Annotated in this window: 41 protein-coding genes (1 of these 41 running past the window's edge); 18 read left to right on the top strand and 23 right to left on the bottom strand. The window is 42.5% G+C overall.

The annotated features are described in order from the left end of the window. Positions 1 to 250, bottom strand: the beginning of a protein-coding gene (locus tag AC1DV1_RS23150) for a TolC family protein (RefSeq protein WP_477364153.1). 1,166 nt of this gene lie to the left of the window's left edge; the window shows 250 of its 1,416 coding nt (coding positions 1-250); its start codon is at positions 248 to 250; its stop codon lies beyond the left edge, outside the window. Between the two features lie 87 nt (positions 251 to 337). After that, complete coding sequence (locus tag AC1DV1_RS23145; RefSeq protein WP_477364150.1) at positions 338 to 949, bottom strand: TetR/AcrR family transcriptional regulator; 612 nt, start codon at positions 947 to 949, stop codon at positions 338 to 340. Positions 950 to 1,208: 259 nt separating this feature from the next. On the opposite strand from AC1DV1_RS23145, the gene purB reads away from it, so the two are divergent. After that, positions 1,209 to 2,555, top strand: a complete 1,347-nt coding sequence (purB, locus tag AC1DV1_RS23140; protein WP_477364148.1) for an adenylosuccinate lyase — start codon at positions 1,209 to 1,211, stop codon at positions 2,553 to 2,555. Positions 2,556 to 2,844: 289 nt separating this feature from the next. On the opposite strand, the gene AC1DV1_RS23135 is transcribed toward purB, so the two are convergent. Then, a complete protein-coding gene (locus AC1DV1_RS23135) occupies positions 2,845 to 4,497 on the bottom strand; it encodes a UxaA family hydrolase (protein WP_477364145.1) in 1,653 nt (550 codons plus the stop codon). Between the two features lie 30 nt (positions 4,498 to 4,527). Next, a complete protein-coding gene (locus tag AC1DV1_RS23130) occupies positions 4,528 to 5,997 on the bottom strand; it encodes a tagaturonate reductase (RefSeq protein ID WP_477364142.1) in 1,470 nt (489 codons plus the stop codon). A 464-nt stretch (positions 5,998 to 6,461) separates the two neighbouring features. Between AC1DV1_RS23130 and AC1DV1_RS23125 the strand changes: the two genes are divergently transcribed. Beyond that, a complete protein-coding gene (locus AC1DV1_RS23125; RefSeq protein ID WP_477364139.1) occupies positions 6,462 to 7,493 on the top strand; it encodes a LacI family DNA-binding transcriptional regulator in 1,032 nt (343 codons plus the stop codon). 118 nt (positions 7,494 to 7,611) lie between these two features. Here AC1DV1_RS23125 and AC1DV1_RS23120 read toward each other — a convergent pair whose 3' ends face one another. From AC1DV1_RS23120 to AC1DV1_RS23080, 9 genes are all read right to left on the bottom strand, one after another. Then, the gene (locus AC1DV1_RS23120) at positions 7,612 to 8,952 is read right to left on the bottom strand and encodes an OmpA family protein (protein ID WP_477364136.1); all 1,341 of its coding nucleotides are present in this window, start codon (positions 8,950 to 8,952) and stop codon (positions 7,612 to 7,614) included. Positions 8,953 to 9,635: 683 nt separating this feature from the next. Continuing rightward, a complete protein-coding gene (locus tag AC1DV1_RS23115) occupies positions 9,636 to 10,196 on the bottom strand; it encodes a DUF4199 domain-containing protein (protein WP_477364133.1) in 561 nt (186 codons plus the stop codon). A gap of 180 nt (positions 10,197 to 10,376) precedes the next feature. Further along, positions 10,377 to 10,973 carry a DUF4199 domain-containing protein gene (locus AC1DV1_RS23110; protein WP_477364130.1) on the bottom strand — a complete coding sequence of 199 codons (597 nt, stop codon included), beginning with the start codon at positions 10,971 to 10,973 and terminating at the stop codon, positions 10,377 to 10,379. A gap of 30 nt (positions 10,974 to 11,003) precedes the next feature. Then, complete coding sequence (locus AC1DV1_RS23105; protein WP_477364127.1) at positions 11,004 to 11,672, bottom strand: hypothetical protein; 669 nt, start codon at positions 11,670 to 11,672, stop codon at positions 11,004 to 11,006. A gap of 6 nt (positions 11,673 to 11,678) precedes the next feature. Further along, positions 11,679 to 12,929 carry a dihydroorotase gene (locus AC1DV1_RS23100; RefSeq protein ID WP_477364124.1) on the bottom strand — a complete coding sequence of 417 codons (1,251 nt, stop codon included), beginning with the start codon at positions 12,927 to 12,929 and terminating at the stop codon, positions 11,679 to 11,681. Between the two features lie 28 nt (positions 12,930 to 12,957). Further along, positions 12,958 to 15,006 carry a BatA domain-containing protein gene (locus AC1DV1_RS23095; RefSeq protein WP_477364120.1) on the bottom strand — a complete coding sequence of 683 codons (2,049 nt, stop codon included), beginning with the start codon at positions 15,004 to 15,006 and terminating at the stop codon, positions 12,958 to 12,960. 153 nt (positions 15,007 to 15,159) lie between these two features. Further along, positions 15,160 to 16,581, bottom strand: a complete 1,422-nt coding sequence (locus tag AC1DV1_RS23090; RefSeq protein WP_477364117.1) for an alpha-L-fucosidase — start codon at positions 16,579 to 16,581, stop codon at positions 15,160 to 15,162. A gap of 117 nt (positions 16,582 to 16,698) precedes the next feature. Beyond that, positions 16,699 to 17,802: a twin-arginine translocation signal domain-containing protein gene (locus AC1DV1_RS23085; protein WP_477364114.1), complete on the bottom strand. Its 1,104-nt coding sequence runs from the start codon at positions 17,800 to 17,802 to the stop codon at positions 16,699 to 16,701. Between the two features lie 159 nt (positions 17,803 to 17,961). Next, positions 17,962 to 19,386 (bottom strand): MATE family efflux transporter, encoded by a 1,425-nt coding sequence (locus AC1DV1_RS23080; RefSeq protein WP_477364111.1) that lies wholly within the window; start codon positions 19,384 to 19,386, stop codon positions 17,962 to 17,964. Positions 19,387 to 19,761: 375 nt separating this feature from the next. Here AC1DV1_RS23080 and AC1DV1_RS23075 point away from each other — a divergent pair, with 375 nt between their 5' ends. The 7 genes from AC1DV1_RS23075 (at position 19,762) to AC1DV1_RS23045 (ending at position 26,580) form a co-directional block, all read left to right on the top strand. Further along, a complete protein-coding gene (locus tag AC1DV1_RS23075; RefSeq protein WP_477364108.1) occupies positions 19,762 to 20,352 on the top strand; it encodes a class I SAM-dependent methyltransferase in 591 nt (196 codons plus the stop codon). Next, positions 20,349 to 20,852, top strand: a complete 504-nt coding sequence (locus AC1DV1_RS23070) for a hypothetical protein (RefSeq protein WP_477364105.1) — start codon at positions 20,349 to 20,351, stop codon at positions 20,850 to 20,852. Before AC1DV1_RS23075 ends, AC1DV1_RS23070 begins: the two co-directional genes overlap by 4 nt. A 23-nt stretch (positions 20,853 to 20,875) precedes the next feature. After that, the gene (locus tag AC1DV1_RS23065) at positions 20,876 to 21,235 is read left to right on the top strand and encodes a diacylglycerol kinase (protein ID WP_477364102.1); all 360 of its coding nucleotides are present in this window, start codon (positions 20,876 to 20,878) and stop codon (positions 21,233 to 21,235) included. Between the two features lie 427 nt (positions 21,236 to 21,662). Beyond that, a complete protein-coding gene (locus tag AC1DV1_RS23060; RefSeq protein ID WP_290308837.1) occupies positions 21,663 to 22,583 on the top strand; it encodes a family 2A encapsulin nanocompartment shell protein in 921 nt (306 codons plus the stop codon). Then, positions 22,567 to 24,483, top strand: a complete 1,917-nt coding sequence (locus tag AC1DV1_RS23055; protein WP_477364097.1) for a family 2A encapsulin nanocompartment cargo protein cysteine desulfurase — start codon at positions 22,567 to 22,569, stop codon at positions 24,481 to 24,483. Before AC1DV1_RS23060 ends, AC1DV1_RS23055 begins: the two co-directional genes overlap by 17 nt. Before the next feature lie 8 nt (positions 24,484 to 24,491). Next, the gene (locus AC1DV1_RS23050) at positions 24,492 to 25,310 is read left to right on the top strand and encodes a serine acetyltransferase domain-containing protein (RefSeq protein ID WP_477364094.1); all 819 of its coding nucleotides are present in this window, start codon (positions 24,492 to 24,494) and stop codon (positions 25,308 to 25,310) included. 10 nt (positions 25,311 to 25,320) lie between these two features. After that, positions 25,321 to 26,580: a cation:proton antiporter gene (locus tag AC1DV1_RS23045; protein WP_477364091.1), complete on the top strand. Its 1,260-nt coding sequence runs from the start codon at positions 25,321 to 25,323 to the stop codon at positions 26,578 to 26,580. Between the two features lie 338 nt (positions 26,581 to 26,918). On the opposite strand, the gene AC1DV1_RS23040 is transcribed toward AC1DV1_RS23045, so the two are convergent. After that, positions 26,919 to 30,353 (bottom strand): ABC transporter permease, encoded by a 3,435-nt coding sequence (locus tag AC1DV1_RS23040; protein WP_477364089.1) that lies wholly within the window; start codon positions 30,351 to 30,353, stop codon positions 26,919 to 26,921. 457 nt (positions 30,354 to 30,810) lie between these two features. Between AC1DV1_RS23040 and AC1DV1_RS23035 the strand changes: the two genes are divergently transcribed. The 3 genes from AC1DV1_RS23035 (at position 30,811) to AC1DV1_RS23025 (ending at position 36,222) form a co-directional block, all read left to right on the top strand. Beyond that, positions 30,811 to 32,088, top strand: coding sequence for a hypothetical protein (locus AC1DV1_RS23035; protein ID WP_477364086.1), 1,278 nt, complete (start codon positions 30,811 to 30,813; stop codon positions 32,086 to 32,088). Beyond that, a complete protein-coding gene (locus tag AC1DV1_RS23030; RefSeq protein ID WP_477364083.1) occupies positions 32,081 to 32,956 on the top strand; it encodes a hypothetical protein in 876 nt (291 codons plus the stop codon). The genes AC1DV1_RS23035 and AC1DV1_RS23030 overlap by 8 nt, the downstream gene beginning before the upstream one ends. 368 nt (positions 32,957 to 33,324) lie before the next feature. Then, positions 33,325 to 36,222 (top strand): AAA family ATPase, encoded by a 2,898-nt coding sequence (locus tag AC1DV1_RS23025; RefSeq protein ID WP_477364080.1) that lies wholly within the window; start codon positions 33,325 to 33,327, stop codon positions 36,220 to 36,222. Between the two features lie 494 nt (positions 36,223 to 36,716). Here AC1DV1_RS23025 and AC1DV1_RS23020 read toward each other — a convergent pair whose 3' ends face one another. Then, complete coding sequence (locus AC1DV1_RS23020) at positions 36,717 to 37,397, bottom strand: hypothetical protein (protein WP_477364077.1); 681 nt, start codon at positions 37,395 to 37,397, stop codon at positions 36,717 to 36,719. Between the two features lie 400 nt (positions 37,398 to 37,797). On the opposite strand from AC1DV1_RS23020, the gene AC1DV1_RS23015 reads away from it, so the two are divergent. From AC1DV1_RS23015 to AC1DV1_RS22995, 5 genes are all read left to right on the top strand, one after another. Beyond that, entirely contained in the window at positions 37,798 to 40,701 is a 2,904-nt protein-coding gene (locus tag AC1DV1_RS23015) for a response regulator (protein ID WP_477364074.1), read from the top strand. A gap of 163 nt (positions 40,702 to 40,864) precedes the next feature. Beyond that, complete coding sequence (locus tag AC1DV1_RS23010; RefSeq protein WP_477364071.1) at positions 40,865 to 42,151, top strand: serine hydrolase domain-containing protein; 1,287 nt, start codon at positions 40,865 to 40,867, stop codon at positions 42,149 to 42,151. 10 nt (positions 42,152 to 42,161) lie between these two features. Then, on the top strand, positions 42,162 to 42,740 hold the full coding sequence (locus AC1DV1_RS23005) for a cupin domain-containing protein (protein ID WP_477364068.1): 579 nt from the start codon (positions 42,162 to 42,164) through the stop codon (positions 42,738 to 42,740). Between the two features lie 32 nt (positions 42,741 to 42,772). Then, on the top strand, positions 42,773 to 43,255 hold the full coding sequence (locus tag AC1DV1_RS23000; RefSeq protein ID WP_477364065.1) for a YybH family protein: 483 nt from the start codon (positions 42,773 to 42,775) through the stop codon (positions 43,253 to 43,255). 5 nt (positions 43,256 to 43,260) lie between these two features. Next, complete coding sequence (locus tag AC1DV1_RS22995) at positions 43,261 to 44,100, top strand: hypothetical protein (protein ID WP_477364062.1); 840 nt, start codon at positions 43,261 to 43,263, stop codon at positions 44,098 to 44,100. Positions 44,101 to 44,306: 206 nt separating this feature from the next. Here AC1DV1_RS22995 and AC1DV1_RS22990 read toward each other — a convergent pair whose 3' ends face one another. The 7 genes from AC1DV1_RS22990 to AC1DV1_RS22960 all read right to left on the bottom strand — a co-directional run bounded on the left by AC1DV1_RS22990 (position 44,307) and on the right by AC1DV1_RS22960 (position 55,993). Then, positions 44,307 to 46,631 (bottom strand): S9 family peptidase, encoded by a 2,325-nt coding sequence (locus AC1DV1_RS22990; protein ID WP_477364059.1) that lies wholly within the window; start codon positions 46,629 to 46,631, stop codon positions 44,307 to 44,309. Positions 46,632 to 47,067: 436 nt separating this feature from the next. Then, complete coding sequence (locus AC1DV1_RS22985) at positions 47,068 to 47,706, bottom strand: response regulator (protein WP_477364056.1); 639 nt, start codon at positions 47,704 to 47,706, stop codon at positions 47,068 to 47,070. A 215-nt stretch (positions 47,707 to 47,921) separates the two neighbouring features. Next, a complete protein-coding gene (locus AC1DV1_RS22980) occupies positions 47,922 to 50,789 on the bottom strand; it encodes a sensor histidine kinase (RefSeq protein WP_477364053.1) in 2,868 nt (955 codons plus the stop codon). Positions 50,790 to 50,998: 209 nt separating this feature from the next. Then, positions 50,999 to 52,027 (bottom strand): class I fructose-bisphosphate aldolase, encoded by a 1,029-nt coding sequence (locus AC1DV1_RS22975; protein ID WP_477364050.1) that lies wholly within the window; start codon positions 52,025 to 52,027, stop codon positions 50,999 to 51,001. Positions 52,028 to 52,398: 371 nt separating this feature from the next. After that, positions 52,399 to 54,126, bottom strand: coding sequence for a CocE/NonD family hydrolase (locus AC1DV1_RS22970; protein ID WP_477364047.1), 1,728 nt, complete (start codon positions 54,124 to 54,126; stop codon positions 52,399 to 52,401). An 89-nt stretch (positions 54,127 to 54,215) separates the two neighbouring features. After that, positions 54,216 to 54,914: a LytR/AlgR family response regulator transcription factor gene (locus tag AC1DV1_RS22965; protein ID WP_477364043.1), complete on the bottom strand. Its 699-nt coding sequence runs from the start codon at positions 54,912 to 54,914 to the stop codon at positions 54,216 to 54,218. Continuing rightward, entirely contained in the window at positions 54,911 to 55,993 is a 1,083-nt protein-coding gene (locus AC1DV1_RS22960; RefSeq protein WP_477364040.1) for a sensor histidine kinase, read from the bottom strand. Before AC1DV1_RS22960 ends, AC1DV1_RS22965 begins: the two co-directional genes overlap by 4 nt. Before the next feature lie 348 nt (positions 55,994 to 56,341). Here AC1DV1_RS22960 and AC1DV1_RS22955 point away from each other — a divergent pair, with 348 nt between their 5' ends. After that, complete coding sequence (locus AC1DV1_RS22955) at positions 56,342 to 56,743, top strand: RNA recognition motif domain-containing protein (protein WP_477364037.1); 402 nt, start codon at positions 56,342 to 56,344, stop codon at positions 56,741 to 56,743. A gap of 215 nt (positions 56,744 to 56,958) precedes the next feature. Here the strand turns inward: AC1DV1_RS22955 and AC1DV1_RS22950 are convergent. After that, positions 56,959 to 57,671 (bottom strand): response regulator transcription factor (locus AC1DV1_RS22950; protein ID WP_477364034.1); only part of this gene is annotated, 713 nt, incomplete at its 5' end.

Genomic DNA, 57,671 nt, shown 5'->3' with positions numbered 1-57,671 from the left:
TCAAGTAATCCTGAAAAGATGCCGATGCAGCAATCTGCGGCAAACCTATTCCTGTTGTTTCCTTTATCTTATACTCCGCGCTTTTAATATCCAGGCCCGCATTTACTACCGCAGTTTGATGCTCGTGGGCATAATTTATACACTCCTGAACGCTAAAATTAAAGGTCTGATTATTAGGTGGCGTTTCCTGGGCATAGCTTTTAAAGGCTACGGCACCCAAAAATGTGGCCGTAAAAAGTAAATATTTCATTGTATATATAGTTGTTTGGTGATTTTTCATCTATTATGCCTCAAATATCCAGGCTGATTATGACAGCCTTATGTCAGCAGTGTTAAATTAATCTTCTTTAATATTCCTGTACTGGTTTAAAAGTTTGTACCCCTTAAGGGTACAAATGCCATAATTAAAATGGTCTAAAAACTGCACCTGCACTTTCCAGGTATTAAATTCGGCTACCGGGAATATGGTAGTGTTAAACCCAAGCTCTACCGTATTCACCCGCATACGGGCTACTATTTTGGGGTCAATCTCGGGCCTTATATAACCTTGTTTAATTCCTTTGGTCAACAACTCCTCCAACGTACTAATCAAAACCTCCGATTTAAATTGCTGAAAAACCTTCCATGCATCAGGATGATACTTTTGCATATCATGAATTACTATCGGGTTGATGCGTGAAAACATATCCTCAGAGCATTTGGTCATGTTGATCATTTCCTCAATCACGTTAGAAGATTTATTGATGAACTCAATCATCTGCTCTTCATCTTCCTTCAGCTTTTTGGTTACCAATGCTGTTACCAGCTCGTTTTTATCCTTAAAAAATTGGTATATCGTTTTTTTCGACATACCCAGGTGCCTGGCTATATCGTCCATGGTTACGCTCTTGATGCCTGCTTTTAAAAACAGCTCTTCGCCACCTTCGATTATTCTTTCTATTTGACTCATTGACTTTCCGGGTCAAAACTAAGGAAACATTTTTTGATTTCAAAGTTTCCAAACGAAATGACTTTTTTCAGACAAACATTACAGATGTGCAGATTTCAAATTCCAGATGCCAAATAACTGCTACATATTTTGATATGACTATCGAGAATTTTAAAATAGGACACCGTTTCAGAAATTTGCATATCTGAAATTTGCACATCTGCACATCTAATATCATCTGCGCATCTAAATGCTTATCTTTGCAAAAAATTATATTTCAATGAACTTTTCTCCGCTTTCTGCAATTTCGCCAATTGATGGCCGTTATCGAAACACCACCGCCGAACTTGCCGATTACTTTTCTGAATATGCCCTGATCAAATACCGTGTATTTGTCGAGATTGAATATTTTATTGCATTGGTTGAATATCCTTTGCCTCAGTTACAGGGTTTTGATGTTAATCTGGTAGAAAAGTTACGCGATATTTATAAAAACTTTACCGAAGCGGATGCCCAAAGCATCAAAGAGATTGAGAAAATTACTAACCACGACGTGAAAGCTGTGGAATATTTTATCAAAAATGAGTTTGATAAATTAGGCGGTTTAGATGCTTTTAAAGAGTTTATTCACTTTGGTTTAACATCTCAGGACATCAACAATACAGCTATCCCTTACACCTTTAAGCTTGCGATAAACAATACCTACTACCCTGCTATTAGCCAGCTAATTGATACATTAAAAGGTTATGCTGCAGATTGGAAAGATATCCCCTTGTTGGCACATACACACGGGCAACCAGCTTCGCCAACAAGACTTGGCAAAGAGATTGAGGTTTTTGTAGAACGGCTTGAAGGCCAACTGGAGATTTTGAAATCAGTAAAATACTCGGCCAAATTTGGGGGCGCTACGGGCAACTTCAACGCGCACCATATTGCTTACCCCGCTAAGGATTGGAAAGCTTTCGGAAATCATTTTGTGAATGACGTATTAGGATTGAGCCGGTCGCAGTTTACTACCCAGATTGAGCATTACGATAACTTTGCAGCCCAATGCGATGCTTTAAAACGGATCAACAATATCCTGATTGATCTTGACCGTGACATGTGGACTTACATATCCATGAATTACTTTAAGCAAAAAATAAAAGCAGGCGAAGTAGGCTCGTCGGCTATGCCACATAAAGTTAATCCTATTGATTTTGAGAACTCGGAGGGTAACCTGGGTATCGCAAACGCGCTATTTGAACACCTGGCTGCTAAGTTACCGATATCGAGGTTGCAACGCGACTTAACCGACTCGACAGTATTGCGCAATATAGGAGTCCCTGTAGCTCATACTTTAATCGCCATAAAATCGACCGTTAAAGGTTTAAACAAACTATTACTTAACCAGGACGCCATAACTGCCGACCTGGAAGCAAACTGGCCGGTAGTTGCCGAAGCTATCCAAACCATATTAAGGCGCGAAAGCTACCCTAATCCATACGAAGCACTAAAAGACCTTACCCGCACCAATCAGCAGATAAACGCACAAACTATTGCAGAGTTTGTGGACAGGTTGGATGTGACAGATAATGTGAAAGATGAATTGAAAAAGATTACGCCTTTGAACTATACTGGGATTTAGCCCTATGTCACGAGTAACTACCCGCTTAAGCGGGGTAGTTACTCCAGCATGACGGGTGGGCATATACTTCATTATAAGTTTAAAAACATTTAACAAATCATTTTTATACAGGTCCTTAAAAAGGGCACCAGCCAAGAGGATGAATCATGATCAGCCTCTTTTTTTCTTTAATATGTTTACCGGACAAAAGTGATGTCAGAGTAACGAATCAAGAGAAAGCAACAGTAAGCGAACCTATGCTCTTGATTCTTGACTCCTGATTCTTGACTCTCGGTAATTGTAAATATACCTATAAGGATACGCCCCTTTTCCAGGGAATAAAATCGTCCTGGCCATGCCTTACCGCGCTTACTTCAATTTCGCCGCTTGCCACTTTAATTACGTAGTCCAGGATCCTTTCTCCTGCCTGTTCAATGGTTTCATCGCCTTCTACTATCGTACCTGTATTAATGTCGATGATATCGCTCATCCGGTTAAATAAGGTGGTGTTTGTGGCTATCTTAACAACAGGAACTATCGGGTTGCCGGTTGGCGTACCCAAACCGGTTGTAAATAAAACTATATTAGCCCCCGAACCTACTTCGGCTGTGGTTGATTCCACATCATTACCGGGGGTACACAGCAAATTTAAACCGGGCTTGGTAACTTTTTCAGGATAATCAAGCACATCTGCCACCGGTGATGTACCGCCCTTTTTTGCAGCTCCGGCGGATTTGATGGCATCGGTTATTAAACCATCTTTTATATTGCCCGGCGATGGGTTCATGTAAAAGCCAGAGCCTGCTTCTTCGGCACGCTGGCTATAGCTACTTACCAGGCTGGCAAAACGTTCGGCATCATTTTTATCCAAACAACGGTCAATCAGGTTTTGTTCAACACCGCATAGTTCAGGAAACTCGGCCAGGATAACCGAACCGCCCAGTGCCACCAGCACATCTGAGGTGTAACCAATTGCAGGGTTTGCCGAAATGCCCGAAAAACCATCAGAGCCCCCGCATTCCAGCCCTATAACAAGCTTACTTAACGGCGCCGGCTTACGAACGTTTGTATTGGCCTGCATTAGGCCGGCTAAAGTTTGCCGGATGGCCAGTTCCATCAGATCGGCCTCTTTCCCGGTTTTTTGCTGATCCAGTATGTACAATGGCTTATTAAAGTTTGGCGAGCGTCTACTGATCTCTTCCTGCAACGTCTTCACCTCGGCATTCTGGCATCCCAGGCTTAATACTGTAGCGCCTGCCACATTAGGATGGGTAATATAACCTGCCAGTAAACCGCACAAGGTAGTTGAATCTTGCCGTGTGCCTCCACAACCGCCGGTATGCGATAAAAACTTGATACCGTCAACATTCGGAAACAGCTTGTTGCCCGTTGCCTGGGCTGTATCTCCGTCAATTTCGGTATACAATACTTCATTAATCTCTCTGCCGGCTTTAATCATGCCTATCAACTGCCGGGCCTTTATCTCGTAAGTTTTCTTTCGTCCGTAACCCAAGGGTTTTACCAACGCTTCCTGCAATACTTCAATATTGCGATTCTCGCAGAACACCATTGGTACAACCAGCCAGTAATTGGCCGTGCCCACACTACCATCCTCCCGGTGATAGCCGTTAAATGTTTGGCTTTGCCATTTGCTTACATCTGGCTTGTGCCAGTCGGTATGGCTGGTGCCGGTTAAAAAGCTGTTGGCCGCGTGTACTACATTACCGGTAGATAACAAACCACCAACTGGGATAGGGCTTTGCGCTTTACCTACTAAAACTCCGTACATAATAATTTCGCCGCCTTCCGGAATATCCGTAGCGGCAAATTTATGTTTTGCCGGAATAAAGTCAGTTACTGTATAAGTATCGCCTTTATATTCGACATTTTCACCAGCTTTTAAATCAACCAGGGCTACCAGTACATTATCGGCAGGATGTACTTTTATAATTCGTTGTTTCATCGTTTTAATTTTAATTGTACGGCGATGTCTTTATCCTCTGTTAATGCGGTTAAATTGTTCTGTCACCGCTTCGGTAAAACCTGGTAAAATGTCTAAGTCGGCATCCCACAGGTCTTTATTTTTTAATATATTTTGAATTACAGCATCGATATCCGGGTTTTCCCAAATCTTTGCAAAATAGGTAGCCTGGCTATCTGTAACTTTATATTCCTCATTGTTGATGGTACCGATATATTGCCCTTCATCACCTGCTTCAACATGCATAAAACGGATAAAGGCTGCAAAGCCAAGCGCCATACATACCGGAGCTGCATTTTTTAATTTATAATAGTTTAATAATAACGGAATAACCCGCATTTTAATTTTGGTGGAGTATTGCACCGAGATACTTAACCACTCATGCCGGATATACGGATTGCGGAACCTATCCAACACCTTGTTTCCAAAATCGGCGGCTACTTCATCGTCAATTTCATAGGGGATGGCCGGCCTTATCTCATCAAATACCAGCTGCGTGATAAACTTTGTAAACTGCACATCGCCCATTGCATCTTTAACCGTTTTAAATCCCGATAGGTAAGCAAAAGCACAGCACAAGGTATGTGTACCATTCAGCAGCCTTAACTTTAACTCTCTGAATAATTCAATATCAGGTGTTATTACCACACCTTCATCCACCTGGCCAAATGATAATACTTCTTTTATTTTATCATCGCCCTCTATGGCCCACAAGCTATAGGTTTCGGCCATAATGCCAAGATTATCGGTATAGCCATTCTTGCTCTCCAATTCATCTTTCGATGCACTATCCGGCCGACCAGGCACAATCCTGTCAACCAATGAATTACAGAAACTATTACTACTTTCCAGCCAATCCATAAAGTCGGGCTCCAATTTGTTCAAATGGGCCAATTCTAATATAATGGCCTCCAGTTTTTTACCGTTATCAACAATAAGCTCGGTTGGAATAATTACCAGGCCACTATCGGCACTGCCGTTAAAGGCCATATAACGCTCATACAAAACAGCCAATAGTTTGCCCGGAAATGAAGCCGGCGGGTGTTTACGGACATCTTCTTTTACCAGCTTAATGCCCACTTCGGTGGTGTTTGATATGATCACTTTTAATTTGGGGTTCCTGGCAACGTCCAAAATCTCGTCCCACTCATTAGCTGCAGAAAGCACCCTGCTTATGGCCGACGAAATTACCTGCTCGCTTACCTGTTGGCCGTTAACAATCCCTTTTGAGTAAATGGTGTATAAATTATCCTGCTTGTCAAAATCATCAACCGTCCCGGTATCCGTGGACTTGACGACCACTACCCTTCCATTAAAAACCCCTGCCCTGTTGGCCTTATCAATATAGTAATCAGGCAACCCCCTTAATAATACGCCGGTGCCAAATTGCAGTACTTTTTCCGGCAGTTCAAAAAGATGCTCAGCCGGTAGTTCAATTGCAGTTTTGTTTATTCTTTTAAGGTTATACTTTGAAAGTATCATGTTTTGTTTGATTGGGGTATTTATAATTTATTTTTGTTTTTATAAAGTGTGATCGGCCACCCGGCGTACCGGGTCATTTGCTGCGTTAAAATTTCGAATTCCGGAGGCAGCTTCCGGCCATCTACTTATTCGTTGTAAAACCAGGGGCGGCCTGCGGCATATACCGCGCTCTTGCCGTATTTAAAGGCAGGTAAAAGTTAAACGCAGTATAATTCTATTTAGATCAATGCTGCTGACTGCGAGATTTTAAATTCTTAAACAAGATTAATGGCTCTCGGTTATAAAAAAAAACATTTGACCAACTAAAACCACGCAATCGTTCCCAGTAACGTTTGCGTAATTTTTGAAGACATGGGTGAACACGACAAAATCCCGGTTTTTACGATAACTTAGTGGTAAAATAATTTCTTAATATTTGCAAACGTTTGATCTTGCTGTAATTTGCACGATCAGAGAACCAAATTATGTTTGAATCTTATACCATTAAGGACATTGCAAAGGCTTTGGGTGTTTCAACATCCACAGTATCAAGGGCATTAAAGGGCAGCTACGAAATTGGCGCTGAAACCAAAAAAATTGTCCAGGAATATGCAGAGAAAGTGAATTACCGCCCTAACCCTATAGCCTTAAGTTTGAAAGATCAAAAAAGCCATTCTATTGGTGTTGTGGTGTGCGAGGTAGCCAATGACTATTTCTCGCAGGCCATTAATGGAATCGAGTCTATTGCGTATAACCTTGGTTACCATGTTATTATTACACAAACCCACGAATCTTTTGACAGGGAAACAGTTAACGTACAGCATTTGCTTTCAAGGCATGTTGATGGGTTACTTGTTTCTCTATCTGCCCAAACAACTGATACATCGCAGTATAAATATCTTCATGAAAAAGGGTTCCCTATTGTATTTTTTGACAGAATAGCCGCAGATATTAATACACATAGGGTAGTTGCTGATAATTTTAAGGGTGCATTTGATGCTACGGAGCTTTTGATAAAATCTGGGTTTAAAAAAATAGCGCACCTAACCAATTCAAATAACTTATCAATTACGGTTGAAAGGCTTAACGGCTTCAAAGCAGCTTTGGATAAGCACGGCATTGATTTTAAACCTGGTTATTTAAAAAATTGCGAGCATGGCGGGATGATTTATGATGAAATTGAATTTGCTGTAAAAGCTTTGTTAGCTATGGATGACCGGCCAGAAGCCATTTTTATAGGCAGCGACCGGCTAACCATTAATTGCATGTCGATTTTAAAAAAGCTTGGGGTAAAAGTACCTGATGATTTGGCCCTGGCCGGCTTTACCAATTCGGATGTTGTTGATTTATTTGATCCGCCGCTCACGGTAGTCCGCCAGCCTGCATTCCAGATAGGGCAAAAAGCTACTGAATTACTTATAAAAACCATTGAGAGCAAATGGCCGGTTGAAGACTTTACAACCGAGCGCGTAGATACGCAGTTAATTGAAAGATTATCGTCGCAAAAATTAAGATAAACTCCATTCCCTTAAGTCCGACTAAAAACCGTTAGTCTTTAACCTAACGAAACAGTTTAAACTCAAAAAAGCCCCGGGTTATCCGGGGCTTTCGCAAATAATATTTTATTAAAGATTATTACTTTTTGAACTGAACGCGACGGTTTAATACACGACCATCTTCTGTTGAGTTATCAGCAATTGGCTGAGTTTCGCCATAGCCTTTAATTTTTACTTTCTTGGCATCAACTCCAGAGTTAACCAAGTAAGTTTTTACCGAATTAGCACGATCTTTTGATAAAGAAAGATTGTGAGCAGCTGTGCCCTCAGATGAAGCAAAGCCATCAACCTCAACTTTAGCACCAGATGCACGCAAATCGGCAGATGTAGCATCTAATACAGGGTAAGATGAAGTGCGCAATACCGAACTGTCAAATTCAAATTGAATGTTTGAATAAGCGGTACCAACCACTTTGCCGCCACCCAACGTTGAATCTGGTTTAGGGAATACGATAACGCAACCAGAACCATCAACTACACTGCCTGCGGCGGTACCTGGGCATTTGTCAAACTGATCAGCAACACCATCGCCATCTGAATCTTTTTTCAGGTCGCTAACCGCAGTTTCAACATTGGTTACACGGCCTTTTAAAGCTTCAACTTCCTGGCGTAAGGCTGCATCGTACAATTCGTCATACATTTGTGCAACCGGGTTAACCCATGTTAAGTTTTGTTTTGATTTCGGGCCAAAAGTATACTCTAAACCACCATAGGTATAAGAGTAATGGCTAAACTGCGGATAGGTATGAATACCACCAAAGTTGTAACCTTGTACAAAGCTAACGGTGTAACCTAAGTTTAAGGCTACCGCGTCAGACAATCTGAACTTTACACCAACGCCAACCGGAGCAAATAGTTCTTTTACTGTTTTATCGCCAAAAGGCAAAGTGTTAACAACGCCGGCGTCGGTTGTATTTTCTTTAATTTTGTACAAGTCTAAACCTAAACCTGCAGAGCCATAAAAGTTAACACTGTTTTTACGATGCAGGAAGCTAACGCTTGCGATGTTAAATACAGCACTAAGCGCCGCCGAATTAAACGAAGTTTTGTATCCGGTGTAACCAAACTTCGGTTTACCTTCTTCATCAACGCCTGTTACTTTACCACCTAAATAATCCAATTGTAAGCTAAAGGTGTGAGATAGTTGTTGCCTTAAATATACACCATAACCCAAATCAGCTTTAAACTTGTTGGTAGTGTTAATGGTAAACGGAACAAGCCCATCAGTGATACCGGCGCTAACGCCAATACTGAATGTGTTGTACTGGCCAATACCACCAAATACCTTGGCAGTAGAAGTCTCAGAAGACATTGTAGTAGTTGCTGTTTTGGTGGAATCGGTTTGAGCAGTAGCCATACCTACAACCATCAAAGACGCAAATGATAATGCGACTGTTTTCTTTAATGTAGAGTAATTCATAGTTGTTTGTTGTTGTTTTTTAGGGCGTTATAAAAGCCTTTATAATCACCTATAACTTAAAAAAAAGTAAATTGTTTCGACAAATGAAAATTGTTTTATAGTTATGAAATTAAAACAATCAATTGGTTGAATTCTCCTTTAGATACCCGACCAATTACACTTACCATCTTCGCTTTCAATTTACTTCTTTTGCTCTTTTACAAAAAGAACGCCAAAAAACAAAAAGACGCGCTCTTGGATTCAAACTTCCGATACATCAACAAAGGATCATTCGGGAAAACGAGGTTGATTTAGTCAAAAAAAATAAGCCGCCGGCGAAAAACAGCAAATCACTGAACTGTTATTTTTATTTTAAGTACATAAACTGTCTATATTAGGATACAATATTAGCATACAGTCGAACGACTTGCTTTGGATCTAGGCAATTTTGTATAGCACTTAACCGGGCTTAGGCAGAACATTAAAAATCATTTGTACGTTATATCAAAACGGCTCCAAAAAAACCGGTATAATAACCGGCGCTTTTATGTTGCTAACAAACGTTTACCTAATCACGATAATAAGCCCTGTCTGCATTACCCGTGATACACCACAATAGTATTCTGTATAGCCGGGAAAGCAAAACAGGCCTTTCTTTTTCAGAAAAGGCCTGTTGAATTGTTATAAGATCAGTTGGTATTATGTTACACGGTTGAATCGAGCGGCTGTGGTTCATCATATCCGGCATTCAGAAACGGAGGGCGCTCTTTTTTGAATATGGCCGCAGTAATAAGCGCGATGATGACTCCCATAATTATAGTACCTATCAAGCCAAAAACAGCCATAATTCCAGGTTTCATGAATTTACGTGTCATGGACATGGCTGTATCAATTTGATCCTGGGACATATTTTTTGCCTGTAATTGTGCCTCTGACGATGCAAGTATTTTTTCAAGCATTTCGGGACTTAGCACAGCAAAGTACAGGTATGTGAAAACAGCAGCGAGTATCCCCATAAAAACGGAGTATAACAGTCCGGCCTGAAACCCCTCACCATACGTTAAATAACCTCCAAGCTGATTGCGATATTCTTTTTGCGAAAGGCATAAAAACGCAATAAATGGGATATAGCTTATCCATCTTAATTTTGAGTTAGGGTCGATATTCGATAAATCGAAGGCGTAAGTAAGTATTATTGATGTTACTACGCCAATCAACGCCCATTTTATTGCGGGGGCAGATGGGCTGGCTTTTTTTACTTCCATGAGATTATAGGTTTATTTTTTGTTTCCCTAAATTAACTAATATTTTAGAAATCTGGTACGCTGCTCCACATTTATTTGATATGCATGCCGGAAACTTCAGTTGCTGTATTGATTACAGTACGAATTAAAACAGGCCTTCCCGGATAAGGAAAGGCCTGTAAAGTCATATCTACTTATTAATTATACCGATGTGGCGCCTGTTCCGGTGTTATAAATCTGTTGTTCATTTTTAAAAAACGCAGCAAAAATTAGGGCTAACACAAACAGAAATATAATAGTTATACCAAATGACTGAATTTGCTGCCCTATGGTGATGCTTTTTTCACCTTCTAAAGCCTTTTTCATATCGCTTATTTTAGCATCCACATCCTTGGCGTTTGCCGGGTTTTCTACCTTAAGTTTATTTAGCGCGTTTATCATCGCAGCTTCAGTTTTCTGAACCATATCGGGCTCTATTACTTTCGCAAAAATATTGCCTTTAACAATGAACACTACGAGGTAGGAAGCAAAAAACATGATAAAGATACCTGTAGTAGCCTGCCGCACGTTCCAGGACCCTCCTATTTTTTTCCGGAGACCCATACAAAACAAAATGGCTATCCCTATTGGCAACACATACGAAAACAGCACCGAACCGATGGTTACTGTAACAGCCGTTTTTGCCACCAGTATCATAAAATAAAAATAAACGATGCTGACAACCGATAACACAACCCCCAAAATCAACCCGTTGATTAATCCTTGTACTTTTATTTTTTTATTTATCTCTTCGTTCATGCTTACATGTAATTAAGGCAACCGAACTGCCTATTGAAAATTGATCAGGATCTCTAAAACAGCCATATCGAAATCAGCTTCCAATGCGTTCTCGGCTATAATAACCTTTGCCTCCGGCGATGGATCTATATTTTGAAAAAAGCACATTACCGGGTAAAACAGTTCGGCCAGTTCAGAGTCTTCGGGCAAGCTGTTGGCTACATTTGCTATTTCTTCTACCGGGCTTTCCATCAATATCTGGTTAGCTATAATAGGCTCATAAATACGGTATTCGTCCTGGAACTCGTCTTCATCAACCAATAAAAACTCTTTCAAATAGTCTTCCAGCTCGGGCTCAATGTCCTCGTCTTCACACTCGTTCAGGTACAAGAGCAGGTTTAACAGCTCGGTACCCCGGTCAAGCGTTTGTTCTTCAATATCTTCCCACTCCGGGGTATCCAGGTAATCCTCTTCCAGTTTTTTAACATCGGCGCTAAAAAAGTTGATCATTAACAGATCAAAAAACACCTCGCGCAACACCTCAACCTGTGGGTTATTGTCAAATACTTCGTCCAAAGCGTCAACCTTGGTCAGGAAATCTTCGTCGGAAATAAAAACATCACCGAAATCGCCGGTTAATACGGTTGCATCAAAGCTGTTATATTTAGAAAATGCCTCTAAGGCAGCCTGGAAGGCCGTTTCTATTTTTGGATCGATCATATTTTTCTATTTAGATATTTGTTTGTTGTTATAGGTTAACAGCACTTTTCCTTTTAAAGTATCGCCAATAAAAGGCGAGTTTATTGATTTTGACACATTGCTTTTGCTGTTATACTGCCACTCTGCATCAATGTCAAAAAGCACCAGGTTGGCCTTTTCACCTTCGGCTATTACAGGCACATCAATACCAAGTATCTCGCGCGGATTAATGGCCAGTTTTTCTACCAGCAATTCAACAGGCAAACCTGCCTTAAGGGCCAGTGGCAATACTGTTTGAAAACCAACCATGCCGTAAGCCGCTACCTCAAACTCCACATCTTTAAATTCAATTTCGTGCGGCGTATGCTGCGATACGATAGCATCAATGGTGCCATCTTTTAGGCCCTTTATCAGGGCTTTTACATCATCTTTGGTACGCAGAGGTGGCTTTACCTTGTATTGGCTATCAAAGCCTAACAAGGCTTCATCCGTAAGTATTAAATGGTGTGCCGCAACATCGCAGGTAACTTCCAAACCTTTGCGTTTGGCTTCCCTGATAAGCTCGACAGAGCGGGCTGTCGATATGGTACTGAAGTGTATTTTAGATACCGTGTATTCGGCCAGGTAAAGGTCGCGGGCAATCATTAACTCTTCGGCTAATGAAGGGATGCCTTTCATACCCAGGAGCGTACTAATTTCACCCTCGTTCACTTTGGCTTTGCCTGCTATCGCGGTATCTTCGGGATATGAGAAAACCATCGCATCAAAACCTTGTGCATACAGTAAAGCACGTTCCATCAAACCGGCGTCCTGTACGGGGCGGTTACCATCGGTAAAAGCTTTGGCACCACTCAGGTACATATCATACATTTCGGCAAGGTCTTTCCCCTCGCGCTTGTGTGATATGGTGCCTAAGGGATAAACATCTACCAGATTCCCTCTCGACCGGTTAATCAGGTATTCTACCTCGGCTTTAGAGTGCACAGGGTTTGCAGTATTTGGCATCATGGCCAGGCCGGTAAAGCCACCTGCGGCGGCTGCCTGTGTACCAGATTTAATATCTTCTTTGGTTTCCAATCCTAACTCGCCAATATTGCAGTTTAAATCGAAAAAACCTGGTGATACATATTTGCCTTCGCCTTCAAACAACATGGCGTCGGCTTCAATATCATCGGCAATGCGGGTAATAAGTCCGTTTTCAATTAAAATATCGGCAACTTGTTGGTGAAAGGGTGATCCGGGATCAAGGATAGTGGCAGATTTGATAAGCAAATTCATTAGCACTGCTTTAAGGGATTTTTGTTGATTAAACCGGCTGTTTTACCACCGGAACACCGGGTTTAAAATACCTGATGAGCACAATTTCGGCAGCCAGAAAAATCAATGCCAAAATTATACAAAGTTTCCATAATTGCGTGCCTAAATTTGCTTCGGCAACAATACCTTTTAAAGATGCGTTACCGCCTCTAATTAAGGCGCTTGACTTTGGCATAATTTGTTTTAAGGCCGCAGCGTCGAGATAACTCATATCCGATTCGCTCCTGTTATCATTAAAAGCCAGTGTAGCCAGTGTGCTATCCTGCTTTTTCAAAGTGTAAATTCCCGGCTCGTGCAATTGATCCGAAACATACAACAACGTGCTCCCCTCCTGCTGCCTTACATCAGGTATGGTGCTTTGGTCGCCCCTGCTTAATTTAAGCAATTGTTTCTCGGCAATTTGCACCGGCGGAATTTCCAAAGTTTCATCCTGCCCCAAAGTGTAAAACAATGGCAGGTCATGACCACTCAGCAAAGCTATCCTGAACAATATGGGTACAAAAAGCGCGTGGCGCGGCAGGTTGCTAAATTCTTCATCTAACGGCACTGCAGCTACATACACCTTACCCCTGCCGCTGTTATATCCGGCCCAAAAAGTTTCGCCCCCGGTTAGCGTCATCAGGTTATCTGCAACACCATGGGCAGCACTTAACCGGAAATATTTTTTAGCAACGGGCAAATCGGGATTTTGAGGAAAACTTTCAAATACACCCTTAAATACAGCGCTTTGTCGGTTAAGGCCGAATACCTTGTTTGTCTGGGTAATCAGTTTTTCCGGGTAGGCGGCGTTCATCCCCTGCAGGAATGACCGGTAATTAGCAAGGTCGGTATTGGTCGAGGGGAAAACTACCAGGGTTCCACCATTTGAAACGTAAGTTTTTAGTTGCTGTGCCAACCCGGTAGATATTGCTTTAACGTCGCTTATAACAATTATGGGATAAGCGCTCAACGCAGCGTAATCCACATTACCATCGGGTACGTGCACGGTTTTAAAAAAAGGATCGGCTGCAAAAACAGCTTTCAGGTATACGTTTGGTGTTCCGGCATCAATCAGCAAAACCGGCATCTGTTGTGCCACGTTAAAACTGAAATAAAACTTATTATCAAAGGTGATTGGGTTATCCTGTAATTGCACTTCGCCCTGCTGCCAGCCCGCCTGCAAACCCATAAACGACAACGTATCATTTTGTACAGACCGTGCTGCCACAGTATAGCTGCCTAAAGCTTTTTGTGCACCGTTAATTAATACTTTTAAAGGAATTTTCTCCGCTTTTTCATCGGCATAATTGTGCAGCCGTACTACCAGCTTTTCACTTTCGCCCGGGCGATGGACAGCACTGAGCAACCAAACAGAATCAACCGCGATATTGGGTAAATTACCGGCCCTCAGCTGAATAAGACTATAAGCGATACTGCTATCCGTTTTCAGCGGCTTAGCGGCCATGTTTTTTTGCAGATCGGATATAACATAGGCAGATTTTGCAGCGACAGGCTGGGTTAACAGTAAACTTTGCTGCCTGCTTACTATTTGCTGTAAACTACGGCTTTGCGCGCTAATTTTTACCTGGTCTACCGCATCATTAAACTCATCGCGGTTGAGCAAGCGTTGATGCTTGCCCTCAAAATCCTGCGTAAGCAGCTGAAAGCGATCATTTATATTATATGCGGATGCTATCTCTTTAGCTTTTTGCCTGGCATCATCCAGTAATGAACCCTCGCGGTTAAGGGTTTCCATAGAATATGAATTGTCTACAAAAACACTTACCACATTTTGCCTGCCTGCAATACCTGAATTTTGCCCGGGAATAAACGGCCTTGCGAATGCCAAAACCAAAAATGTTAATGCCAGCAGCCTTGATGCCAATATCAACCGCTCTTTCAAATTGCGGCGGGACGACTGCTGCTCCTGGATTTCTTTTAAAAACTGAACATTGCTAAAATTAACCTTCTGAAACTTACGAAAGTTGAACAGGTGAATAATTACCGGGATGGCTAACGTTAGCAATGCAAATAAAAAAGCCGGATAGATGAAGTGCATTTTTTGGGATTACAGATTTCAGATGTGCAAATATGCAGATTATTCTTTTCATGTCATTGCGGGTACCCATCAGGTAAACCTGATGGGTACCCGCAATGACATAGAAGTTATCCCCCAATCTGCACATCTGTAATCTGAAATCTCCCCATCTGCCTACAGCTTCGGTTCATTATAAACCTGGAACTCGGCTATGCTTGGGGCTTCGTCGTAAGTTTGGATAGACATGCGCACTTTGTCGCCCTTTACCGGGGCAAAGCGGTTTACTTTAACGCGGCTAAGATTTTCGCCTTCAAATAAAGTTTTCCAGGTGGTACCGTCAAGGTATTCCAGCTTGTATTTTTTAATATTGGGTTTGCGTTCAAATACCACCACGGTATTAAAAGCCTGGCCCGGTTTTAAAGTAACCTCGTACCATGGATTTTTAACCCTTGGGTTTGATTGCCACACAGTGGAAAAATCATCATCGTTGGCAAAATCCATAATTTCAGAGTCATCGCTCCAGCTTGAGTTGGCCGGTGCATGCTTGGCCAGGTTATGCGATACAATAGGCGGGCCTGTTTCGCCTAATTTGCCTACCGGGCCTTCATTTTTCCATAGCTGCCCTATTTGCTTTAAACCAGCAAGCGCGTTATCGTCCATCAAACCATCAGTATTTGGCGCTACGTTCAGTATAAAATTACAGCTTGCATTATTAAGCGGGATCAAAGTTTCGTTCACAAACTTATTTACATCGCGGATTGGCGTTGTTGGGAAATCTGTTTTCCAAAACCAGTTAGCCTGGATAGGCAAGCATGCTAAAGCCGGCATTTTATTGGTTTCTTTTGATAAACGCTGGCCGGCACCCATTTCATAGGTTTTGATATCGGTGTAATATAAACCATCGCCAGGGTATTTGGCACCGTTTAAATCCATCATCAGGCAGTTTGGCTGTAATGATTTAACCAGCTGATAAATTTCCTGGAAAGGAACATCGTCATAAGAAATTCTTGACCATGGTGCATCCCAGCCATCAATAATCAGGGCTTCTATCGGGCCGTAGTTGGTAAGTAACTCGGTGATCTGTTTTTTGATCATTTCGATATGCCTTGGCTGTATCATGTTGGGGCGCAGCTTGTGGTGAGTATCCAAAATAGAATAATACAACATTACTTTTAAACCCTGGTCGCGAAAAGCCTTAACATACTCTTTAACAACATCCCGCTTTAAAGGGCTGTTCATTACATTGTAATCGGTGCTTTTGGTATCCCAGATACAAAAGCCGCTGTGGTGCTTGGTTGTTAAGCAACCATAGCTCATATTGGCCGATTTTGCCGCCTTAGCCCATTGCACACAATCCAGTTTTTTAGGGTTAAATTCTGATGCAGGTGTTTCAGGATCGGGCCAGTCGGCATTTTCGTAAGTCGGGATATTAAAGTGAATGAACATACCGAAGCGCAGGTCGACGAATTTTTGCTGCAATACCGACAATGGTTGCTGCGTTTTTGAAATGCCCTGGGCATTTACGTTGGTTACACTTAAAATAAGCGCACAACAAAAAACCAGCAACAGTTTTGTTTTGATAGTAATGTTAATCATAGCAGATAGAATGTTTATTAATTAAGGTGTTTGTAAACAGCTAAGTTTGTGAAAAACGGCCAACTAAAAATAAATTCATATTGGCATATTATTCAACTATATTAACACCTGCCCATCCTATACCCTGGTTAATTTAACCGGAGCTGTATGATAAGCATTCCACTGGCATACATAAACATTTTTATCCTCATCAACACACACATCGTGCCCGTGCTGAAAAATGCGGCCTGGCGCTTGTAAAGTAGGTTGTAAAACACCGTTCTTATACACGGGCGCAGCACCGCCAGGGTTTGAGATCACTTTATTTTCTTTATCCAATATGGTTACAAAGCCCGAGAAGTCAAACCTGTTGCCGCCGGCATCTTTACTCCAGCAAACACCCGCGTAAATATTTTGGTCGTTAATTACCGCCCGGCAAACGTACATACCCGGCATATCAATGCGTTTTATGAATTTACCATCCATAGTAAATATTTTAAAGCAGTTTTCCTCGCGGGAGGTACAAACCAGCGTTGGATTATTCTTGTCCCGGGTATCTACCGTGATGCCGTGAGCATTAACCAGGTTATGGTCCTTATTGGTGTTGTTATGCCCGCCAAAATGACGAATATACTGCCCCTTGCTATCGTAATGTATAATATAGTCAGACCCATAACCATCGGCCACATAAATATCGCCGTTGGGTGCTACCGCGGTTTCTGTTGGTTTAAAAGGCTCATTGTCTTTATAAACACCAATGGTGCGTGGGTGCCCGATAGCAAATATCAGCTTACCATCAACCGTGGTTTTTAACACCTGCCCCGATTGACCGTACGAGTTACCTGTTTTATCAACCGCCCAGCCGCAATCGGTAAGCAGCAGAAAATCTTCGCCGCCTTCCTTGCTGATGGTTAGCCCATGGCCGCCCGGCAAAGCCGTACCCCAATAGTCAAGCAATTTGCCCGATTTATCAAAAATAAGAATGTTGTTTTGGGTATGATCGCCCAGCATAATTAACCGGCCTTTACTATCCTGAACCATTTCGTGGCAATTGGCCAGCGGGTGGCTGTTTACACTAATCTTGGCCCAACCTTTATCGGCTTTGTAGGTATAGCCGCCCTGGCCTATAATCTGGTCGTCGGGCTTAAGGTCCTTATGTAAAATGGCAAAACTATTTACCGGTGCGGCGGCAACCAATGCCGAGGCAACAGCGGTGTTTTTTATAAAATCTCTTCTTTCCATAATGTAATAATAGTATCAAGTAGTCAGTAACAAGTATCAAGGCAGCTGCGGAACGCGGCTACCTTTTCAATGGCCGTTTAATTGGTTAAAACAGTTCTAATATCAGATTTATTTTGGTATTTGTACATACAATTGAAAGATACTTTCAGGGCAGACGCATTACACCATGGTTTTCTTCCATTTTCCACGCTTAAATAATACGTAAGCGGCTATGGTTAATCCAATTTCGGCCACAGGGATAGATATAAAAACGCCGGTTGGCCCCATCGCAAAATACTTTGCCATTAGATAAGCAAAAGGGATTTGGAATAACCAAAAAGTGAAAACATTGATTTTAGTCGGTGTCCAGGTATCACCGGCACCATTAAACGCGCTGGTTAATACCATACCTATTCCATAAATAATAAAGCCGACGCTCAAAATTTGTAATGAACGGGTAGCCACTTTTTTTACAGCCTCATCGTCGGTAAAAAACGAAGCAAACAAATGGCCGCAGGTTAAAAACAAAATGCTTACGATACCTAAAAATACCACCGTATACTTTATCGTTTGAAATACCGATTGTTCGGCGCGGTCAACGTGCCCTGCGCCTAAATTTTGCCCCACCAAAGTTGCAGCAGCATTGCTCAACCCCCACGCCGGCAACAGGAAAAACATCATTAACCGCAGCGAAGTTTGATACCCTGCAGAGCCGTGGTCGCCGCCTGTTGTCGCAACCAATTGCGCCAAAAATATCCAGCTGCAACTGGCTATTACAAATTGCAAAATACCAGGCGCGGCAATTTTAATAATCGCTTTAATCTGTTGCCAATCGGGTATAAAATAGCTCAGGCGGATTTTTAAAGCATTTTTGCCATTAAATAAATTATAAACCTGGTATGTAACACCCAAACCACGACCAATGCTGGTGGCTATGGCTGCTCCCGTTAAGCCAAAGGCCGGGATTGGCCCAAGCCCCCTGATGAAAATAGGACATAAAATAATGTTTGCAATGTTGGCAAGCCATAAACTACGCATAGCGATTGCGGCGTTGCCGGCCCCTCTGAAAATGCCGTTAATTAAAAACAGCAATACAATAATGATGCTGCCGCCCATCATAATGCGAACGAATGGAGTACCATGGTCTGCGGTTTCTGCCGAAGCGCCCATAATCAAAAGCAGGCCCCGGGCATGTAAAAATCCAAAAATACTTATCCCCAGGTTTATAAGCACGGCTATAATGATGGTTTGCATCCCGGCTTTTGACGCGGCTTCTGGATTTTTTTCGCCAATGCGGCGGGCAACAACTGCTGTTGCAGCCATACTTAAACCTATGGCCAGCGAATATATAACGGTTAAAACAGATTCGGTTAAACCTACTGTTTGAATTGCGTGACTGCTGTTTTTTAAATGGCCTACAAAATAAAGGTCGACCAGTGCAAAAACAGATTCCATAGCCATTTCCAGCATCATGGGTATGGCCAATAAAACAATTGCCCTTTTTATACTGATTGATGTTAAATCAACCTCCTGGCCCTTGATAGCCTGTTTTAAAACCGAGAAAAAAGAAGATACCTTACCCTTTGCAGTAAATGAGTGTGACATAAATATAAGCTTGTGTTTTTTAGGGAGCGGCGTTTTATCTGAGACCCTGGATAGCAAATATAATGAAACCTTTGCTTATGCAAGTTGTGACTAAGAATCAATTTTAGCTTAAGGTATTACTCAAATAAAACATTCAGGTTTGCGAACCGCATACGCCCCCCGTCCCTTAATTGCCTGGTGGTAGCGTGTTATATCGTTGATCGGTACTTCTGAATCACTTATCAGGCGGGACAAAAATCATATTGATTATTTTTTTTAAAAGTACTTTGAAATGAAAAGTAAATTGATAATTTTGTCTTACACTCGAGGAGTGCCGTTAACTGAATGCATTTTAATTATTAAATGATAATGTTAACAAAGTTTAGATAATTTCAGATGGGTAAGCAAACTGATTCCTTTTACAACAGATTCTCATTCTTATATCCATTGGTAGATGTTTTCCTGAAACCACAAAAGAAAGTTTTATTTAACGAGATTAACTTGCTGCCCGAGGGTAATTTACTGGAGATTGGTGTTGGCAACGGCGCTCATTTCCATCGCTATAAAAAGCATAAGATAATTGGCATCGATACATCCGCAGCAATGCTTGAAATCGCCTGCCAAAAGGCGCGCGAAAATATTAAGGTTTTTAAGATGGATGGTAAATCACTGTTGTTTGATAATGAACATTTCGATTACGTTGTGCTCTCCCATGTAATTGCGGTAGTAGATGATCCGGAGCTATTATTGAAAGAAGTATTAAGAGTGTTGAAACCGCAGGGACAGGTATTTATTCTTAATCATTTTACACCCGATAACTGGTTCAAGTATATCGATAGTGCATTTGAGATGATTTCAAAGGTTCTCCACTTCAGATCGGTTTTTTATATTGATCAAATAGCAGCGATCAACAGGTTTACTCTTTTAAAGAAGGTTCATCTGGGCTTAGCATCCTATTTCAAACTTTTAATTTATCAGAAAAATTGAGAAAGAAGTATATTTTTATTTGCATATCGCTGCTCATCAGTTTGTTTATTTACCTGTTTTATCGAACAGACAGGACTGTTGTGAACGAAATCGTCATCCGGGTGATTTCACTTGCAACCTACGCAAGGTTAAAGGCATATATCGTGACGGTATTACCATTGAATAACATGATAATTTACTCTTTACCCGAAGGGCTCTGGGTATTTTGTATTACGCTTACTTCGAAACCCTATTACATTACCCGGAATAATTGGCGAATTGACGGGATGTTTATCCCGCTTATATTTTGTGTTAGTTTAGAAATACTTCAGCTCTTCCATATTGCCAATGGACGGTTTGACTTTATGGACATTGGAGTTTCTGTTGTGTTTTGGTTATTAGGTAGTTATATTGTGAGTGACAAGTGCGAAAAACAGGATATTTTTACCCGGCCAAACTCAAAAACCATTGTTTGCCTGGCCAGTTATTGCATAGTTTATTTAGCTCATGTTTTTAAATAGGATAAAAATTATACTTAACGGACATGGACAGAATTAAGGAACATCTGAAAAGCTATAGATATTCTATACGGGGAATATCGCTGGCATTTAGATTTGAACATAACATGATCTTTCACCTTGCCGCTGCTATTGCCGTCCTCGCGGCCAACATACTACTGAAAGTCAGCCAGATAGAATTGCTCATTACACTGATACTGATTGGCCTGGCATGGATGGCGGAGATATTTAATACAGCCATCGAAAAATTAGCGGATAGGGTTACAAAAGAACAAGATCCATTAATTGGACAGGTAAAAGACCTGGCCTCCGGAGCTGTGTTGATTGTTTGTTTTTTCGCGGTGTTATGTGCCGTGATTATATACTTGCCTTATTTGTTAAAATAATTTCACAGGGCTAGCCCACCCCCAAAATCATCCTAACATTAGCCGCCTCACACGCTAATTTATACGGGGGATCAAATCATCTTAAGTCTTCCTGATGAATGTAAATGAAAAAAAGACCTTTCAGGTGGATTTTTTATTTCAGCGAATGCGGAGGAGAGTTTATCAGAATACTTATCCGGTATTTTATACAGGGCGAGATGCATCGGTAAAATTGTGTAATACTCGTTTGGCTAAAAGCTGTCAGAAATATAATAACCCCATTTAAACCCTTCCCAAATTTCAAAAACTATTCAGTTGGGTTGTGAAAAATAATTTTATTAAACTATTAAATCTATCGATTTAATATACTATTATTGCCCCGACAGTTATTTTTGCAGATAAATAGCATTAAAACAACTTTTTTTATACCCGATATCTTAATTCTAAAATGCCAGATCAAAAACCAAAACAAACCGCTCTTGGTGATGTAGCCGCCAGGCAGTTAGCCGTTGCAACCCGTACCGTACCGCAACTATCAACCATTACGCCCCGCTGGCTTACACACCTGCTAAACTGGATTCCTGTTGAATCGGGTGTATATCGCTTAAACAAGGTGATAGATGCCAACAATGTAGAGGTAGACTGCTCCAACCGCGACGAGCGCGAATTACCGTCAACATTTGTTGATTATGAGGAAAACCCACGTGAGTACAATTTAAGCGCTGTAAATACGGTATTAGACGTACACACCCGTGTATCTGACCTGTACAGTAAGCCTTACAACCAGATAAGCGAACAATTACGGCTCACTATCGAAATTGTTAAAGAACGACAGGAAAGCGAACTGATCAACAATACCGAATACGGATTATTAAGCAGCGTAGCCGCATCGCAAAAAATTAAAACAAGGTTGGGCCCGCCTACCCCCGACGACCTGGACGAACTGATTACCAAGGTTTGGAAAGAACCGGGTTTCTTTCTGCTGCACCCCTTGGCCATTGCCGCTTTCGGCCGCGAGTGTACCCGCCGTGGTGTACCGCCGCCAACCGTTTCTTTGTTTGGTTCGCAGTTTATTACCTGGAGAGGGATTCCGCTTATTCCGTCAGACAAGTTGCCTATCGTTAATAACAAATCAAAGATCATTCTTTTGCGCACGGGCGAGAGTCGCCAGGGTGTTGTAGGCCTGTTTCAACCTGGTTTACCGGGCGAGCAATCTCCGGGTTTATCTGTACGGTTTATGGGCATCAACAATAAAGCTATTGCCTCATACCTGGTTTCGCTTTACTGCTCATTGGCTGTATTGGTTGATGACGCTATAGCTGTTTTGGAGGATGTTGATTTAGGTAATTACCATGAGTACAAATATTAATCCGGATAACTTGCCCAACTTGCAGGAATTAGAGCAGCTGGCCAACCAGTTCTTTAAATCGGGACCAGGCGGCGTTGTAAACCAATTACCTGTTCAGCAGGTGCCCGAAGCTTTTCCGTTGCCGGGTGCTATTGTTGATACCGCGTCATTTACTTCGCCGCAACAGCCTGCGGCATCTGTTCCTTCAAGTACAATTGGGGGCGGTGGCATTTCACCATCTGCCATCAATCAAAATAACGCTATTAATCTTAAAGATCCACAAACCAGTTTTGCCGATCCTAATTTGAATACCCATCCCACGCCATCGGCTCCTGTACAAAACAGCGCTCCTGCCGGGTTTGGAGGACAATTGCCTACACAACCTGGGGTTGGTTACGACTCTTACCTGGTTAAAACAGATCTTATACCTGATGTGCCATTAAAACAAAATTTCCAGGTTGAGCAACTTTCACCAGCGCCTGAAAACCTGGTCCAGTTGCCATATCAGCAGGACCAGGCATTTGATATTGACCTGAAGAAAATATTGAACAACATTCGTACTTCAGGCCCTTCAAATGGTTTGCCGTTTACCGGAGCACCTTCCGCCGCGGAAATCCCATTTTATTTTTTATCGGATAATCATGGTTTGCCAACGGTTAAACCGGAGCCGGAAAAAGTTAAGCACGCAGGCTTTAGCAATATCATTAGCCCCCCTTTTGATGTAAACATTGTAAGGCGCGATTTCCCGATATTGCAGGAACTGGTTAACGGAAAACAGTTGGTATGGCTGGATAACGCAGCAACCACGCAAAAACCCAGGCAGGTAATTGACCGTATCAGCTATTTTTACGAGCACGAAAACTCCAACATCCACCGCGCAGCACATGAACTGGCAGCAAGGGCTACCGATGCCTATGAAGGCGCACGCAAAAAAGTACAAAACTTTTTAAATGCCCGTTCCATCAATGAGATCATATTTGTTCGCGGAGCCACGGAGGCCATTAACCTGGTAGCCAAAAGCTGGGGCGAACAGTACTTGAACGCCGGTGATGAGATTATTGTAAGCCAACTGGAACACCACGCCAATATTGTTCCGTGGCAGCAACTGGCGGCCAAAAAAGGGCTAAAAATCAGAGTTATGCCAGTTGATGACGACGGGCAAATACTCATTGATGAATATGTAAAACTACTTGGCCCCAAAACAAAACTGGTTTCTTTTACGCAGGTATCAAATGCCTTAGGTACAGTAACACCGGCCGCGCAAATTGTACACCTGGCGCATTTGGCAGGCGCTAAAGTATTGGTTGATGGAGCACAATCGGTATCGCACATGCCGGTTGATGTGCAGGCCTTAAATGCCGATTGGTTTGTTTTTTCGGGACACAAGGTATTCGGACCAACCGGAATTGGTGTGCTTTATGGGAAGGAAGATCTTTTAAACGAAACCCAACCATGGCAAGGTGGTGGCAATATGATTAAGGATGTAACTTTTGAGTATACCCAATACCATGATGCCCCCGGCCGCTTTGAAGCCGGAACCGGTAATATTGCCGATGCCGTTGGCCTTGGCGCTGCAATTGATTATGTTACCCGCTTGGGTATGCCACTGATAGCGCAATATGAGCACTACCTGTTGGTTTACGCCACCCAATTATTAAAAGAAGTAAAAGGGATACGCCTGATAGGTACTGCGCCCGATAAAGCCAGTGTTTTATCATTTGTATTGGATGGCTACAAAACCGAAGAAGTAGGTGCAGCTTTAAACCAACAGGGCATTGCCGTTCGCTCCGGTCACCATTGCGCCCAGCCCATATTGCGGCGGTTTGGTGTAGAAGCGACAGTCAGGCCCTCACTGGCATTTTATAATACCTGTGCCGAAATTGATTTGCTGGTAAATACCCTCCACAGTCTTAAAAGATAAACCAGCCCATGAAAGACGATAAATTTGACGGCTTTATACAAACGCTTTATGAAACCCATAAAGCCGAATGGGAGGCTACGCCAAAGATCAGGGCTTGTGTAGGCTGGCTGTCTGATCTTTTTGAGTTTCTGTTTCCAAATAACCATGCCAACAAGCTATCTATATACGGTGGTCATTTAAAAAAGAACCAGATAGACCTGGAGAATATCCTGTTAAGCTACCTGGATCCGAAGGATATCGATATTGAGGAGGCCGTTATTTCATTTTATGATTCGCTGAACGAAATTTACCAGGACCTGAGAAAGGACGCATCCATGATCTACGAAAAAGATCCTGCAGCCACCAGCGTGCATGAGGTAATTGTATCCTATCCCGGCTTCTATGCAATAGCGGTTTACCGTATAGCACACCAGCTTACCCGGTTGGGCATACCCATTTTACCCCGGATATTATCTGAACACGCGCATGGCAAAACAGGTGTTGATATTCATCCTAAAGCTCAAATTGATACGCCCTTTTGTATCGATCACGGCACGGGGATAGTTATAGGCGCAACCAGTATCATTGGCAAACATGTAACCATATATCAAGGCGTAACCTTAGGGGCGGCACAGGTAAGCAAGGAACTATCCGAAACAAAACGGCACCCTACAGTGGAGAATAACGTAGTTATTTACGCCCGCAGCACCATTTTAGGCGGCCGCACGGTAATTGGCCATAACAGCGTAATTGGAGGCAGCGTGTTCCTGACAAAAAGCGTCCAGCCGTTTTCGCATGTTTTTAATACCCATCAATTACGAATTGAGGTAAAAGAAAACCTGCAATAATTTTTAAAACATGGTTTCTAAACTTAACTCATCAGAGATAATTCATTTCCTGCTTATTCTTTTGATCATCCTGATACCTGCAAGGCTGTTAGGCGAATTGTGCCGCAGGTACAAGCTACCCGCTATTATTGGCGAAATTTTCGCGGGCATCATTGTTGGCCCTACCCTATTGGGTTTATTATTCCCATCTGTTTTTAAAAGTATCTTCCTGGCTACCCCGCATGCATTTGAAGCATTTGACGGCATCGCCAACATCGGCATCATCTTACTGATGTTTATTGCAGGCTTTGAAGTAGATCTGAAACAGATACGCCAGAATGGGAAACAGGCCATCAGCATCAGTCTTACCGGTATCATATTCCCTTTTGCCATTGGATTTGCTTCGGTATGGTATCTGTACCAAAGTCATTTTGCCAATGGCTTTAATAACCAGCTGGTGACGTCGCTATTTTTCGGAACGGCATTGTCTATCACCGCCCTTTCTGTAATTACCAAAATATTGCTCGACCTGGATATCCTGAACACCCGCATAGGCAATATTGTATTAACTGCCGCTATGGTTGACGATTTCCTGGGCTGGATCTTATTCTCGGTCATCATTCAGCTGATGAATGTGGGCAAAGGCGAAGCATCATTCTGGTCGGTAAGTATTGTGGTGCTTTATGCCGTTTTCATGTTAACAGGCGGCCGATGGCTCATCCACAAACTATTAACATTTGCAGGTAAAGGCGAAAAACCTGGCCGTGTACTTACTATGGCCGTTTGCCTTTGTTTAATCAGCGCCTGTATTACCGAAGGCCTTGGGGTGCGCGGTATATTTGGCGCCTTCCTGGTTGGCGTTGGCATTAACGATTCCAAATATTTTACCGAGAAGCACAAGCATGTATTACACCAGTTTACCATCAACGTACTGGCACCTCTTTTCTTCGCCTCGGTTGGCTTAAGGCTGAATTTTATAGCCAATTTTAACCTGGAAGTGGTGGTTATTATATTGATTATTGCCTGCCTGGCCAAATTGCTTGGCGCGGGCATTGGCAGCGCCATGAGTGGAATGAGCAAGAACGAATCTATAGCAGTCGCCTTCGGCATGAATGCAAGAGGGTCACAGGAGATTGTGCTGGGCTTATTAGCTTTACAAGCAAAAATAATAAGCGAGCCCGTATTTGAAGGTCTTGTAGTAATGACGGTGGTTACCATGATCATCTCCGGGCCAATCATGAAACATTACTTTTTGAAGGAGCAAAAACTACAGTTAGTTGAAACGACCTGATTATGAGCAGGATATTTTTACACTACCCAATAAAAAACTGTAAGCCGAACATACGTTCAGCTTACAGTAAGGGATTTAGTGGGGGCGGAGGGATTTGCATTACCCTTGCATTGCTCTGATATTTTGTAATGGCTTAATTTCTCACAAGTGATCCTCCAGCGTGCAGCCGCAAAACACTGTGCGCTAAATGGGGAACAATTTATTTTACAATAGTCAAATTTCTTTTTATTAGTTACGGGATAGGTCATTTTACCTTACATAAGTAAAAATAATAGCCCCGATTTTAAGTAGGGTTCAACTCAGACAGTGGATAAACTATAGAATGCGCCGTCAAAACTTCATTCGGACCGTAAACTCGTCACCGGATTACTTATAGCAGCTTTGATCGCCTGGAAGCATACCGTCAGCAACGCTATGCCTATAATTGCTACGCAGGATATTCCAAAAACCCACCATTCGATATTTATCCTGAACGCATAGCCTTGCAGCCATTTATTCATTAACCACCATGTTATTGGCGTTGAAATGAGAAAAGCTACTACAACAAGCCTTAAAAAATCTTTTGAAATAAGGCTGATGATAGTTGAAACCGACGCTCCCAGCACTTTGCGGATACCAATCTCCTTGGTGCGGTTAACAACCGCGAGCGCCGAAAGCCCCAGCAGGCCAAGGCATCCCAGGAAAATGGCAATGCCGCCTGCGCAGCCAATGATATTGCTTAATCTTGTTTCGGCTTTATAGAAGCGGTTAATATCATCGTCCAGAAAATTATATTGTAACGGGTAATCGGGCACGATTTTTTTCCATGCGGAATTTATAGCAGCCAAAGCTTTTGAAGGATTGCCTGGCTGCAGGCGCACATAAATAAAACCGGGACTTTCCCCGCCCCGGGCAAACTGGTGAAACAACACCGGTTGCACCCGATCAGCAAGGGCCTCGTAATTAAAATCGCGGACAAGGCCAATCACCGTCGGGTTTTTAAAGCTATCCTTACCATAACCTTCCAATTGGCGGCCTATGCAGTTTTCGGGGTGCCATCCCAATTCGTGCATCATAGATTCATTAATGATCACAGCGTTCACGGTATCTGAAGCAATTGCCCGGTCAAAATTTCTTCCTGCAAGCAGGTGCATCCCCAGGGTAGGTATGTAGTCGGGATCGATATGAAAGTTCTTTGTATTTATCGATTTGCCCTGGTAACTAAAATCTCTGAAACCCGTGCCTTCATGCTCACCAAGACCATTGTCGGCACTGGCCAAACCCGAAATGCCGGGCTGACCGGAAAGTTCCTGTTTGAAAATCGGTATTAAGTGTTTCGTGTCCGACACCCACAACGTCTCTACACCAAGCACATTCGCTTTATCAAAGCCAGGATTTTTTGACTCCATGTAATTTAGTTGCTGCATAATGATTATTGCAGAAACAATAAGCGTAGCCGAAAGAACAAACTGAAAAGTTACCAATGCCTTTGTGAAAAAATTGGCCCCGCCTATTTTTATTTTAGCCTTCAATACGTCGACCGTATTAAAGCCTGACAATACCAAAGCAGGGTAGCATCCGGAGAGCAGGCCAACAATCAGCACCAAGCCGGCAATGAGGCCGGTTAACTGCGGGAATTGTGCGAAAGAGAAACTCAGCTCCCTTCCTGATAATTGGTTAAAGTAAGGTAAAAGCAGGTATACAAGTGCCAGGCCTACCATCGTCGAAAAAAAAGAAAGCAATAATGATTCTGTCAAAAACTGGATTACCAAAGCTTTCCTGGTGCCGCCAGTAACTTTCCTGACGCCGACTTCTTTTGCCCTGTTTGCCGAACGGCCTATAGAAAGAGTGGTGAAATTGATACAGGCGATTAATAAAACCCCGGCAGCGATACTCAATAGCATCCAAATTGATTTTGGGTCGACAGGCGGAATCTTAACACCCATCAGTTCCGGACTGGTATGCACATCCCTGATTGGCACCAGGTTATACCCACCTGATTTTTCGTCCGGAAAATGCCTGCGCCAGAAACTGGTCAACAACTTGTTATCATTCACCAATGAGCTTCCGGATTTTAACTGAACCAAGGTCATAAACGAATTCATCCACCAGTCGTGGGTAGCCATCTTTCCGGTGGTGTTAGCAAAACAATCAAAGTTGATAAGCATGCTGTATTGGAACGAAGAATTGGATGGCGGATTTTCGGCTATTGCTGTAACTATAAAGGTTTCAAACACATCCCCGATCTTTACCTGTACTGACTCGCCAATGGCATTTACTTTACCAAACAATCTTTCGGCAGTGTTTTCAGTTAATACCATGCTGTGCAAACCGTTGATTGCCGATTTGGCATTCCCGTATTTAAATTTAAACGAAAAAATATTGAAGAACGACGTGTCGGCATAGGCGATATTTTCCCGCCTCCCCTCGTTTTTTATTTTTACGAATGTTTCATAGGGTTGTATATAACGAACATAACGCTCTACTCCCGGTAACTCCTGTTTCATGGCAGGCCCCAGGGGCATCGGGGTATAAATCACTCCCTGGAGCGCTTTTATGTTTTGCTTTGCATTTCCATCCAAAACAAGATAGGTGTTGCTTGCATTTTTATGGAAACCATCAAAGCTAAATTCATTAATGGCATACAACATGAACAGGCTGAAACAAGCAATCCCGACAGACAATCCAAATATGTTAATGAAAGACAACGTTTTTTGTTTTGCCAATGTGCGCCAGGCAATTTTTAAATAACTCCTAATCATATAATTGCGGTTTAATTTTACCGGAGCCCAATTTGGCGGCCCTCCTGAACGCAATATTACCGGCTGTAGGCGTAACCGGGGTGCCAACTTATCAATTGGTACCCCTTCTTTCAAGCTATTCTTGTATTCCACCGGGGTTTTGCCGGTCATCTCTTTAAAAACCCGGTTGAAAGTTGTTTTGGAATTAAACCCCGACTCATAGGCAATCCCCAGCAGTGTGAGCCGGTCGTGGGCCGGGTCCTGCATTTTCCGGACAATTTCACGAACCCTGAACTCATTAATAAAGTCGCTGAAGTTCTTTTCCATCCCCACATTAATAATGCGTGATAAATCGTGCGGATGGATATTCAGCTTTACCGCCAGGGAGGTCAACGTCAATTCGGCATCTGCGTAAAGACGGTTTGCGGCTACGGCTTCCTTTAGCCTGCGGCTTTTTTCCTTTGCATCATACCTGTCTGTTACGGGCGTAGCCGATTGTATGCTGCTATCCGGTTTAAGCATCACGTCAGCAGCCAGCCCAATAAGCACGAAAGCAACGGTAAAGCTCAAGGCATCGTTAAACAGCCATAATATGCAAAGCAGGGCCAGCAGATGGAGGGCCTTGTCCAACCGGCGGAAGGCAAAGCGGGGCCTATCCATTAGCACCGGCTGCAAACTATTATAAAAATGCTGTATCAACCGGTGCGATAGGTATAAATAAATAACAACCGAAATGAGCACCAGACAGCCCGGCATCCAATACGCAACCAGCAAAGGGCAAAAATGCAGCATATCTTTTCGGGCAAATTGCAGGTTTGGCAACGTCATCCTCCGTACGTAAAAGTACAACAGCGGCCCCAGCGCCGGTAACAAAATTGGCGAAAGCCCGCCCGTCTTGAGTACGATTACAGCTAAAGCGGCACTTAAAAACAGGTTGGCTGCCTGCCCTTCCCTTTTTGCGAATGCTAAAAGCAGCGCAAGCGTAAACCCCGAAAACAGGGTTGCCATGGCAGCCACATGGTAAAGGTTAATATGGAATATATCAGGATTCAAATTGCCCAGGGGTTATTTCAAATGTACGATATATTGATATATGGAAATTATGTGATGATAAATATGTTTTACCCCGCCTTTGTTTGGCCTGTGGTCGGTGTTCACCGCACAAGTCCCAGTTGGCGTTACGGAAGCCCGGTAGTATATAGATTTGCAACTAAAGCATATGTAAAATACGAGCTTTGGCTGGTGCGGGGATAACGTCGACCAGAAGCTGAACAACACGGACATGATTCCGCTGATAATAATCACTTTTCACAGCATCTTTTTCAGCTACAAAGCATCTTCCAGGTAACATTTTATTGGATCGATAAAATCTCTTGTTATTTTAACTTTCAGATTCATGATTAGGGATATAAGTCCTCCACTAAGCTACGAGCCAAATCAACAAAAGCCACTACTGTATTAAAAAAATCAAAATCCAGATGTTCTTTACAAAAACAGTTACATTTGATTTATGGACAACCTAATCCAAGACACCGTCAATTATAACAGTGCGTACATTAGCTTAAGTTTATTGGATGAATTAGATTACTGTCTTGGTGGCTATGGTAAACCAACGCCTGAATTTATATTTTCGCTAAATACGTTTATTGAATCATTTATTGGCTGTTCGGAATTTTATACCTCACTTGATGAACTCAATCATCTAAGTCTGACCGCCGCAGCAATCTTTCCCAGTGGCCGACCGATCCTGAACATGCTTGTCCGTGAGACTGGACTAAAATTTGTTAGTGGGGTTTTGGAAGCACCTTCACGAGTAATTTTCAAAATCGACCGGGAGGGTAAAAGTAAAAAAGAGGCTGAACAAGAATTCATCAGCCAATATGGCCGGAACTTGAAAACTGATTACTTCAGTCAGAGTGACGTGAGCAAAACAGTAGATATCCTACCGTTGGTTACAGGCGCATTTAACGAGGAAAAAGAATTTATTGTTTCTGAAGTGCGCACAACTACACATGCTTTGATTAGTAACCTGATCAGTGTTTCCAACACTTCCAGTATTCAGACGACCTTACCGATCGGGCTATTTGGTCAACAGGTTAACGAGATCCGGAAAGTGCCTTATTCTATCGACGCTTTGCAAAAACTAGCGTCGCTTCATCAAATTCAACTTGACGAACTTCTTCAAAATTTAGGCTATTCTTATTTGCCGATCCCCCCATTTACCAATATTCTACTAAGCCAACTCAATAATATTAGTGAAATCCCCGCTAAATTGATTCAATTACGGGCTGATTTTCAGGAATTACGCGAACGGTTCATCGCATTAGAACAGCGGATTTACGATTCTCCGACTATAAAACAACAATTAGAAGCGCGGCGTGCTTTTAACGATTTTTGGGCTACCTTCATCAAAAAGTATGATATCAAAAACCACCGATTAGTGCATAATCACTTGGATATTTTTCAAAATGCTGATCTGGACAAAAGCGCTAATAATTTAATCAAAACCAACCATTTGAAGGACGGCCTCAGCGAGATTAATTATGCCAAGATCTTAGGGAAAGCTGTTACCAAATCGATAGACTGGTTCAAAGACCGGCGGGTAATCAATCGTTTCAAAGGACTCACGAATATTTGGGAATTATTTCAGAACAGCACCAATATAACACAGCAGCTTAAACATTTTGAACGGCTTTTTGGCGTAACATTCAGCAATGCTGAACTCAACCGGGTACACCAATTCATTGGTCAAAAAATGAACAATTTACCAAAGGATGTCCATGCTTAACAGAACGTCTACTGGAGTATTCATTGCAGACGGTAATGGTTATCGTCAAGCGCCTGCTGAAATGGCCGCTTTATCTTTTGTCGGATGTGCAGAATATATGGGGTATCATCCAGATCAATTACTTTTTTATTATCAAAGCAAAAGCCAAAAGATAACGAATATCGCTTTTGAAATATTCACCCGAAACATCGTTTTTTTACATACAGATAAAAAGGTCACCTTTATTGATAGCCGGGAATTAAAAAAAGCCATGGAAGGATTTTCTGTAGCCAAATACTACACCAGTGGTGATATCATGCAGATTTTGGAATCCGGGATAGAAAATGAATCGCTATCGGCGGACTTCCTTGCCAAGGTTTTAAATCTTGCCAATGTTGCTCATAACGGCATGTTCTACTCTCCCAAGATCAAAACTTATCTTTATTTTACCAACGGAAAACTCAGCAACTTTCAATATGACGATGGTTTTTCAGTAAGAGCGAAAGAGTTAAAACAAGTAAACAAAACGATATATGATCTTTTAGCAAAAGCCGCTTATAAATATCGACCGAATGACGAATTCGGCGCGCAAAAAGAGATCAATATTCAATCTGAAGCTTGGGCGACAATCCCTGAGGCTTTTGGTAATGAATTCATTCCATTTCATCGCTACGACGGCGGGTTAGTGAACTTACACATGATCAAAGTTACTCATTATCAACATCCCATAAATCGAGCCGAATTTATGGATCTAAATTATGGCCGTTATCAAGTAATCACTGGTAACGGAACCGGCGACGTGGTCCTCCGCTTAAATCGTTTTAATTACCGTTTTAATCAAAGCGGCGATCTCATCAAATCTTGGTCATCCCCAAGCAATCATAAGTGAGCAGATATCTAAATGTTTTTATTCTTTTAAAATCCTCTGAATCATATTTACACGCCCACTATTAAAATAACCTTAACCCTTGGCTTCGCAATATTCCCGGATCAACCGCGCACTTCCTATCTTAAAGATTTTTTAGCGACCAACCTGGACTAGTACCGAGATGGAGCGGCTAATCTGACCTTTTATCAGGGCTGGGCCTAATTTCTGTATGACGAAGACCTACAGGCTGATAACCAGCTTGGAAGCCACCTTATATAATGACCTTGGTAACTTAAATTTCAATAATCCGTAGCCCAAGTCAATTTAATGAAGGCATCCAGAGTTAAAAGAATTATATATATTAAACACAAAAATAATAAATCTATAAAATGCCAAATTTAAAAGGATTAGGGTTACAGAACTTTAGAACTTTCACTATAAAAGAAGATCTTGAATTTGCACCGATTACCTTGATTACTGGAACCAATAATGCAGGAAAAAGCTCTGTTTTCAAAGCAATACAGTTCTTGGTTCATAATTTTGAAAATGGAATCGTTTCGGAAACCTTAGATTTTAAGAATATGAGGCATGAACTTGGAAATCTTGAACGTATTATCAATCGCGTCTCAATGGCGACATTCAAAAACTCAGAGGTTCCAAAAAATAATAGCATGTATTCCCGGCTTTCTGATTTTCGTAATGAAACCGGCGATGGTCCCAGTAGATTGCCAATTTTTGAAGATGACGAAGATTTAGTTTTTTCTTTTCCTATAACCATAGGAAGCGGTCGGGAGATCACTGCGTCATTTGAGATAAGATATGGTCTCAATCGTATAGTAAGGAATACTACACCTATTGAAAAATCCATATTTCACGGAATTAAAAATATTGCTGTTGTAAAGGATGGTAAATATCTGCATTGGTCTAATCTTATAGACTATACGCAGAGTTATGAGGACGGACCTTATTGGGATATGCAAACAAGTGTTGATCTGAAAAAAATCATCCAACTTCTCTTAGATGCACCTTTCATAAATAATGAAAATGAATATGAACCTAATCAAAAATTCGAAAAATTTCTCACTCTTGACCTTTTTGCGAGAATTAAAAAGTCCGGAAAGATCTATTTTGACTTACCATTTTTTAATAAGAAAATAGACGCTTATGAAGACTTTATAGAGAAACTAAGCGAAGGAAAATATTTATTCTCTGATTATTTAAAATTAGAGGAAGAGGAAAGAATTAAGCTCTTGGCAATAGAAGAAAAGGTCACTACCGAATTACTTTTTGGAAAAAGCAATAATCATAGCGAAGTTATAGAGAGTTTTAAAAATAGTTTCTCTAGCATTTTTGGCGGAATGGACAGAGATATCATTAGTGCAGAATTACGAGAAGCGTCATCTGATAAAGAATCAAATGCTAAAGAAGAAAAAAATATTAGAGATCTTTTCAAAAACCATTTGCCTCAAACAACGCCTAATAGCCAAATTTTCACAACATTATTAGGAGCCATTGAAAAAGATTTTTTAGATGCTGTCGGAAAAACCTTTGAAAGTTTGAAAAAGGTCTATTTTTTACCGACTACAAGGGGCRGAAATAGAGAATGGTTCATAGATGAACAGAATAGCGAGGACATTCAGATCGCAAGAGACTTTTCTGCTATATATCTGGAACATCATAAGCAAATTCAGAATTTTGTAAACTTCTGGATAGGAAACGGAGAGATCGATGAAAATGGACAGAAGAAACAAAAAGGTTTTAAGATCGGAAAGGAACTGTATGTTTTCAGAGACGAGACAATTGGTTTAACTAAAATTTTCCTGGTTAATTTTGACGGGTCAAAAACACCGCTTGTTGATTTGGGATACGGTGTATCGCAACTGCTCCCAATCATCATGCAAATTGCAATTGTCGCTCATAAGCAGCAGAGACAACATGAGTACAATCATAATTATCAAGATGATGAACATGAAAATGCAATCTATTTTAGCCCTTCGACTCTATTGATAGAAGAACCGGAAGCCAATCTCCATCCGTCCTTACAGTCAAAAATTGCCGAAATGTTGATCGATGCTGCCTCAAGATATAACATTCAGTTTCTTTTAGAAACGCATAGCGAATATCTGATTTACAAATTTCAGGAATATATCGGAAGGAAAGTACTATCCCCCGGTGATATTAAAATGTATTATTTCAATCATCCGAATGATGTTAAAGAAGGACTGAAAGAAAAATACGTCAATGAAGTGAAGATAGATGACGATGGTAGCATCGAATATGAAAAATATTTTGGTGAAGGTTTTTTTGACGAACAGACTAATTTGAAACTTAGTTTACTGAATATTCAGAGAGACCGTTTTATTGAAGATTATGTGTCAATAAACGAGAAATTAATAACGTCCGGCGAAGCACTTAAAGACTATGATGATAAAATTAATGAACTAAATCTTAAATTATCAACAACAACTTCTGGAAAGACTGAGTTGGAGAAACAGCTCCTTGAAATAAAAGCGCAAAAAGATCATAAAGAATCAGAACTCCAAACCCTTATAGAACAGCAAGAACGTAAAATTGATGAATACACGGCAAAAGCGGACTATTCTAATTATGTGACGGAAATTCAAACTATTATAGACCCAACTAAAATAGACAGTTCAAAAACGCTTCGCTATCTATCGACCGGTAAATTTCTACTGAAGACATTAGGTAGTGAAGCTGATTTCGCCCCTGTTGTAATACAATATGGCCGGGCGTTGGAATTTCAGATGATTAGATGGGTGAATGATTTCAAAATTTCCTTAAACCCGGTAGATAAAAATATCTTGAGTACCGAAGCAAATTATAAAGACAAATTAATTGATATCTTTAACAATTTGGGAATAGCTATGCCCAGCACTACTACCATAGGCTTTGATATTGGGGGAATCGATGAAAAGAAAATCGATTTTTACCATTTAAAGACCTTTACTAACAACACTGAAACAACGTATAAATTTGGAAATTTGACTCAAATCTTTGAATTATTTTACTTCATCTCTCCAGCAAGTAACACTATTTACAATTACAACTCTGTTCCTTTAATGGTTGCTTTTTCAGATTACCTGAAGAGTATTTGGAGAGATTATGATTCAGCAGAGAGATTGTTTGACACCTGTCGATACATATTAAATTTAAGAAACTGTGCCGGGCATACCTACAATGATACTATCTGTGCGAATGATGTTATAGATAAAAGTACAGCCGAAGATTACGTCGCTAAAGTCGAAGCTATTTTTGGTTGTTTGTAGAATGAGTTGAATTGCTGTAATTTTCTAATTGTAGATCTTATCTAAATTTTTTAAAACCGGTTGTGATTCTTGAAATTGAAGCCTTGTTGAGATCACCAAATCTTGGTTCATGCCTATGCTTATAGGACCATCTTCGCGCAAGTGTTGTGAGGCTGCCTGCGGGTGGATTACTTGTCTGAAACCCGGAAGATAATTTCATTGCCGGCACAATCTTCTGTCAAACCCCTTTTTTGGCGCAAGTGTTGCGCGGTTGCCCGCGGGTTGGCTCACTTGTGACTCTTGTAAAATATCGCATTGCAAGCACAAATCAGCCATAGCACCACACAACACCACGCCAAAATTGGGTATCATTTACCACAATAATCCATAAAAACTATTCTATCAATACAATAAATACAGAATTTTTCAGCCTGAATCCTTAAATTTCAAATAAAAGGAAGGCCAGGCGCCCGAATAAGGGAAACCTGCGATGAAGAAAGGGATACCTTAAAAATTTATACGCCCAGGGCAGGCAGTTCTACCGGTTTGTTGGTAACAATATTTTCTATCAGCTGTAATTGGGCAGGGCTTAGGCTTTTCAAATTTTCCTGGCTAAGGATGGTATTATTTATCTGGATATAGTTGTTTTGAGCGGTAACAACGGTGGCGGCCGGCTGTTTATCAATGGCGCCTACCATATCAAAATAAAGTTTGGCGGCCTTCATATCGCCGTTACTGGCTTGCTTAAATACGTTGGCCAATATTTTATGGCTCATAAATTTAAATTGCTCCATTTCGGCGGCAAATTCCGGTTGGGTTTTATATTCCTTAAAATGTTTGGCAACGATTTGGCGGCTCAGGCCGGTTTCCTGGGCTATATCGTTTTTAGTGGGCATAACGGCATACTGGCGCATAAAATTTTCAATGGCGTTGCTTATCGTCATGTGGTTGCGCTCCCAAATGTCGCTTTTGGTAGTTGCCTGCATAATGGGTTCTATTTTTTCTAACAGCGTGTCCCGTTCTACCCCTTTTGATTGCTCCAAAATTTCGGTAAGCCTGTTCTCAAAAAGCCGGTGTTCCTGCTCGTTAAGGTCGCCAACATCTGCCGCCGTTATCTTTTCCCTGGCCAGGAGCCCATTGATTTTGTCATTCGATGCCCTAAGCGATACGGAGGGCCTTGTTTTTTCGTTCGTCATGTTCTTTGATTTTAAATAGCAAGTTAGCAAAAATTATTGTAAAATACTAATATTTTTAGCACAAAATCTGTGTTAACCATGATTTTTCATAACTAATTAATAATCAATTAGTTGTAAAAAATATTTTGAAATTGTGTTAAGTTATGTTAACCATGTAATGGGGTTAAACCTGCTGACTATTTTCAACTTATGGGTGCTATGGGTGCCCAGTGCCGTGCAACACACTATTAGTTGTTATTAGATTTTTACAAGCTACATAATCGATAACGTCATAATAGCGCTGCTATCTATATTATATATTTGCCATTGCCTTCCCGATTTTAAAGTATTATTTTTGAGAAATAAGTAGTTGCCGGATATTTTTATGTATCGGAGAAATATTTTTCTATATAAGCACGTAATGTATTGCATGGTTTTGGTGTGCCTGGCATTATTGTGCCTTGTAAACCGGGCCGTTGGGCAACAAGCAACCATAATACGCAGCAGCGATTTTGGTAAACATAACCAGGTATTTCTTGATGATTCCCTTTGGTTTTTCCATCCCGGCGAAGTGCCGGGCGGTAGGTTGTCTGTAACCAATACAACGGGCTGGGATACTGTGCACAATACTGTTTTTGGCAAAACCGATGCGCCCCGCCACTGGCGGGGCATGGGCTGGTTTGGTATATGGGTAAAGGCCGATACCGGGCTGATAAACAAAAAACTATTTATCAGTATCAATCACGATGGCGCTTCTGAAATATTTTTTGATGCCAAACCCATAGGCGGTTATGGTAAAGTTGGCCACTCGGCACAGCAAATGGAGGCTATACGTGCTCCAAGGGAGCTGATTCCGCTTTGGATTACCGATACCCGCCCACATTTTCTCACTATCCGTTATTCAAATTTCTTTGGGGTTTATCCCGATTTTTGGGGGTTCCAGCTTTCTATCGGCGATTATTTGAAACGGGCCGAAAAAACAAGTGCCAGCAAAAAACTACTTGACTATTTGCCCATGTTTGCAGCCGCTCAACTTATATTGGGGCTGTTGCATTTTCTATTCTTCCTTTTTTACCCCAGGCAAAAACTCAACGCTTATTACGCGCTGTTTGTGCTACTGATAGGTATAAATGGCATTGCCGTTTACCAATTTTACCTAACGCCGTATCCATCGGTGCAATACTTTGCCGATTTTACTACGTTCGCCTGTAAGGTGCTCATTATGTGGGCGGCTGTATTATTACTTTACGTACTCAATTACCGTAGGGTGCCGCGGTGGCGTATGGTGGCCTTAACTGGTATTACGCTATTTTATCTTACAGAGTATATTTTAAAGTTTTGTTTTTTTAAGACAGGATCATGGAACGACTTTTTTTCGGTAGCCTATATGGTTTGCATGCTGGATGGATTATGGTCGGCAGCCCAGGTAATTAAGCGGGGGCAAAAGGATGCCTGGCTTATTGGCATAGGTGTAGGCACAATAATATTGGTTTATGTTTTTGCCTGGGATGATATGTTTACCATTTGGCCGTATGGGCTTAATTCCCTGCGTTTGTTTATAATGGGTGCTGGATCACTGGTATTGCCACTTTGTTTATCGCTTTATCTGGCGCTTGATTTTGCACGCACCAATCAAAAGCTTACGGCGAAACTGAGGGAGGTAGAAAATTTATCGGCCCAGGCCCTTGCGCAGGAGGCAGAGAAAACAGAATTGATAGCCACCGAAGCGCGGCGCCTTGAACAAATTGTGCAGCTGCGTACCGCCGAGCTAAAAGAACAAGCCGATAAGCTGCTGGAACTAGACGCGGTAAAATCGCGCTTTTTTGCCAACATTACCCACGAGTTTAAAACACCGCTCACATTAATCATGAACCCTGCCAAGGAGTTATTATATACGCCTACCGGCGATACCAATAAAAACCTCCGGCTAATTATTGCTAATGCAGGGCGCTTGCTGCAATTGATTAACCAACTGCTTGATTTAAGCAAGGTTGAAAGCGGTCTGATGGACATAAATCTTGCGCCTGTAGATTTAGTGGCGCTTGTAAAACAGCACACCCTCTCCTACGAATCGCTGGCTTTACAAAAAGGCATTACCCTCCATTTTACTGCCGACCAGGATGCCTTTTGGATATTGACCGACCGGGATAAAATGGACAAAGTGGCCCTCAACATACTGTCAAACGCGCTAAAATTTACCGACGAAGGAAAGATAGAAATTGCACTATATCAAAACAAGGAAGCCCAAACCAACGCCTTCGCGCTTACTATTAGGGATACCGGTAAAGGCATCGCCGCCGCTAAGCTGCCTTATATTTTTGCCCGCTTTTACCAGGCCGATCCGTCGGATACGCGATCGGCAGAGGGCACTGGGATTGGGTTGGCACTTACCAAAGAACTGGTTGACCTGATGGGCGGGCACATTGGAGCCGAAAGCATCGAGGGCTTATTTACCCAGATCCGTATAGATATGCCATTCCAGCTTGCCAACGCGGTTACAGAATCTATAACAGAAACCCAAACCGGCGAAGTATTTACACCCTTACCTGGTGAAGTATTGGTTGCCGATGAAAGCAGCCCGCTCATCCTGCTGATAGAAGACCATGATGAACTAAGGGAATTTATAAGGCAGTCGCTAGCCGGTAGGTATCGCTTAATTACCGCGGCAGATGGCGAAGAAGGTATAGCCCTTGGCTTGAAACACATCCCCAGCCTGGTTATTACCGACCTGATGATGCCCAAAGTAAGCGGCTACGAGCTGACCACGACGCTAAAAAATGATGAAAGAACCAGTCATGTCCCCATCATTATACTAACCGCTAAAGCCGGTTTGAACAACCGGATACAGGGTATTGAAACCGGCGCCGATGCTTACCTGACCAAGCCCTTTGAGCAGCGGGAACTGCTTGCCCTTATTGAAAACCTGATTACCGTACGCGAGCAATTGCGCCTGCATTACAGCACCCGCGACTTGTGGCTAAAAGATACCATTACCCTGCCATCCATTGAGCAGGATTTTATAGCCCGAATACGGCATGCTGTTGAAAGCCACCTGAACGAAGAAGGCTACAGTGCAGACCAGCTTGCTTCCGATATGGGACTTAGCCGCACACAATTGCACCGCAAACTAAAAGGTTTAATTGGCCAGGCCCCAGGCGAGCTCATCCGCATTGTTAGGCTGCAATACGCGCATGACCTGTTGGAACGCCGCGTGGCAACAGTATCCGAGGTGGCATATATGGTTGGTTTTGGCAGCCCTGCCAGCTTTTCGGCCAGTTTCTCGCGCCATTTCGGCTTTGCCCCGAGCAAAGTGGTAGAAGCCTGAGATTTAACTATTAATAATAGTTTTAAAGCAAAATTGTTTCCTGGCGATAAAAATTGCAACAAAATCAAAAGGATTTGCAACAAACGCGAAAGAATTTTTGAGCCTATTTATGTCCCTTTGATTTCCTATAAGGATTTACCATTAAACAACAAGCCTACTACCTATGAAAAAAATTTATAAATCCGGGATTTACTGCTTTGCGGTGGATATTTTAAAATTTACCAAATTAGTTGCGGTTGCCGGCATGCTGTTTTTTGCCGGCTGCGGCAAAGAGTCGGCCCCGGCAACTAAAACAGACACTGGCACCGGAACGGGTACAGGAGCTGGCACCGGGACGGGAACAGGTACAGGCACTGGCACAGGAACGGGAACAGTGGTTGACACCCTTACTCCCAGCAAAATTGCTGTAGCTGCTTTAGATGATGAAGTAAATACCTTTATGACTACTTATAACGTACCGTCAGTATCCGTAGCCATCACCAAAGGAGAAAAATTGGTTTACCTGAAAGCGTATGGCATAAGTGATAAAACTAAGGATACCAAAGCGGCGATCAGCGATCGTTACCGGTTAGCCAGTCTTTCAAAGCAATTTACCTCCGTGGCCATTATGAAATTGCTTGATCAGGGTAAAATAAAGCTCACCGACCAAGTATTTGGCGATGGCGCTTTATTGGGCAAAACCTATGGTACAAAAGCCTACGGCGCACATATTACCGATATTACAGTTGATGAACTGCTGCACCATACATCCGGAGGCTGGGGTAATGAAGTGAACGACCCGATGTTCAGTAACCCAACATTGACAGCTGCACAACTCATCACCTGGACTTTAGACAACCGCCCGCTTGACCATGTACCGGGTACCAATTACGATTACTCGAACTTTGGGTATTGCATATTAGGCCGCGTGATAGAAAAAATTACCGGGCAAACTTATGAAGATGCGGTAAAAACATTGGTGTTAACACCAATCGGAATTACGGATATGACTATCGGCGGAAACACATTTGCCCAGAAACTACCCAAAGAAGTTACCTATTACGGCCAATATGGCGAAGATCCTTACGCCTACAATATCAGCAGAATGGACTCGCACGGAGGATGGGTTGCCACCGCTGCGGACCTGGCCAGGTTCCTGGTTTATGTTGATAAATTTCCGGTACGTACAGACATTCTTTCTTCAACGGCGTTAACAACCATGTATACAGGCTCAACAGCCAATGCAACTTATGGATGCGGCTGGGGCATTGCAGGCAATAACTATTATCACACAGGAAGTTTACCCGGTACGGCCACTGAGCAGGCCCGCCTCGAAAATGGATTTAACTTTGTGATTTTGACCAATACGCGCAGTTTGAAAGTCAAATTTGACAATGACCTGGACCAGATATTCTGGAAAGCTTACGCCAAAAATCCAACCTGGGCCGCAGATGATTTATTCATTAAATAATCACTAAACTATGAAACGTAAAACTTTCCTCCGAATACTATCCGTAACCGGCACCGTTTTAGCCAGCCCGATCAACAGCATCGCCAAAAGTTATACCATGCTTAGGGAAAAAACCGGCTATAAAATAGATTCCGGGACCGACCGCTTCCAAAAACCTATTAAGCTGTTTGATGGAGATACTTTTTACACCAAAGTATCTGCCAACGACACCGATGGCGATTTGTATGTGTATGAATCATCGCGTGTAAAAAAAGGAGGCCCAAACCTGCACCTTCATTATAACCAGGACGAATGGTGGTATATTTTGGAAGGTGAGTTTGTAATAAAAGTGGGCGATAAAATGCACCATGTTAAGCCCGGCGACAGTGTGTTTGGCCCTCGTGGAGTGCCCCATGCATTTTCGAAGGTTGGAGAAGGTGTTGGGCGTATGCTCACTACTTTCCAGCCGGCAGGTAAAATGGAGGCGTGTTTTATAGCGATAAGCGAAGGGCAAATGAAAGGCAAGCCCGAAGCCGAGCAGGACGAATTCAGGAAACAGCACGGCTTTGAGCGGGTTGGGCCGCCAATTGACATCCTGAAAGCTTTTTAAACCCCAATCTATTTACCGTATAATAAATACCTATGAAATTCATTAGTTTTAAGTTAGTAATAGTTAGCCTGTGCTGGCTGTATGGCTTTAATGCCTACAGCCAGCAAACAGACACCACTAAGGAAAACCCGCAGATAAGGCAGCTTATTAAAAATTACGAAGATGCCTGGAACCGCCACGACCCTAAAGGCCTGGCCGATAATTATACCGTTGATGCCACCTGGGTAAACTGGTTTGGTGCTTATTATAAAGGGCGGGATGATATTCAATTTCATTATCAGCAAGTACACACCACGTACTTTAAAGCCACTCATTATTATACCCGCGCAGTTGAAGATATTACCTATCCGTATCCTAACCTGGCTATTTCGCACGTGCGTACAGGCCTAGATAATGACGAACGGTTTCCCGGCCAAATGTTTGAGTTCAGGAGAATGATTGTACTGGTAAAACGCGATGGTTCCTGGAAGATCCTCGCCGGGCAAAATGCCAAACTGGAAAAAGGAATAAAATAATTGACATGTATAACGATTCTACCACATGTAAACAAAAACTGAGCCTGGCATACCTATGGCTTGTTCCACCGGTAACGATGGCTATTGGTTTTGGCATAGGTTCGGTAAGTTATAAATTTTATTTACCCATTTGGGGGTTAAATGCCTGTCTGATGATCTTCTCCGCATATAACCTTGGTGTACACCGGCTTTGGAAACAAGATGGAACAGGCAGGCAACAGGTTATTACCGCGCTGTTACTATTTATACCATGGTTGTTATTTTCCATCTTTGCGGGCATGGGCCCGCCACCGGCAACACTGCAGGGCTGGGTTAATACCGCTGCCGAACAGCAAACACGCTACACGATCCTTATAGCAGGCGGAATTTTACTTTTGTTGGGTGCCGCCCTGCTGAAAACCCGTTTGCAAGAAGCAGGCGAAAACCTGTATTCGGTATTAGCATTTGCAGTGCTGAATATAGCCATGCCCCTTTTTATCATCAATATGGCATTCTGGGGTTATTACCTTACCGATGCTTTCCGGGTATTTGCTGCAAGCCCCACCGCGAAACGCCCGGATTTGTACGTTGCCATAAAAAGTTTATTTTATGTGATCAGCGTGGCCGAAGTTATATTGTTTTACCTGGGCATCCTCCTTTTTGCGGTGGCGCTCAAAATAACTGGCTCACTTAGCAAACCTGCATCCCGTTGGTATATAGGCTGCAGTTTAATTGCCATTTTGCTGGACCTAATACCTCCTTCCTGGCCAGAGCCTTTTGGCACAGCAGGCTACCTGGTAGCTATTCCCGCCATTCCTTTTGTGATGTATTATCTTATTGGGGTGTGCTTACTTCGTCGATGGTAAAATGGTACACTTATAGTTTTGTGCTGCTTAACTTTGCCTCATGGCCGGTATTGAATATAAATCTGGCCTACAAAAAGTTACAGCATTGAAGTAACAATAGGGAAAATATAGTGTTTTAAAAGCCAGTTATTAAAAAACATAAAGCCCTTGAACTATACGAAGCTTTTAGTTTCGTATAGTTCAAGGGCAATACTTTTTTTTCAAAATTATTGTATTTTATTCCTCGGATCTGTCTTGGATTTCAATACATATTCGTGCGGTGTTTCAACACCCAACAGGTTTTTCACAAAGTAATCCCAGCGGCGGCGCATCATGTAAGGCGAGTAAGGGCCATAACCATGCGGCATGTTGGGGAATACTACTAAATCATAGTCTTTATTGGCTTTTTCCAACGCTTCAATAACCAAAAGGGTATTGTATGGCGGAACGTTATTGTCCATTAAACCGTGGGCCAGCATTAGCTTGCCTTTTAAGTTTTTGGCATAAGTTTCATTGGCGTGGGCGGCATAATCAGAGTTTGATACCAGGCCATCGTATCGTTCGCCCCAGTCATCCTCGTAGTTACGATTGTCATGATTGCCAGATTCGGAAATACCCACCTTAAAGAAATCCGGGTAACGGAACATGGCCGCAGCTGTTGCAAAGCCGCCGCCCGAGTGGCCCCATATGCCTACTTTATTGGTATCAATAGGGTATTGTTTTGATAATTGCCTGATGCCAGCAATCTGATCCGGCAAGGTATTTTCAGACATGTTACCGTAGCTCATGTCGTGGTAACTTTTTGAACGCAGCGGGTTACTGGTGCCTTCAATTACTACCACAATAAAACCCAGTTCGGCTAATGCCTGGTTATCGCCTCTTGAAGCCACAAACGACCAGCTGCCTACGCTCCCGCCCTGCGGGCCCGGGTATATGTAATCAATAACCGGATATTTTTTACCGGCATCCATGTTAGTTGGCGTAAAAATCAGTCCGTAAATATCAGTTTTACCATCACCGGCAATCAATTTAACCGGGGTCGGCGCTTTCCAGCCGGTAGCGGTTAGCCTTGATACATCGGCTTTTTCCAGGTTGGTTATCAGCTTACCATCCATACTGCGTAAAACGGTAACAGGCGGAACGTCTGGTTTAGAATAGCTGTCAACAAAATAACCGCCACCTGGCGATAATGTAGTATTGTGGTTGCCTTCTTCGGGTGTTAACACCGCGAAGTGTTTACCATCAAATCCAGCTTTACATAACTGGCTGTAGTATGGGTTCACTTTTTCAAGGCCACCGGCAATAAAATAAACTGTACGGGTTTTCTCATCAACTTTTAATACCCGGGTTACTACAAAATCGCCTTTGGTAATTTGATTTTTTACTTTACCGGTGGCTGCATCGTATAAATACAAATGGCCCCAGTTGTCGCGCTCAGAAAACCAGATGATCTCGTTGGTTTTGGGTAAAAACTTCCAGTTGATAGCTCCCCAGCCCGATTCGTACTGAGTTTTAACGGTTTCTTCAAAAATCTCTTTAACGGCGCCAGTTGCGGCATCGGCAATGCGGAATTTCTCGTTTTTATGATCACGCGAGGTGGATACAAAGGCCAGCTTTGAAGCATCAGCGCTCCAATCCACGTCATCAAATGTGCCGCTGCTGCTGATGTCGTCGCTCAGGGTAGCACGGTGTGCATCTGGCGGCACCTGCAGGGTAATTACCTTAGGATGATCCACTTCAATAATCACCCTGGTTATCATCGCAATTTCATCGCCCGGCAAAGGGTATTTCCATTGCTTCAATACCGGCTTGCCCACGTTGGTGGTAACCAGGTACATATCGCTTACCTTACGCTGATCCTGCTTAAAGGTGGCTATCTTCTTTGAATCCGGTGACCAGCGTAAAATTGCCGCGTCGGAGTTTTGCCAACCGGCATTATCTGTGGCGTAGCCAAAATCTTTAATACCGTCGGTAGTTAGCTGGGTTTGGCTGCCTGTTTTTGTATCGCGCACCCAAAGGTTGTAATCTTTGATATAGGCTGCCCGGCTGCCATCTGGCGATAATACTTCTTCTGTTTTGCCCCTGCGTCCGCCAGGCTGCATGCGGCCGTGTTCCTGTTCCACGCCGGGAGTAACCAGGTCTGTGGCCAGGTCATACTGCCAGTGTTTATCGGCTGCCGTAAACATTATTTTTTTACCATCGGCCGAGAAGCTGATGGTTTGAAAAGGCAACATATTACCATCGTATTTGTTGCCCGAAGCCCCCGAAAGCAGCTGGGCCAGTTTTTGATGGTCAAAGGCTGCTTCGCGTGTTTTCTTAACCGGATCAACCAATACAAACTCGCTGCCTTGTGCAGTGAGTACGCGGTACCAGAATTTATCGCCTGGTAACCAGTTAGGCCTTACATCGGCCCGGTCAACAAACGGGGCGGTATTATAGGACATGAAACTTTCGGCATGTTCATAATCCTTTGTGGTTAAGGGGTTACCCTGCTGGGCATACGCCGACATAACCCAGGCAAACGCCGGAATGGTGAGTAAATATTTATTCATGAGTGTCAACTTATGTTTAAAGCGCAAATTAATGCTTTTTTTTATTTGAACGTGTTTAAAGATTGTTACAGAGCGGAAAGAATTAAGAGGCAAGAATCAAGAGTTAAGACTTTTGGATGTAAGGGCTAAAGGCCGATGAGATGAGTGTCGAACTTAAAAAGCCGGCCGGTCATTTAACCGGCGGGCTTAACTATGTAAAACTATAAAGAAAACTAATAATGAGCGGCTGGCAGGAAAACGTTGTTAAACAGTTTCCTGCTGGTATGGCCGCATGTTTATGATATAATAAGGGTAAGGGATTGACTTTTATTAAAAAGTTGCATTAAAAACAAACCTCTTCCGTTTAATACACGCTATTTGATATCAAATGTAACACCTGCTCAAGCAGTATAAATAACATGTTTGGGGTATTTTTCAAGAATAGTGTATGTGCCCTTCAATAGGACGAGTTTTTGGAATTAAACTCATTAACCAACTGTATGCGGCTATTAATCTGGAGTTTGCGGTAAATATTTTTAATGTGCTGCCGTACGGTATCGGGCGAGATGAATAAGCGATGGGCTATTTGTTTATAGGTATCGCCAACAATAAGCAATTTGGCAACTTCCTGCTCGCGGGCGGTTAACTGTTCGTTACTTTCGGGCTCGGCAGCCATGGGCTTTGCAGCAAAATAAGCCACAACTTTTTTGGCCACCACGGGGCTCATAGGAGCACCGCCATCCAACACATCTATAATGGCCGCCTTTAGCTTTGTTAATGGAGTGTTTTTTAACAGGTAGCCGCTTGCACCCGCCTGTAATGCTTTGAATATGCGGTCCTTCTCTTCATATACCGTTAACATCAGGATATTTACAGCCGGCCATTTTTGTTTAATGCGGAAAGCGCCTTCAATCCCTGTCATGCCCGGCAGCTCTATGTCCAGCAGGATAACATCGGGACTACGATTTTTGGCTGCCATAAATTCTTCGACGCTGCCATAGCATTGCACATTGCCAAACTCGGCCTGCATCTGCAGAAACTGCGCGACACTGTTCCTGATGTAAACATCATCTTCAATTACCGAAATGGCTATCATACATCGTAAAGTTGTATAAAAAAACTGGCTGCTTATATAACATGATTAGGGTATCTTTTGAATTGAGTCGGGAAAGTCCGGGAAGTCCGAAAGTCCGGAAGAGTAAAAGTTGCAAATTTGGTAAGGGTTGCAAATTTTGAACCTGGCAACTTCCCCACTTGGGACCTGCTGACTTCCCAACTTTTGGACTTCACTGACTTCCGGACTTCCTCCCCTCACCACTTTTTCATTTTTATAATCACCAGAAACAGGTCCCCCCCGGTAACAATATTAACGCTGCCTTTTATCCTTTCGGCCCGCATTTTCATGTTTTTTAGGCCCTGACCAGTATAATTACTTGTTTTTGTTTGCGCGTTGATGGTGTTTTTTATGGTGATGGTCATACCCGACGTGCGATTTTTCAACTCAATCCAAACTTCGGGATGGTGGTTGTGCTTTAAAATATTATTGATGGCCTCCTTAAATATCAGGTAAACATTTTGTCTTATCAGCTGCGGCAGGTCTACAACCTTATCAAGCCCGGTTGCTTCAAAGTGTACCTCGGCATTGTCCTCCAGCATCACAAAGGCATGCTGCCTCATGCGTAGCAACAAATCTTCCTTGTTATCGTTACGCGCATCTATTGACCAAATGATATCAGATATGGATGCGATAGCGTTCTTGCTATCGTCCGAAATATGTTCAATTACCTTGGCATCTGCCGACTGCCTGATGTGCATGAGCTCGCTGCTCATAGATATCCGGGTAAGCGCGCTGCCAATTTCGTCATGCAAATCGCTGGCTATAGTTGTACGTACCAACTGTTCTTTACGGATTTGATCCAGCCTTGCCAGCCAGGCCGCGTATATTAATAGCCCGATGATGGCAATTACAACCACATCAAAATACCAGGTTTGATAAAAATGCGGCACCACGATGATGGTTTTGCTAAGCCAGTAACGCGAATTAACAGCCGATGCAAACCGGGCCTGCAAAGTATATTTACCTGGGGACAGGCTGTAGAAGCTAATCTCGTCGGCAAGGTCGGCTTTACGCCAAGTGCTATCCAGTTCGCGCAGACGGAAAAGAAATTTACCCTGGTGCCAAATATTATTGCCGGCAAACTTTAAGCCCATAAATACATCGCCTGGATAAAGGGTGATACCGGGTTGTTGGTAGGCAAACAAATTGGTTTCGCCAGGCAACACACCGTTTGATCCTTTTTTGAAATAGGAAAGCTTAACCATATCGGCCTCCTTACTTTTGGCCAGGGAGTAATGCTCCATATCAATAAACAAAAGCCCTCCTACTCCGCCCATAATCAGCTGGTGGCGCGTTTCGTCGTAAAAAATAGCCGAGTGATTAAGTTCCTGGCTGTACTCTTCATAATCCGGCGGGCTTATGACCAGCATACCGGCATGGGTATCAAAAACGCTAAGACCGCCGTTGGTACCGGCAAAAATGAGCCCGTTAGCGTTATACAACGAGTAAACAAACTCGCCGGCAAGTCCGTTGCTAAACCTAACCTGGTTTAGCACTTTACCGCCGAAGTTTATTTTCACCAGGCCGTTGGCGGCAGTACCCAGCCAAACGCCATCCTTTTCGGGGAGCATGCTATAAATGGTCATTCTACCCGTTTGCGGATAGATCCTCTTTAACACGGTATCATTTTCAAGCCTGAATAAGCCATTAGCACTGGCTATCCACCATTGGTTATTAATCTTTTTTATCTGCTTAACAAACCCCAGACTATCCTTGCGGAAAAGTTTTTGAAGCTGCCATTGTTGGTTTGCTTGTTTTGATATTCGGTACATGACAAACGCGGTACCGGCCAAAAAACTATCTCCATCCTTTGCCAGGCTAAAACCATAGGTACGCTGGCTGGGATTGCTCAAAAAGGTCATTTGATCGGTATCGGTATTAAGTGTTGCAAAACCCACCCCGCCCTCAATCCCTAATAAAAGCGAATGATCATCAATGCGGCTGATGCAGTAAACCACATTAGTACTTACTTCATGAATACTTCCTGTAGTGTCAACCGCAAAAAAACCGCCATAAACGCCCACATATAGCTTGCCGTTAGCCATCCGGTAAATGCTGCGTACACTTTTCTTTTTAAAAAAGCCGCCAGTTGCCGCGTTCTGTTTGTTGTTATAGCTATTGCCCGCATCGGCAATCAATTCAAAAATACCCCGGTTGGTGGCTACCAATAATTTATCTGAATGAATTTCGGGGGCAATATTTTTAACAATATCGGCCTGCCCCACAAATGGCGACTGCTGTATTTTAAAAAACCGGGAATCGGCTTGCAGGGAGCCTGCTTCGTCCTGTAGTAATATAAATTCATCGTGCAATAAACATATCATGGCTATACCATCGCCCTTGTATACATACACCTGCTGCAGCGTTTTTTTGTCGAAGATGATAAAGCCATTACCAAATTTATCCAATATATATTTTGATGATACCAGGATAGCTTTTGATTGTGTAAACTTAAACGATGGATTACCCTGCACCTTAACCGTATCGCCCGGGCCGGCAAAAAAATGGCCATCTTTTAAACGGGCAATTTTTTCGTTGTAACAAAGGTATACGCTGCCATCGGCATCAACTTTAAAATTTTGCAGCGTTTCTTTGCCCAGCCAATGAACTATATTGGGATCTTTTTTTTCTTTTATCACCATTTGATGCGCAAAAAACCATTTTTGCCCCCTGCGGCCATAAAACTCAAGTTCACCTTTCGGGGTTTTATAAAAACCTGCCGGTGGCGTATCTATCTCATATTTAATTAGCTGTAAAGTTTTTGTATTGTAGGTAAATAAAAGGCTTTTGGCATCCTCTTCAAAAAAAATCAGCAAATAATCGTCATGGGCATAAATGTAATCGGGCACGGCACTTTGAGGCAAATCGGCATAATGAGAGTTAAAAGGCTGCACAGTTGTACCATCAAACCGCCAAATACCCTGGCTGTTGATAAACCATATAAAGCCCTCTTTATCCTGGGTAATATCTTTTATTTCAGAATATTTAAAAGGTGCCGGAAGATCTATTTTTTTTGCATGGTAATACGACTGGGCGCCGGCATTAAAAACCACGCCTGTCATCAAAAAAATAATTATGGGCAGTAATTTAAAAAACTGTAAAAAGGATCGGCTGGTATTGGCTAACATATTTACTCAGGGGCATTTAACACCTCTAAAATATAATATTTAACCAACTATTTTATGTCCCGTATATATTTAACAAAAAGATCAAGACAGCCTGATGCAGTTCAAGTCAAAATTATTATTGAGGGTTGCAGGCTTTGACAAAATCACTTTCCGTTCACTTCCATATCGGCAGTATACACACCCATTTTGGCTGCGCTGTTACAGGCTGCGCGGTGTACTAATGCACGTTGGGCAGCAACAATATTTTCGTCGTTTCCCTTCCAAAGTTCCAGCGCAGGTTGCTGTATCGCCCGCGAAAAAGAATAGGTAAGCACCCAGGGCATCACATCGCCAAAGCGGGTATGCATTCGGTTTAAACGCTCGGATGCAAGCGCGGCCGATTGCCCACCCGACAGGAAAGCTATTCCCGGTACCGATGCCGGTACCGTTTTTAAAAAGCATTTAACCGTTGCTTCGGCCACTTCATCGAGCCCCGGTTTTTCGGCACTGTCCTCTCCCGGTAATATCATATTAGGTTTCAGGATCATGCCTTCCAGGTCAACACGGTGCTGGTATAAGGCGTTAAAAACAGCATGTATTACCTCGGTAGTAACCTCCGCGCATCGTTGCAATGAATGATTGCCGTCCATCACCACTTCGGGCTCCACTATGGGTACCAAACCAGCTTCCTGGCAAAACATCGCGTAGCGGGCAAGAGTATAAGCATTTGCTTTGATGCAGGTTGATGACGGGATATCGGCACCTATAGTAATAACAGCCCTCCATTTGGCAAAACGGGCTCCCATTTGATAGTAATTTTTTAAACGGTCGCCCAGGCCGTCTAAGCCTTCGGTGATCTTTTCGCCGGGGAAACCCACCATGGGAATGGCACCTTCATCAACTTTAATGCCCGGAATTATCCCTTTACCCTTCAAAATATCTATGAACAGCGTGCCATCGGCAGTACTTTGATGGATGGTTTCATCAAACAGGATTGCACCGCTAATGTATTCCTCCAATCCTGGCGCGTTTACAATCAGATCCCGGTATTTGCGGCGGTATTCTTCGGTTTGGGGAATGCCCAGTTCCTGGAAACGCTTGTTACAGGTGGTGGTGCTTTCGTCCATGGCCAGCAAGCCTTTATTGCCTTGCATTAGTTGGTAAGCAATGGTTTTTAATGTCGATGTATCCATAATCATCCTTGTGTTAAGCAGGTATAACAACTAACACTAATAGAGCCCGACTTGTTTTATAATTGAGAATATGCTGTTTTTTTTGACGCAATATTTACGTGCAGTGCGCTGTTCGTAAATRTGACCCGCTGATGCCGGAACAAAAAACGGCCACAACAGATGTTAATTAATTAACAATCAAATATATTGGCCAACAACAGGCACAAATATTTGGATGCTAAATTGGGCGATCATTTTAGTGTTAACCATGATTAAATATAAAACATTGATTATCAAATAATTATAAATAAAATATCTGAAATATGTTAAGTTATGTTAACCCAATTAGATGCGTTTGCCCTGCGTGTGCGACACAGTTTGTCGTACGGCTATTATTTTGATACCGGCACCTCTATATAGCTGCTGTTGTACCATTTTACTTTAAGTGGTGTTTTGGCATCGTTAATATTTTCAAAGCTTACATCTTTGCCGGTACCATAGTTAACCTGGCAAAAATTATTTTTGTTTACGTTGATAATCACCAACAAACGGCTGCCTTTGCGCAGTTGCCTGCTTACCACCTTGGTGTTTGAAAACGGTAGCATTGTTATTTTGCCCGGTTGAAGCAGTTTTCGGTTGCTGATATCCCACGAATAGCTGGCCCGCCCCAAAAAGTAGGTAAGCTCAAAATATTCGCCGTTGGGCATCACTTCATAAAGCACTACGCTATAGTCAAAATCCTTCTTGTTGATAGCAGCAGTAATTTGGCCCAGGAAAGCGCCGTTCACAATAAGCGGATGTTTTAAACTATCGCTTATGAAAGTAAAACCGTTGCTGTAAATATCTTTTTGAATAATGGGGAACGGATAAGCGTAATTATTGGATGTAGTACGGTCGGCAAAGTCAACTTCTTGTTCAAGATATGCTGGTGTGATTGGTTTTTGGAAGGATAACCTAAACTGATCATCTTTTTTTACATTGCTGAGGTAAAGCCGGAGCATGCTTTGGTGCATTTTATCCAGAGATTGGGCATGGTCCCAGCGATTGGCGCCCATAACCTCGTAGTTGATCCTGTCTTTGATGATGGCCGGCTTTTTGCCTTGTTTCATGATATAATCAAACCACTCAAAAGTAATTGCTTTGGTGTTGATGATAGCTACCGAATCAACCTGGTAGCCCCGTAAAACACGTTCTCCCCCTCTTTGTGTGCCAAAATGATCATACGGGCCAAGTACCAGGTAATAGTTGGCCCTGGGGTTGTATTTGGCCAACTGGCGCAGGTAATACAAGCCGGATGTTTGCCCGTCGTCATAATAACCATCAAAAGCCAGCACCGGGATATTGATTTTTTCAAATTCCTTACCGTAGGGAATCATGGATTGCCAGTATTTATCAAAACCTGGGTGCTTAAGCCAGCGTTGCAGCCATTTATTTGGTGCATGGTCAACACTATCAATTTTATTGTAGGCCGCGCCACTTTGATACCAGTTTTCGCTCAAATTACGCCAGCGCTGCTGGTTGTTGTAGGTAGCGGTATCGAGGTATTTATTATTGCTTACGTAAAAGGCCCAGCCATAATTGGCGTTAATGAACACGTTATTTTCCATAGGCAGCCCCATGCCAGGAATTGCCGAGACATAAGGCACAATGGTTTTAAGCGCCGGATGCACTTTATATTTTAAACCCGCCCATTGCGCAAAGCCCGAATAACTGCCCCCATACATCCCCACTTTGCCGTTGCTCCAGCTTTGTTTGCTTATCCAGTCAATCACCCAATAAACATCTTCTGCATCGTGCTCATAAGGTACTACTTCTTCGGGGCTTAAACGCTTGCCACGTACATCGGCCACTACGCCCACGTAGCCATGATCGGCAGCGTATTTGGCTTCAGTCAAACTTCTTTTAGTATCCGAGTAAATAAAAAACAGCAATGCCGCAGGTTGCGGCCCGGCTAAATCGCGCCGGCGCACAACAACAGCCGATAACGTATGCCCCTGTGGGGTTTTAATAAGCACGCTATCATTAATAACATACTTTTCCACGCCGGCATCAGGCAATTTTTGGGCAAAAAGAGTTGCCCCCTGGCTTATTAAAGCCAGCAATAGCATTAGTTTTTTCATGATTTTTTTGTTTAAAGCTGAAGGCCTAAAGCCCAAAGCCTGTTGTTTTTTTGTTTCTGCTCAATGCATTTAGCTTTCTGCCTTATGCTTTAAGCCTTCAGCTTCCCCTTGAACTTTACAGATTGCCTTTCCGACACTTCAACTACCTGCCCGTTTTTTAAACTGATTTTCAGCTTTCCGCCTGGCAGATGGCTAATTTGATCGATAAAGGCCAGGTTGATGATTTGCGCCCGGTTTACCCTGAAAAAAGTGGTTGCGTCCAACCTTTCTTCCATCTGGTTTAGTGAGCGTTTCAGGAATGTTTTTTTATCGCCAAAATATAATACCGCGTAATTGTCCATCGATTCAACCAGGTGAATTTCATCTGTTTTTAAAAAATAGCATTTGCTGCCGTCTTTTATAAAAATCTGCCTGTTATCTGTGGTTGTGTTTAGCTTAGCCCTCACTTTTTCCATTGCTTTGGCAAAACGTTCATCACGGATAGGTTTTACCAAATAATCAAGCGCATCAGCCTCAAATGCTTTTACTGCATATTGGTCAAAGGCGGTAGTAAAAATAACTTCGGGCACCATATCCAGCATTTCCAACAAGTCGAACCCCGATTTTTCGGGCATTTGCACATCCAGGAACACCAATTGAGGCTGATGTTTTTGTATTAAAAGCTTTGCATCATCGGCATTTACTGCCTCGGCAACAATTTCTACATCAGGGTAATAACTTAGCGCCGTCCTAACCTCTTCGCGGGCAAGTCGCTCGTCATCCACAATAATCACCTTTATCTTTTTCATGATACCGGCATAATAAGTGTTGATGAAACTTTATCGCCATATGCCTCCTCCATTACAAAACTGGCCTGGTTTTGATATTGTAGCAGTAAACGATCTTGCAGGTTTTTTAAACCAAGCCTGTGCTCGTTACCTACAGAAATGAGCCTGCCGGGGTTTAAAACGGTGACATGGATTTTTCCGTCGGTGTTTTTTATAGTTATTTTAATTTCGCCGCCATCTTTCTGTTGCGCAATACCGTGTTTTACAGCGTTTTCAACCAGTGTTTGAATGCTTAGCGGAGGTATTAAAAAATGTTGTATCCCTTGTTCCATATCAACGGAGAACTGCAATCTTTCCTCAAAACGGATTTTTTCAAGCTCCAGGTAATCACTCACCAAATTAACCTCGTCATGTAAGGATATAAGCCTTGCATGACCGCCATACAAGGTGGCGCGCAGCAAATCGGACAGTAAATCTATAGCCCGCCGGGCTTTGGCCGGGTTGGTATTTGTTAACGCTTTAACACTATTAAGAGCGTTGAAAAAGAAATGCGGGTTAAGCTGTGCCGATAGTTGCTGCATCTGCGCATCGCGGGCAACTACCTGTAAACGGGCATTATCAGTAGCGGTGCCAATCTCCATCAGCGCATAATGGTACAAGTGAAAAGCCAGTACCCAAATGGCCATCAATCTAATACCTGTGGCCAACAGCACCACGTAGTTTTGACTAAAAAAAGCCCAAAAACTCTCGCTGTAAGCAAATGTAAAATAATAGCGAGCTGCGTACAGCTTAACAGTAACCAGCAGCATGTAACATACACCCATTAAAAGCACCGCCGGAATAAGGCGCACAGCCATGTTTTGCACTTTTAAATGAGTGTAGTTAAACCTATGTGCAAAGCAATAATAAGCATGGGTAATCAGGATGCCAATGTCGATATCAAGCACAAAATGAATCAGCGCAAGCGTGTAACTATATTGCCCGCTATGGCCGCCGGCATACATTTGCATCCAGGCCGAAAAACCCCAGAACAAACCAGCTAACGACCAACCAATGAGCTGACATGACCAATATAACGATATGTTCTTTTTCTGTTTCACTGTTGATGATTCGCTGCTTAACAAAACAAACCAACAAAAACTATTTGGTAATATAAAGCAAAAATACATGAGCGCGGCTGTTTGGGGATAAACGGGAATTTAAAGCCAATCTTTGGTTTTCCGGATCAGTTTAGCGCATGTGCGATAAAGCTTTTACATTTTTAACTTAACGATTTTGAGGGCGAGGACCAGGCAAACCTACTGTTAACCAATAATTTCTGATTTGATAAACTCGGATACTCAGCGCTCATCAAAAAAAATATTCAGAATTTTAGCTATTAATATAAAACGAAACCGATATTCGTTGGTTATTGAGTAACTTTAAATCTAAATAAAGCATTAAAGCTAATGGTGAAATTATTTGTCGGGGGATTCCCTTTGGACATGACGGAACTTGACCTGGTTAAAATAATTAACCTGCATGGGGAAGTGAGTACGATTAAGATAGTACGGGATAAAAAAACGAGGATTTGTAAAGGCTATGCCTTTTTAGAAATGAAGGACCGGGAAGGTGCCGAAAACGCAGTAATTGCCTTAGATGGCACCCCTATGGGCGACAGGACACTGAACGTAAAGATAAACGAGGAAAACGCGGTAAAGCCGCCACCACCCAAAAGAAACTTTGGAGGATATAACAGCACTAATAACCGCAGTGGCAGTGGCAGCAGCTACGGCAACAGTAGCAGCAATTATAAAAGACCTGTTGCAGGCGACGCCCCAAAAGCCAAACGGCCAAGAAGAGCGACATAAAAATACCGTGTGAACTTTTTAGTAAAACTTTCATTTTAATAGCCTGGCATTCAACTCCGTGTTATTGCTTTAAACGGCATAGTTTGGCGCTATGCTGTTTAAACCTTTTAAGCCCCGTCATGGCTATATCCTTTTCGATTTCAAACTCAAAAAGTCAAAGTCAAATTATTTAGGTATCGATAGTGGATTTGCCTACATGTAAGCCCTCCAACCCCTCAAACCAAATCAAACGCCCGCGCGTATTGCGATAGTTCAAAAGATGTGTTTGCCTGTAGTTTATGCTTGATGTTTTTGCGATGCGTATCAACCGTACCTACGGCTATAAATAATTGGTTGGCTATTTCGGGAGAACTTTTACCAAGTACCATCAGGCGTAAAATTTCACACTCGCGTTTAGACAGGCTGGAAAACTTGCTTAAGTTTTTTCGCAGAAACGTATTTTCATCCAGCATTCGCTCCACTTTGGCGGTAACGTGCTGCACAGGATCAACCTTAAAAGCCATATTAATCACCAGTAAAGGGAGGCCTTCATCATCGCGCATTAAAATTTTCATGGTACTTAAATGCCAAACCCATTCTGGATTACCATTTATTTTTACCTGCTGAAAAAATGTAATATCCTCGTCGGTATTTCTTTCAACCATACCTTTCACCTTCGGCACATAAGTATCTGCATCTTCGGGGTTAAAGTATTTTGCCGTATAATCGGAGGTAGAATAGCTTCTAAATTCGGCTAAAGTTATACCCAGTTGGTTTAACCCATTTTGGCACATGTATTCCAATTTAAAATCGGGCATCCGGTGTATAATGGTTACACCCGGCAGCAGGTTGGCAACAGCGTGTATTTTATCAATCTCGGCTTGAATTTTCAGTTCCAAATCGGGCAATTTATTCATTGCGATATCATAATTAAGGGATGGCAATATAA

The organism is Mucilaginibacter sp. P4_D1, assembly GCF_056401935.1.
This window is presented reverse-complemented; position numbering and strand designations above follow the sequence as displayed.

Bases quoted from the DNA above. Each gene is read 5' to 3' on its own strand.
- AC1DV1_RS23145 (WP_477364150.1), bottom strand. From the start codon at position 949: ATGAGTCAAATAGAAAGAATAATCGAAGGTGGCGAAGAGCTGTTTTTA.
- purB (WP_477364148.1), top strand. From the start codon at position 1,209: ATGAACTTTTCTCCGCTTTCTGCAATTTCGCCAATTGATGGCCGTTAT.
- AC1DV1_RS23135 (WP_477364145.1), bottom strand. From the start codon at position 4,497: ATGAAACAACGAATTATAAAAGTACATCCTGCCGATAATGTACTGGTA.
- AC1DV1_RS23130 (WP_477364142.1), bottom strand. From the start codon at position 5,997: ATGATACTTTCAAAGTATAACCTTAAAAGAATAAACAAAACTGCAATT.
- AC1DV1_RS23125 (WP_477364139.1), top strand. From the start codon at position 6,462: ATGTTTGAATCTTATACCATTAAGGACATTGCAAAGGCTTTGGGTGTT.
- AC1DV1_RS23120 (WP_477364136.1), bottom strand. From the start codon at position 8,952: ATGAATTACTCTACATTAAAGAAAACAGTCGCATTATCATTTGCGTCT.
- AC1DV1_RS23115 (WP_477364133.1), bottom strand. From the start codon at position 10,196: ATGGAAGTAAAAAAAGCCAGCCCATCTGCCCCCGCAATAAAATGGGCG.
- AC1DV1_RS23110 (WP_477364130.1), bottom strand. From the start codon at position 10,973: ATGAACGAAGAGATAAATAAAAAAATAAAAGTACAAGGATTAATCAAC.
- AC1DV1_RS23105 (WP_477364127.1), bottom strand. From the start codon at position 11,672: ATGATCGATCCAAAAATAGAAACGGCCTTCCAGGCTGCCTTAGAGGCA.
- AC1DV1_RS23100 (WP_477364124.1), bottom strand. From the start codon at position 12,929: ATGAATTTGCTTATCAAATCTGCCACTATCCTTGATCCCGGATCACCC.
- AC1DV1_RS23095 (WP_477364120.1), bottom strand. From the start codon at position 15,006: ATGCACTTCATCTATCCGGCTTTTTTATTTGCATTGCTAACGTTAGCC.
- AC1DV1_RS23090 (WP_477364117.1), bottom strand. From the start codon at position 16,581: ATGATTAACATTACTATCAAAACAAAACTGTTGCTGGTTTTTTGTTGT.
- AC1DV1_RS23085 (WP_477364114.1), bottom strand. From the start codon at position 17,802: ATGGAAAGAAGAGATTTTATAAAAAACACCGCTGTTGCCTCGGCATTG.
- AC1DV1_RS23080 (WP_477364111.1), bottom strand. From the start codon at position 19,386: ATGTCACACTCATTTACTGCAAAGGGTAAGGTATCTTCTTTTTTCTCG.
- AC1DV1_RS23075 (WP_477364108.1), top strand. From the start codon at position 19,762: ATGGGTAAGCAAACTGATTCCTTTTACAACAGATTCTCATTCTTATAT.
- AC1DV1_RS23065 (WP_477364102.1), top strand. From the start codon at position 20,876: ATGGACAGAATTAAGGAACATCTGAAAAGCTATAGATATTCTATACGG.
- AC1DV1_RS23060 (WP_290308837.1), top strand. From the start codon at position 21,663: ATGCCAGATCAAAAACCAAAACAAACCGCTCTTGGTGATGTAGCCGCC.
- AC1DV1_RS23055 (WP_477364097.1), top strand. From the start codon at position 22,567: ATGAGTACAAATATTAATCCGGATAACTTGCCCAACTTGCAGGAATTA.
- AC1DV1_RS23050 (WP_477364094.1), top strand. From the start codon at position 24,492: ATGAAAGACGATAAATTTGACGGCTTTATACAAACGCTTTATGAAACC.
- AC1DV1_RS23045 (WP_477364091.1), top strand. From the start codon at position 25,321: ATGGTTTCTAAACTTAACTCATCAGAGATAATTCATTTCCTGCTTATT.
- AC1DV1_RS23035 (WP_477364086.1), top strand. From the start codon at position 30,811: ATGGACAACCTAATCCAAGACACCGTCAATTATAACAGTGCGTACATT.
- AC1DV1_RS23030 (WP_477364083.1), top strand. From the start codon at position 32,081: ATGCTTAACAGAACGTCTACTGGAGTATTCATTGCAGACGGTAATGGT.
- AC1DV1_RS23020 (WP_477364077.1), bottom strand. From the start codon at position 37,397: ATGACGAACGAAAAAACAAGGCCCTCCGTATCGCTTAGGGCATCGAAT.
- AC1DV1_RS23015 (WP_477364074.1), top strand. From the start codon at position 37,798: ATGTATTGCATGGTTTTGGTGTGCCTGGCATTATTGTGCCTTGTAAAC.
- AC1DV1_RS23010 (WP_477364071.1), top strand. From the start codon at position 40,865: ATGAAAAAAATTTATAAATCCGGGATTTACTGCTTTGCGGTGGATATT.
- AC1DV1_RS23005 (WP_477364068.1), top strand. From the start codon at position 42,162: ATGAAACGTAAAACTTTCCTCCGAATACTATCCGTAACCGGCACCGTT.
- AC1DV1_RS23000 (WP_477364065.1), top strand. From the start codon at position 42,773: ATGAAATTCATTAGTTTTAAGTTAGTAATAGTTAGCCTGTGCTGGCTG.
- AC1DV1_RS22995 (WP_477364062.1), top strand. From the start codon at position 43,261: ATGTATAACGATTCTACCACATGTAAACAAAAACTGAGCCTGGCATAC.
- AC1DV1_RS22990 (WP_477364059.1), bottom strand. From the start codon at position 46,631: ATGAATAAATATTTACTCACCATTCCGGCGTTTGCCTGGGTTATGTCG.
- AC1DV1_RS22985 (WP_477364056.1), bottom strand. From the start codon at position 47,706: ATGATAGCCATTTCGGTAATTGAAGATGATGTTTACATCAGGAACAGT.
- AC1DV1_RS22980 (WP_477364053.1), bottom strand. From the start codon at position 50,789: ATGACAGGCGTGGTTTTTAATGCCGGCGCCCAGTCGTATTACCATGCA.
- AC1DV1_RS22975 (WP_477364050.1), bottom strand. From the start codon at position 52,027: ATGGATACATCGACATTAAAAACCATTGCTTACCAACTAATGCAAGGC.
- AC1DV1_RS22970 (WP_477364047.1), bottom strand. From the start codon at position 54,126: ATGAAAAAACTAATGCTATTGCTGGCTTTAATAAGCCAGGGGGCAACT.
- AC1DV1_RS22965 (WP_477364043.1), bottom strand. From the start codon at position 54,914: ATGAAAAAGATAAAGGTGATTATTGTGGATGACGAGCGACTTGCCCGC.
- AC1DV1_RS22955 (WP_477364037.1), top strand. From the start codon at position 56,342: ATGGTGAAATTATTTGTCGGGGGATTCCCTTTGGACATGACGGAACTT.